The sequence below is a fragment of the Arthrobacter sp. LAR12-1-1.1 genome, from assembly GCF_040676555.1.
GTDB lineage: Bacteria > Actinomycetota > Actinomycetes > Actinomycetales > Micrococcaceae > Arthrobacter.
On the sequence record NZ_JBEGIG010000078.1, the window covers coordinates 172,754 to 218,833 of the forward strand.

A 46,080-nucleotide genomic window follows, 5' to 3' on the forward strand; every position below is an offset into this window, starting at 1 on the left:
CGAGGTCGTCCAGGAACCGGCTGTCGCACAGGGCGGCGGCCGGTGCGGTCAGCTCCAGCAGGGTCCGGATCTCGTTGGCGCGCAGTGCCGGCATGATCGTGACCACCACGGCGCCGGCCTTGAGCACGCCAAGCCAGGCCGCGACGAGCCACGGGTTGTTCGGCGAGCGGAGCATCACCCGGTTCCCGGGGACCACCCCCAAATCCTCAACCAGGACCTGGGCCACCTGGTTGGCGTGGCGCTGCAGCTCACCGTAACTCCAGGCGTTGCCGTCCGGGGTGAGCAGGGCCGGGCGCTCGGCACCGAAGCTGCGGACGGCGGCGTCAATCAGCGCGGCGGCGGCGTTGAGCTGTTGCGGGTACTGCAGTTCCGGGAGGGTGAACTCCAGCGCGGGCCACTGCTCTGCCGGCGGCAGATTGTCACGCGCGAAGGTGTCCTGGTGCGCCGAGGGCGTCAGTTCCATGGCAAACCTTTCGTATCGTCATTGATAAGAGGTCACTGATAAGAGGTCACAGCTAAGAGGTGGAACGGCTCATCGGTTGCTCCGTAACGGCCGTCATGGCGGCCCAAAAGGGCAGTTACGGAGCAGTCGACATCCGGATCATGCCTTCCTGGACCACGGTGGCCAGGAGCCGGCCCTGCCGGTCGTAGAAGTGGCCCTGCGCCAGGCCGCGGCTGGCCTGGGCGGAGACTGCTTCCTGGACGTACAGCAGCCAGTCGTCCACCCGGCCTTCGCGGTGGAACCACATGGCGTGGTCCAGGCTGGCCGTGACCAGGCCCGGATCGCCCCATGCGTAGCCGTGCACCCGGAGCACCGGTTCCAGGATGGTGTAGTCGCAGACGTAGGCCAGCGCCGCGCGCTGCAGATCCGGGTCATCCGGGAGCCGGTCGAAGGCCTTGACCCAGACTGCCTGGTGCGGCACCTGCTCCCCCTCAACGCTGAGGTAGACGGCGCCCGGCACATGCCGCATGTCGAAACTGCGGCCGCCGGACCAGTAGGCCGCGGCGTCGCCTTCGACGCCGTCAAGCACGTCGGCGGAGGACGGCAGCGACTCCGGATCCGGGATCCCGGCCGGCATGGCACGGGCGAATTCCTCGCCGGATTCCTCCGCGTGGAAGGAGGCCATGGCCACGTAGACGGTCTTGCCGCCCTGGTAGGCGCGGACCTGCCGGGTGGAGTAGCCCCGCCCGTCGCGGAGCCGCTCCACCTCGTAGCGGACCTCGGCGCCGATGTCCGCCGGCCGCATGAAGTAGCTGTGCATCGAGTGCAGCGAGCGGTCATCCCCCACCGAGCGCATCGCTGCAGCCGCGGCCTGCGCCACCATGTCTCCGCCGTAGGCCTTGGGCCAGGGCACGTACTGCGTCGTGGCGGTGTAGGCCTCGTCGAGGAACTCCGGTTCGATCGGCGTCAGCTCGAGGGCGGACAGCAGGATCTCCGACGTCGGAGTCATGCCCGGCGGTACCCGGCGAGCACGGAGTCGTCGACGTCCTCGAGGTTCACCACAATGTTTTCCGGGGTGCGGGCCGTGAGCCAGACGAGTTCCTCGGTGATGCTCATGTTGGCTTCCACGTGCGGCATGTACGGCGGGACGAAAACCCAGTCGCCCTCGGTCATGTCGATGAACTCCTTGTAGTCCTCGCCGAAGTAGATCCGGCCGTGGCCGCGCAGCACGTAGCCGCCGGTCTCGGCTTCGCCGTGGTGGTGCGGGAAGGAGCGGTAGCCGGGTTCGTTGCTGACCTGGCCGTACCAAATCTTTGTAGCAGGGGTGTGCTGCTGGCTGACACCGGAGATCCGGACGGCCCCACCGGACTGGCCGGTGTCGCGGTGCTCAGCACCCCTGCGGGTCACGACGGGGACAACCTGCGCGGTCAGCTGATCTGCGATCTGTTCGGTCATGGTGTTTCCTCTCTGTCGGCGGCAGCCTGGGTTGCCGCCACTGGGTGGTGTGGGGTGCGTGTGAGCCGGTGGCGGTCAGAGACGGACCGTGTTGGTGAGCGTGCCGATGCCCTCGACCTCGGTGGTGACGACGTCGCCGTCGTGCAGGAAGCGGGGCGGGACGGCGCCCATGCCGACACCGCCGGGGGTGCCGGTCAAGATGACGTCGCCGGGGCTCAGCCGGGTGAAGGTGGAGATATAGGACAGCAGGGCGGCCGCGGTGAAGACGAGTGTCCTGGTGTTGCCGTTCTGGACCTCTTCGCCGTTGACCAGGCAGCGGACCCGCACGCCGGCCTCGGGGTCGCACTCGTCCGGGGTCACCAGTACGGGACCCAGCGGAGTGGTGCGGTCAAAGGCCTTGCCCTGGAACCACTGCAGGGTGCGGCTCTGCCAGTCGCGCATGGAGATATCGTTCGCCACGGTGTAGCCGGCGATCGCGGCCGAGGCTTCCTCCGGCGAGGCATTCTTGAGCGGGGCGCCGACGACGACCGCCAGCTCCGCCTCCCAGTCCAGCCGGGCGCCGTGCCCGGCGGCGTCAATGACCTCGCCGTCGCCGATCAGGGTGTCCGCGTACTTGGCGAACAGGGTGGGGTACTCCGGCAGCTCCCGGCCCATTTCCGCGATGTGGTCCGCGTAGTTCAGGCCACAACAGATGACCTTGGCGGGGCGCGGCAGCACGGTGGCGAACCGGGCGGCGCTAACGGGGATGGACTCACCCGGGAGGCCGCCAGCCGTTTCCGCGGCGGCAACGGCTGCAGCTGCCTGCTCCCGCCAGCCGGCGCTTCCCAGCAGTTCGCTGAGGTCCTGTGCGGCCAGCAGCACAAACCGGTCCCCGGACTGCACGGCGGCGCGGGTGGCAGGGCCGCCCCTGGCGTCGCGGGCTGCCGTAATAACGGTCGCAAGGCGCATGTTTCTTCACTTCCGGTTCGACGGCGGAACCGGCCCCTTTGCCGATTCCGGTGACGTGTCCACTGCGCCATCCCCAACGAGGGTATGTCGACATTTTTACGGTCGTCACATATGCTCAAGTTAACACGGATTCACCGGTTTGGGTAGACCCGCTTCGGTTCCGGATCCGGTCAACGGCCGGCGCCGACCGGCGCCGACTAGCCCGTAGTTACGCTCGCATTTACCAAAAGCACCGCCGACTCAATACCGCCGACTCAATGAGGAGCCACCATGAACCACAAGGTCATCAACCCCGCAGCCCTGGCCAAGCCCTCCGGCTTCGCCCACGGCATCCTGGCCGGCAACACCGTGTTCCTGGGCGGCCAGACGGCCATGGACAACAACGGCACCATTGTTCCCGGCGGTATCGTGGAGCAGTTCCGTCAGTGCTTCTCCAACGTCCTCACCACGCTGGCTGAGGCCGGGGGCATGCCCTCGGACCTGGTCAACGTCACCATCTACCTGACCGACGTCGAGGACTACCAGAAGAACGGCCGCGAAATCGGGCGGATCTGGCGCGAGATGGCGGGCACCGACTATCCCGCGATGGCCGGCGTCGGCGTCACCCGGCTCTGGCAGGCCGAGGCGCTGATCGAGATCCAGGCCATCGCCGTCGTGTCAGGCCAGGGCTAGGACTACTACGCGGTAGCGGAACTGCCCGTGGCCCCCAGCAGCCGCTCGGCATGCTGGCGGGCCGGGCCGTTCAGGAGACGGTGCAGTTCCGCGAAGATCCGCTCCGCGGTCAGCCCGTGCCAGCCCGGCGGCAGGAACTCCTCGGGCAGGCCCGGATCCAGATAGGGCAGCCGGCGCCACTGGGTGAGGAGCTGGACGTAGTCAGCGAAGGCCGCCCGGTCGGCGTCGGGCCCGGACGCCGGCGCGCCCGCCGATTCCCAGCGTTCCAGCACCGGAGCGAAGCGTTCGATGAACTCCGCGTAGAGCGATTCAAGTGCCGGAAGGTCCCACCATCGGGAGACTTTGTCCTTGACGTCCTCGGCGGTCAGGTGCTCCGCCTTGAAGAACTCCACGTATTCCATCAGCCCTGTCCGCTCGAGCTGGTGCCTGATGTCCTCATAGGTGTTGCCCGGGGCAATCCAGAGCCCGGGCGTCACGGAACCGAAGCCCATCCGGGTCAGCATGCTGCGCAGCTGGTGGCGAAGGTGGCGCTGCGATTCCGGGACGGAGAAGGCGATGAGGAGCCAGCGGTCGGCCGCCGTCGCCCGCCGGGGCGAAAAGATGCGGCGGTCGCCCTCCTGGAAGACATCCTCCAGGTTGGGGGCCAGCCGGTAGGCGGCCACGCCGCCCTGTTTGACACTCTCCAGCACACCGCGGCGCTTGAGCCGGGACACGGAAGAGCGCACCCCGGACGACTCGACGCCAAGGTCGTCCAGCATGGAAATCAGCACCGAGACGGGCAGGGCGCCGCCGTTTGAGCGCCCATACAGGCCGTAAATCGTGACGATTAGCTGCTGGTGCCGCGGGGTCAGCCGGGGAACGGCGCTTCCGGCGGCAGGCTCGGCGTCCGGGTCGGCGTCCAGCGGCGGCGCTGGGTCTTCTACCACCGTCGGCCTTCCCTCGGGAGAACAGTCATGGATCTAGGCTATAGAGGTCTGCGCGCCCCGACGGCCATGACGCTCCGCGAACCGGTGCCGTGCCGCGTCCGGCGAAGCCGCTGCCCGCTTGGTCCGGGGCTGGGGACCGGCCGGCCCCGCCCGTTTGACGGAGATGGCCGCTCTGCGGAGCGGTTAGCGACCATCTCCGGCAAACGGAGGAGTGCGCTGCCCACGATTTCGACCGCGTGACCTGTTCGGAGAACGCCCGCGGCTGGGGTAAGGTAAATCTCGTTGTTTCACTGGGGCAAAGTCCAGCACGCTGGCTGGCCCCACTGCGGCTGTAGCTCAATGGTAGAGCGCTAGCTTCCCAAGCTTGATACGCGGGTTCGATTCCCGTCAGCCGCTCCAATCCACTCCCGCGCTCCGCGCCGCTCCCAGGGCTCCTATTAGGTAGCTACCTGTATCGTCAGAAGTCAGGAACCTCTTCGGTTCCGCTACAGGAGCAATCATGGCTGACAAGTCCCCCCGTCAAGCAGCATCCAAGAAATCCGGCAAATCCATCAAGGAAAAGCGCGCTGACAAGAGGGCCGCTTCTGCGCCGGCCAGCTCCCTGGACAAGGTGACCGCCACAAAGACGGCGAGCCCCAAAAAGAAGTGACCGGTTCCTCGAACCACCTCACCCTCGGCATCCTCGCCAGCACACGCAAACCGGATGAGCGACGCCTCCCCATCCACCCCTCGCACCTGGACCGCATCGCGCCGGAAATCCGGGAACAGCTGATCCTCGAGGAAGGCTACGGCGAGCGCTTCGGCCTTTCCGACGCCGAGCTCGCGCCCCTCGTGGGGCGCATCGCGCCGCGACAGCAGCTGCTGGCGGACGCCGACGTCGTCCTGCTGCCCAAGCCGCAGCCCGAGGACCTGGCCGAACTCCGGGACGGGCAGGTCCTCTGGGGCTGGCCGCACTGCGTCCAGGACCGGGCCATCACCCAGCTGGCGATCGACAAGAAGCTCACGCTCATCGCCTTCGAGGCCATGAACCACTGGGCCAGCGACGGCGGCTTCGGCCTGCATGTCTTCCACAAGAACAACGAACTCGCCGGCTACTGCTCCGTGCTGCACGCCCTGGCACTGACCGGTTCCACCGGAGACTACGGCCGCCGGCTGAGCGCCGTCGTGATCGGCTTCGGGGCCACCGCCCGCGGCGCCGTCACGGCGCTGAATGCCCACGGCGTCCACGATGTTCAGGTGCTGACCAACCGCGGGGTCGCCGCGGTTGGCTCGCCCATACACTCGGTCCGGATCGCGCAGTTCGACCACGACGACAAGGCACCCTTCCTGAGCGAGGTCATTACCGAGCGCGGGCGCGTGCCGTTGGCGCCGTTCCTCGCCGGCAGCGACATCGTGGTCAACTGCACGCTGCAGGACCCCAACGCGCCGCTGACCTACCTGCGCACCGAGGACCTGGCCGCCTTCCGGCCCGGCAGCCTGATCGTGGACGTGTCCTGCGACGAGGGCATGGGCTTCAGCTGGGCGAAAACCACCACCTTCGCCGAGCCGATGTTCCAGGTGGGCCACCACATCGACTACTACGCCGTGGACCACAGCCCGTCCTATCTGTGGAATTCCTCCAGCTGGGAAATCAGCGAGGCGTTGCTGCCGTTCCTCGAGACCGTGGTCGCCGGCCCCGGGGCCTGGGCGGAGAACGAGACCATCCGCCGCGCGATAGAAATCCGCGACGGCGTGGTCCTCAACCCGGACGTGCTGCAGTTCCAGCAGCGGGAGCCGGAGTTCCCCCACCGCCCCCTGGCGCCTTAGTACTGCCGCACCTCTCCCGGTTTTCCGCGACGAAAAAGGACAGCCGCTGCGTGGATCCACGCAGCGGCTGTCCTTTTTCGGTGCGGAAACCGGCGTGGAACCCGGTGCGGAAAAGCTAGGGCGTGGCGGCTGCCGGCCGCCCGCCCTCGTTCCGGACGATCCGCAGCAGCCGGCGCCGGTCCTTCAGGTCCACCTTGAGCATGAGCTGCCCGCGCCGGGCGAGCACGACGCCGACAGTCGCGGCGGCCAGCATCGGCACGCCCCCGGAAACCAGGACAGCGGTGTGCGGGTTAGCGTGCTCGGCCAGCCAGCCCATCATTGGCCCGCCGATTGCCTGGCCGCCGATCAGCACCATGATGTACAGGCTCATGACCCGCCCGCGGATGGCCAGGTTGGAGCTGACCTGGACCAGCTGGTTGGCGGCGGTCAGGAACATCAGGCACCAGAACCCGGCCAGCACCATGGCCGCGCCGAACCACACCATCGACGGCGCCAGGGAAGCCAGGCACAGCATGAGCCCGTACATCCCGGCGCCCAGGACCACCGAGCGCAGCCGCAATGCTCGCCCCCGGGCCGAGGTGATGGCACCGGCCAGCGCACCGAGCGCCACGAGGGTGTTGAGCAGCCCGTAGCCGCCGGCACCGGCGTCGTACACGTGGTCGGCAAACGCGGCCAGCAGCACCGGCAGGCTCATCGCGAACACGGCGATGAACCCGGCCATCAGCCAGGGCCAGTAGATGGTGGGCTTGCTGAGCGCATAGTCCAGCCCTTCCCTCAGCATGCCCCGGCGCTTGGCGACCGGCATGCTGACATGCAGCTGGTCCTTGCGCAGGCTCAGGAGCATGGCCACCGTGAAGCAGCAGGCCACCGCGTTGGCGGCAAAGGCCCAGCCCGCACCCACGGCGGTCAGCAGGATCCCGGCGATCGCTGGACCGATCAGGCCGCCGAGCTGGAAGATCGTGGAGTTCACGCTGATCGCGTTTCGCAGGTAGCCGGGGCCCACGAGTTCGTTGACGAACACCTGACGGGCCGGCTGGTCCAGCACCGTCACGAGGCCCAGCACCAGTGCGATCGCGTAGACGTGCCCCACCTCGATCCTCTGGCTGAGCGCCAGGACGGCAAGGACCGCGGCCAACGCGGCTGCCACCGACTGGCACAGCATGAGGATCTTCCGCTTCGCGAACCGGTCCGCCATCATGCCGGCCCACGGGCCGAGGAACAGGGACGGCAGGAACTGCAAGGCCACGGTGATGCCGACGGCGGTGACGGAACCGGAGAGCTGGAGCACCAGCCAGTCCTGGGCGATCCGCTGCATCCAGAGCGCAATCACGGCGACGAAGTGCCCGATCGCGAAGATGCGGAAGTTGCGGACCTTCAGCGAAATGAATGTGTGCCGCCAGGGCAGGCGCTCGTTGACGACGGCGAGTGGTTGGGTGATGGTGTCCGGCAGGGAAGCTGCGTTCGCCTCTAGCGGCGGAGGGGGTGCCACGGAAAAGTCCTCAAATGAGCGGGTGAGCGGGATGGACTTAACGCTAGGCTGGCCCCAAGAGATTATGGAAGCCTATTCCAGGCATAACTCGCATTACAAAACGCAATGCGGTGTTTGCTGCACCCGATCCGGGAGACCCCGATGTTCGAACCCGCCCAGCTCCGCTCGTTCCTGGCCGTGGCCGAAACCTTGAGTTTTACCAAGGCCGCGGAACGCCTCGGCCTGGCCCAACCCACCGTCAGCCAGCACGTCCGCAAGCTGGAGGCCGCCGCCAAGCGGGTGCTGATTGCCCGGGACACCCGGGATGTGCGTTTGACCGACAACGGCGATGCCATGGCCGGGTTCGCCCGAAGCATCCTCTCCGCGCACGACTCCGCCGCCCGCTATTTCTCCGGATCCGCCATGCGCGGGCGCCTGCGCTTCGGCACGGCCGACGATCTCGCCATCACCGGGCTGCCCCGCATCCTCCGGGAGTTCCGGCAGATCTACCCGCAGATCAACCTCGAGCTGACGGTGGGCCAGAGCGACCAGCTCTACAAGCGCCTCAACGCCGGTCAGCTGGATCTCGTCTTCGTGAAGTGGGTGGCGGGGGCCAAAGACGGGACCGTGGTCCAGCAGGACGCCTTCGCCTGGGTCGGCCTGGAGCAGACCGCGCTGGATCCGGCCGATCCTGTTCCGCTGATCGCCTATCCCTCCCCCAGCCTGAGCCGGAAGCTGGCGATCGACGCCCTTGAGGCCACGGGCCGCACCTGGCGGATCACCTGCACCACGCGGCAGATCAGCGGCGTGCTGGCCGCCGTCCGGGCCGGCATTGGGGTGGCGGTCATGCCTTCCTCCCTGGTGCCGGAGGACTTGAAAATCATCACCCGCCGCTTCGATCTGCCGCCCGTGGGCGACGTCGATTTCACGCTCATCCGCAACCCGCTGGCCAATACCGAGGTGATCGATGCCCTCACGCAGGCGATCGTGGGCCGGACCCTGAAGCGCCCGGCCTGAAGCGCCCGGCCTGCTGCCCTGGCGGGCCGCGTCCCGGCGCGGATCCTTCCACGGTACTTACGGGACGGACTACCCGGACGGGAGCAGTACTTACTTGACCATTGAACGGTGCAGGTACTTCATCTATCCTGTCACTACTTACGATCAACCGTTCGAGGTCAAGAAGTGGCCCGCGACAACGATTCGAAAAACGAACGCTGTCCGTCGCTGATGCCGTGTGGCTGGCGCCGGAGCGTTCGGGATAGGCCGCCAATGATGCCAGCCATTAACCACCCCCGATTGTCCACTCCCCACGCGCCCAAGGCCGCCCGTCCGGGAACCGCGCCGGCGCACCCCGCAGCGGCCATGCACCACCCGGGCACAGCATTGCACTCCAGCCTGGGCCACCGGGACATTCACCCGGCCACCCTGGCGGATTCCGACTATGTTGCCAGTCCGTTCTGCGAACACTGCGGCACGGACGAGTTCATTTACCTGGAGACCTTCGTCCCGGCCACGCACCGAAGGGACGGCTCCGTCAGCAAGCTCGGCGAGGTCACCTACTTCTGCTCGGGCTGCGATGACTTTTCCGCCCACGCGGTCCCGGCTTCGTGGGCGCCGCCGGGCTGGTACTTCGGCTAAGCGGCACGGCGTCTAACGCCCCGGCGCTCGGCGCCGTCACTGCCACTTACAATGCCACCACCGCTGCCGCCGCCACTGACACTGCGCAGCGCGGCCCCCTTTAACGCCGTCGCCGCCGTGCCGCACCTGGCGGTGCCTGCACGGCGGCGATGGCGTTTTAGCACGCCCGGGCTAGACGACTAACTGCCTAGATAAGGGCGTCCGAGATGTGGTTGGGCGTCCCGAATCGGTGCGCCGTGATGCTGATGGCCTGCTCGTGCAGGAACGGCAGCAGCTCCACGCGTCCGGCTTCCGTGACGGGGTGGACATACACCGCCAGGTCCGGACGGCCGCCCGTGGCCTCGGACAGTGCCTTGGCGTCCCCGCCGATCAGCCGGATCCGGGCGCCGGAAAGCTTGCCCGCCGCGGCGAGCGTGCCGGCGGAAGCGAGCCATTCGGCGTCGTTCTCAACGGTGGCGGCGATGCCAAGCCCGGACAGGACCGCGCGCAGCTGGGCGGGCAGTTCGACGGCGGTGGAGATCGTCAGGTCGGACCCGGCCAGGACGCCCGCGGCGACGGTCCGGACCAGGCCTGCCAGCGGCTCGCCTTCCGAGAGGCGGACGGTGACGGGCAGGGCACGGTAGCGGAACACGTTGCGCTCCGCGCTCAGGCCCGAGACGTCCTTCGCGGTGCCGAACTCTTCGGCCCAGGCACGGGCGTCGGAGGCGAGCGCGCGCTGCAGCGGTGCGAGTTCGTCGGCTGTCAGGAAGCCCTTGGCCGCGTCCTCGATCCGGCGGACGCCGGAGTGGGCGGGAGCAGTGCCCGGCGTGCCGGCGGCGGTGCTGGGCTTGCTGACCCATTCGCCGAGGCCGACGAGGTAGTTCGGCCCGCCGGCCTTGGTGCCGGCGCCGACGGCGGATTTCTTCCAGCCGCCGAAGGGCTGGCGCTGGACGATCGCGCCGGTGATGCCGCGGTTGACGTAGAGGTTGCCGGCCTGGATGGTGTCCAGCCAGATCCCCAGCTCATCGGTGTTCAGCGAGTGCAGGCCCGCGGTGAGACCGTATTCGATCTGGTTCTGGATCGCGATGGCCTCCTCGAGGGTCTCTGCCGTCATGACGCCCAGGACCGGGCCGAAGAACTCGGTGAGGTGGAAGTAGGATCCGCGGCGGACGCCTGAGCGCACGCCGGGGCTCCAGAGCTTGCCCGTATCATCGAGCTTCCGCGGCTCAACGGCCCAGGTCTCGCCCTCGCCGAGGGTGGTGAGGGCGTTCAGGAGCTTGCCCTTGGCGGGCTCGATGATCGGGCCCATCTGGCTCGCCGGATCCTCCGGGTAGCCGACCTTCAAGGAGGTGACGGCGTCGATCAGCTGGTTGTGGAAACGCTTCGATTTCGCCACGGAGCCGACGAGGATCACCAGCGAGGCGGCCGAGCACTTCTGGCCGGCGTGGCCGAACGCGGAGTACGCGACGTCCTTGGCCGCGAGGTCCAGGTCCGCGCTCGGGGTGACGATGATGGCGTTCTTGCCGCTGGTCTCGGCCAGCAGGGGCAGGTCCTTGCGGAAGGAGCGGAACAGCTCGGCGGTCTCGTAGCCGCCGGTCAGGATGACGCGGTCCACGGCCGGGTGGGAAATCAGCTGCTGGCCCAGTTCCCGCTCGCCCAGCTGGACCATGGTGAGGACGTCGCGGGGAACGCCGGCCTCCCAGAGGGCCTCGATCATGACCGCGCCGCTGCGGCGGGCCTGCTTGGCGGGCTTGATCACGACGGCGGAGCCGGCGGCGAGGGCGGCCAGGGTGGAGCCGGCCGGGATGGCGACCGGGAAATTCCACGGCGGCGTCACGACGGTGAGCTTGGCCGGAACGAAGGTGGCGCCGTCGACGTCGTCGAGTTTGCGGGCGGACTCGGCGTAGTAGTGCGCGAAGTCCACTGCCTCGCTGACCTCGGGGTCGCCCTGGTCGATCGTCTTGCCGGTCTCGGATGCCATGACCTCGAGGAGGTCCGCGCGGCGGGCCTCCAGAACGTCGCCGGCGCGGTGCAGGATTTCGGCGCGCTCGGCGCCGGAGAGTGCGCCCCAGGCCTTGCCCTTCTCGACGGCGGTGTCGATGACCGTGTTCAGGGTTGCGGCATCGTTGATCGTGGCGGCCTCGACGGCGGCGTTGCCCAGAGCCGACGTAGCCACGCGGCCCAGGATGGCGCGGCCCCAGTCGCGGTTCACGGGCAGCGACGGATCAGTGTCCGCGGTGTTCTCGAAGGAGTCGTGCGGCAGCGGCGCGGCCGGGAGGGCGCGGTTCTGCAGGCGGTTCGGGGCCGGGACCTCGTCGTCGAGCTTGGCGAGCGAGGCGAGGAAGCGCCGCTTCTCACGCTCGAAGAGGGACTCGTTTTCGCTGAGTTCGAAGACGGCGGACATGAAGTTGTCCTGGCTGGCGCCCTCTTCGAGGCGGCGGATCAGGTAGGCGATCGCGACGTCGAACTCGGCGGGATGGACCACGGGCGTGTAGAGCAGGAGGGAGCCGACGTCCTTCTTGACGGCTTCGGCCTGGCCCTGGGCCATGCCGAGCAGCATCTCGAATTCGATGCCGGACTCCACGCCGCGCTGCTTGGCCAGGAGCCAGGCGAAGGCGATGTCGAAGAGGTTGTGGCCGGCGACGCCGATCCGGATGTTGCGGATCCGGTCCGGGTGCAGCGAGTAGTTGATGACCCGCTTGTAGCTGGTGTCCGAGTCCTGCTTGGTGTTCCAGGTGGCGAGCGGCCAGTCATGCAGGGAGGCTTCGACCTGCTCCATCGGCAGGTTGGCGCCCTTGACGACGCGGACCTTGATGGCGGCGCCGCCGTCGGCGCGGCGGGCGGCGGCCCAGTCCTGCAGGCGGATCATGGCGGACAGGGCATCCGGGAGGTAGGCCTGGAGCACGATGCCGGCCTCAAGGTTCTTGAACTCGGGCTTGTCCAGGATCCGGGTGAAGACCGCGATGGTCATGTCCAGGTCCTTGTATTCCTCCATGTCCAGGTTGATGAACTTCGCCTTCTGCCCGGCGGCGGCGTAGGAGGCGGCGCGGGTGAAGAGCGGGGTGAGCTTCTCCACGACGTGCTCCACGGCCTCGTCGAAGGCCCACGCGGAATGCGGCGCCACTGTGGAGGAGACCTTGATCGAGACGTAGTCGACGTCGGGCCGGGACAGCAGGGTGTGCGTGCCCTCGAGCCGGCGGGAGGCCTCGTGCTCGCCGAGGACTGCCTCGCCGAGGAGGTTGACGTTGAGCTTGATGCCGTCCTTGCGGATCTTGGCGATGGCCGGGCCCAGCTTGGCGTCGGTGGCGTCGACAATGAGGTGGCCGACCATTTCACGCAGCACGCGGCGGGCGACCGGGATGACCACCTGGGGCAGGACCGGGGCCATCGTGCCGCCGAGGCGGACCGCGCTGCGCATGTACCAGGGCAGGAACGCCGGGACCTTGGGGGCCAGGGCGGCGAGGTTGCGGGCGGCGACCTGCAGGTCCTCCGGGCGGACGACGCCGTCGACGAAGCCGACCGTGAAGTCCAGGCCGTTGGGGTCCTTCAGGACCCCGGCGAGCTGCTCGGCCGAGGCGTCGACGGGCACCTTTGCGGCTTCGGTGAGCCAGTGGCGCACCAGCGCGATGGTGTCCTCGGCGAGGGCTGCGGCCTCAAGGACCGAAGAGCCTTCCGAAACGGCGGCGTGCGTGGCTTCGTTGCCTGCGGCGCTGCCTGCTGCGTTTCCGGTGATTGCGCCGGGCTCCGTGGAGATGTTGGTCATGGCTGGAACTCGTTCTTTCTCAAAATGTGGACCTCTTATGAATCAGTATGCGACCGGATTTTCATAAGATAAAGCGAAGTTTTCTGAGCAATACCGGTTAGAAAAACCGAAGCTTTGTTTTCCCGCCCGAACGTTCGGAAACCACCCCGAAACCTTAAAAACCCGTTGCGCTATCACTTCAGGGCCTTAAGACGTGTGAAGCACCGGGAATGGGAGCCATAAGTGATAGCGCAACGGGGAGGTGGGGTGGTTACGGCAGGGGGCGGTGCATCTCCACGATCTCCTCGTGCCGCGGGCTGTCCGGGTTCATTAGCGAGTTCTTGCGGCCGTAGCTGAAGTAGATGATCAGGCCGATCACGAGCCAGACGCCGAACCGCAGCCAGGTCTCCCAGTGCAGCTGGAACATCAGGAACAGCGAGGCAAACACACCGAACGCCGGAACCAGCGGCATCAGCGGCAGGCGGAAGGTCCGCGGGGCGTCGGGTTTCTTGTAGCGGAACACGATCACCGACACGCAGACGACGACGAACGCGGCCAGGATGCCGATATTGGTCAGGTCTGCCACGGCCTTGATCGGGAGGATGCCTGCCAGGACTGCGGCCCCGAGACCGGCAATCCAGGTCACGCGCTGCGGTGTGCCGTGCTGGTCCGTCTTTGAGAACCAGCCGGGCAGCAGGCCGTCGCGGCTCATCGAGAACCAGACGCGGGTGACGCCGAGGAGGAAGGTCAGCATCACCGTGAGGATGGACAGGACGGCGAAGACGGAGATGATCGTCGCGATCACCGGCAGCCCGACGCTGTTGAACGCGGAGGCGAAGCCGGCCTTGGGGTCGATCTCCGTGAAGTTCTGCATGCCGGTGAGCACCAGGGTGGCTGCGACATAGAGCAGCATGGCGATGATCAGCGAGAGGATGATCGCCTTCGGCATGTGCTTCTTGCCGTCGGTGGCCTCCTCCGCGGCGGTACTCATGGCGTCGTAGCCGAACACCGCGAAGAACACCGTGGCGGAACCGGCGACCACGGGACCGAAGCCGCTGGGGAAGAACGGGTTGTAGTTGTTGGTGTTTACGTAGAAGACGCCCAGGCCGATGATGAACAGGATCAGCAACACCTTGATGCCGACGGCGATCAGTTCGAAGCGTCCAAAGGTCTTGGTGCCGCGGGAGAGGATCCAAGTCACCAGCAGGCAGACGAGGATCGCGGGAAGGTTGATGATGCCGCCCGTGCCCTCATCCGGCGTCGAGGTCATCCAGGCGGGCATATGGATACCGATGCCGGAGAGGAACGCGTCAAAGTAGCCCGAGATGCCGATGGCCACCACGGCCACGATGGCGATGTACTCCAGCAGCAGGTCCCAGCCGATAAACCAGCCGATAATCTCGCCGAGGGCAACGTAGCCGTACGTGTAGGCCGAGCCTGCCCGCGGGATCATGCCGGCGAACTCGGCGTAGGACAGCGCCGCGGCGGCGGATGCCAGGCCGGCAATCAGGAATGAGATGAGCACGGCCGGGCCGACTCCGGGCTCGGTCTCGCTGCCGTGGGCCACCAGGCCCGCCAAAGAGAAGATGCCGACACCGATAATGCCGCCGACGCCGATGGCCGTTAACTGCCAGAGCCCCAGGCTCTTGTGCAATCCGCTGTGCTTGTTTTCTTCTTCAATGTCGTCGATGGGCTTGCGCCGCATGATCGACTGTGCCGAATCCTGTGTAGCCATCAGGGCCTCCTGCTTAGGTGTGATGCCCATCAATCCACCCTGTGATGGGCGTTACCGAGTGACAACAGTATGCAAGCCTGATTGCATTAGATAAAGTGAATTCTCTTAACGAATAACCATCAGAATTCACAAAGGAATAGCGATGCTTGACGTCCGGCGTTTGCGACTGTTGCGCGAACTGAAGATCCGGGGCACGTTGGCCGAAGTGGCCGAAGCGCTCCAGTACAGCCCGTCGTCAGTCTCGCAGCAGCTGGCCCTCCTCGAGAAGGAGGCCGGAGTGGAGCTCCTGCGCAAGACCGGGCGCCGGGTGCAGCTGACGCCCCAGGCCGAAGTCCTGGTGGCCCACACCTCCCAGCTCCTGGAGACCCTGGAGCAGGCGGAGGCGGACCTGGCCGCGTCGCTGACCACGGTCACAGGTACCGTGCGGATTGCGGTCTTCCAGTCCGCCGCGCTGGCACTGATGCCGGACACCCTGACCAGGATGTCCTCCAGCTACCCGGAGGTCCGGGTGGAAATGACCCAGCGGGAACCGGAGACCGCCCTTCACGAGACATGGGCCCGCGACTTCGACCTTGTGATCGCGGAGCAGTACCCGGGCCATGCCGCCCCGCACTACGCCGAACTGGACCGCGTGGCCCTGACCCGCGACGCCATCCGGCTCGCCGTTCCGCCCGCTTCGACCGGGCGCGACGCCATCAGGACGCTGGCCGATACCGCCGGGCTGCCCTGGGTGATGGAACCGCGCGGAGCGGCCTCCCGGCACTGGGCCGAGCAAGCCTGCCGGAGCGCCGGCTTCGAGCCCGACGTCCGCTTTGAAACCGCCGACCTGCAGGCCCAGATCCGGCTGATCGAATCGGGAAATGCGGTGGCCCTGATGCCCGACCTCGTGTGGACCGGCCGCGGCACCAGCGCGCAGCTCCTGGACCTGCCCGGGAATCCGCACCGGACAGTGTTCACCTCGGTGCGGCGATCGAGTGCCAGGCGGCCCGCCCTGCTGGCAGCACGCGAAATCCTGGCGGTAACGGCGGCATCAATCGTGCCGGCGGCCGCTGCCGGCGCCCTCGATCCGGCCCACGAGGACCGGCCCGCGTGACTGCCAGCATGGTTGCACGCGCGGACAGGCCCGCGCGTGTGCGGTGGGCCACAGCGCGTGCGGTGGCCCCGCGTTAGACTGGTGACGTTATGAATCGCACAATATTCAAATCCAAGATCCACCGCGCGACGGTCACGCACGCGGACCTTCACTATGTCGGTTCCGTCACCGTGGACCTGGATCTGCTGGAAGCGGCCGACATCCTTCCCGGGGAGCTCGTGGCGATTGTCGACGTCACGAACGGCGCCCGGCTTGAGACTTACACGATTGCCGGCGAGCGCGGTTCCGGCGTGATCGGCATCAACGGCGCCGCCGCCCACCTGATGCACGAGAACGACATCGTCATCCTCATTACCTACGCCCAGATGACCACGGAAGAGGCGAAGGCGTACAACCCCAAGGTGGTCCACGTTGATCAGGACAACAAGATTGTCCAGATCGGCAACGACCCTGCGGAGGGCATGACCCCGGGCCTCCTGCGACCGCCGCACTCGCTCAATAACGCCGCGCTCAACTAGCGGCAGCCGCCCCACCCCCGCCTCCCGAGCGCCGCAGCAGGCGTGCGCAAGGCGCGGCAGCACGCCGTCGTGCGTAATAGGACGGTCTGCGGAATAAAGCTGATTACTCTGGAACGGTGACCCTTACCCGCTGCCCTCCCGCCCCGCTGCGGAGAACCGCGTGCTAGGGGTATTGGCAGGGTTCTTTGTGGTCTGGGTCATCATCCTGGTCGGCATGTTCGTAGGCCGGCGCAACATCCTGGGCGAGAACGCGCGCTCCGTCCTCAGCGCCCTGACGTTCTTCGTCGCCAGCCCCGCCCTGCTCTTCGAGACCCTCAGCAAGGCGAAACTCCACGACGTCTTTGCCGCACCGCTGCTCGTGACGGCAGTCGGTGCGGTGACGACGGCGGTCCTGTTCTTCGGCATTGTGCGCTTCGCCCTCAAGCGGCCCGTGCCGGAAGCCCTCATCGCCTCCATGAGCGCGTCCCTGGCCAACTCGGCCAACCTCGGCATTCCCATCGCCGTCTTCGTGCTCGGCGATGCCAGCTATGTGGCACCCCTGCTCATCTTCCAGCTGGCCTTCTTCACGCCCCTGTTCCTCATGGCATTGGATGCCACCACCAGCTCGCACCGCACCACGCCGCTGGGGTTCGTGCTCATGATCCTGCGGAACCCGGTGATCGTGGGGTCCGGGCTGGGTCTGGTCGTGGCCGGAACCGGCTGGCAGGTACCGCCGCTGATCATGGAGCCCATCCACCTGATCGGCGGGGCCGCCATCCCGGCCATGCTGATCGCCTTCGGCATGAGCCTGAACGGCTCCAAGCCGCTGCAGGCGGCGGCCGGCCGCCGGCTGGACACGCTGCTGGCGAGCTGCTTCAAGCTCATTGTCCACCCGCTGGTGGCCTACCTGTTTGCCCGCTTTGTCCTCGGCATGCAGGAGCAGGCGCTGTTCGCCGCCGTCGTCACGGCAGCCCTGCCCACTGCCCAAAACGTGTTTGTTGCGGCCAGCCGCTACCGCACCGGCGTCACAGTAGCCAAGGACACCGTGTTGATCACTACGGTGGTAGCTGTCCCGGCCATGATCGGCGTGGCCCTGCTGCTGGCCTGACCCGTCTGGCCTGACCTATCTGGGCGGGCCGGGACCACACCCCGGAGGAGGAACCCTTGAAGACAACTTTGGACACCGTGGTCATCGGCGGCGGAGCGATGGGCTCCGCCGCCGCGTGGGCGCTGGCCCGGCGCGGCCGGGACGTGACCCTGCTGGAGCAGTTCGGGCCCGGCCACCGCAACGGGGCTTCCCACGGCACAACCCGGAACTTCAACCCCGGCTACGCGGATCGCGACTACGTGGCCATGCTGGCCGAGGCGGCACGGCTGTGGCGCGAGCTGGAAACGGACTCCGGCGCGCGGCTGCTGGCGCGCACCGGCGTCGTGAACCACGGCGCCGATCCGCGGCTGCCCGAGGTCCGGAATGCGCTGCTTGCCGCCGGGCTCCGGGCGGAGTTCCTCTCCGCCGAGGAAGCCGCCGAGCGCTGGCGGGGCATCCGGTTCGAGACGCGCGTGCTGCACATGGCGGACGGCGGCCAGCTGAACCCGGACGCCGCGTTGCCGGCGCTGCAGCGCCTCGCCGCCGGCCTCGGGGCCGAGATCCGCCATCATGTGAAGGTCCTGGAGCTGGAAGTGCTCGACGACGGCGTCCGGCTCACCGTGGAGTCCGGCGGCCGCACGGAGGTGCTCTCCGCCAGGCAGGCCGTTGTCACCGCCGGCGGCTGGACCACGAAGCTGCTGGCCGGCGTTTTGCCCCTCCCCCGGCTGACGGTCACCCAGGAACAGCCCGCGCACTTCGCCATCGCAGACGACGGCGCCGTGTGGCCGGGGTTCAACCACATGCCCGGCCGCGGGGATGCGTACGCGTACTGGCGGTCCCCCGTCTATGGCATGTCAACGCCGGGCGAGGGCATCAAGGCCGGATGGCACGGTGTGGGCCCGGTGGTGGACCCGGACCGGCGGACGTTCGCTCCGGAGCCCGAACAGCGGGCAGCCCTGCAGCGCTACGCCCGGGACTGGCTGCCCGGCGTCGACCCCGACTCCCTCACCGACATCAGCTGCACCTACACAACCACAGTGGATGAGAACTTTGTCCTGGACCGGATCGGCCCGGTTGTCATCGGCGCCGGCTTCTCCGGCCACGGGTTCAAGTTCACGCCGGCCGTGGGCAGGATCCTGGCCGACCTCGCCACCGGCGACGGCGGTGCGCCGGCCATCTTCTCGGCCTCCCGCCCCCGCCCCTGACGTCCCGCCCGGAGCAACGCCGGTAGGCTGGGACCGGTCTTAAGCCGCCCCACAGGCACCAGGGGCACCAGCATGAAGTGGGGAAGAATTGCTCAGCACCAAATCAGGCAGCGCCCAGTCCAACAGCACGCCATCAACAAGTGCCCGCAGCCGGACGATGGGCCCCGTCGACTGGATGGCCCGGGGCCTGGCCGGCCTGCTGCTGGTGGCGACCTCAGCGTGCGCCGGTCCCGGGGCAGTCCCCACGGCCGCTGGTGCCGGCGTTCGCCCCGGCGTGACGGCTGCCCCAGCCACTGCGTCAGCGGGCACGGACAGCGCCCCGCTGGATCCGGACACCACACCCGGTGTCGGTGTTCCCGGCGTCGGCGCCCCGCACCAGCTGCCAGCCTTTGCGAGCAAAGCCCTCGAGGTGCTGGCGACGCTGCCCGTCAAGGGCCGCGCACCCAAGACGGGCTATTCGCGCGAGCAGTTCGGCCCGGCCTGGTCCGACGTCGACCACAACGGCTGCGACACCCGCAATGACATGCTCCGCCGCGACCTCACCGCCCTCGCGCTCAGGCCCGGGACGCGGGACTGCGTGGTGCTCTCCGGCGTTCTGGCCGACCCCTACACGGCCGCCGCCATCAACTTCCTGCGCGGCAACGCCACCAGCACCGCGGTCCAGATCGACCATGTCGTGGCCCTCAGCGACGCCTGGCAGAAGGGCGCGCAGCAGCTCAGTCCGGCACAGCGGCTATCCTTCGCCAACGACCCCCTGAACCTGCTGGCGGTGGACGGCCCGGCCAACCAAAGCAAGAGCGACGGCGACGCCGCCACCTGGCTGCCGCCGAACAAGTCCTACCGCTGCAACTACGTCGCCCGCCAGATTTCAGTGAAATCCGTCTACGGGCTCTGGGTGACCCAAGCCGAGCACGATGCCATGGCCCGGGTCCTCTCCGACTGCCCGGACGCCCTGGCCCCCACTAACCAGCAGGCCTCCGCTCCAGGCCAGGCCGCGCAGGCACCGCCCGCACAGCAGCCCGCCCCGGCGCAGGTCCAGATGGCCCCCGCCCCCGCAGCACCTGCGGCGGTGACCTACGCGAACTGCGCCGCGGTCCGCGCCGCCGGCGCGGCGCCCATCCACGTCGGCCAGCCGGGGTACAGCGGCAAGCTGGACGGCGACGGGGACGGCGTCGGCTGCGAGTAGTGGCGGCCGGCCCTGCGTCCGGTCATTTCCGGTGGCGGTCAGTTCTTCTGGTGCTCGTGCAGGAGCCGGGCGCAGCGGATGAAGCCCAGGTGCGAATAGGCCTGGGGATGGTTGCCCAGGTGGGTTTCCGTGCCGGGATCGTATTCTTCCGGCAGCAGCCCCGTGGGACCGAACAGGTTCACCAACTGGTCGAAGAGGTCCCATGCCTCCTCGATCCGGCCGACGGCGATGTAGGCCTCGATCAGCCACGTGGTGCAGATGTGGAAGCCGCCCTCCAGGCCGGGCAGGCCGTCGTCGTACCGGTAGCGGAAAACGGTGGGCCCCACCCGCAGTTCCCGTTCCACCGCCGTGACGGTGGCCAGGAAGCGGGGGTCGTTGACGTCCAGCAGGCCGGAGAGGCCGATGTGCAGCACGGCCGCGTCCAGGTCCGGGCTGTCGTAGGCCACGGTGTAGGAGGACGCCGATTCGTCCCAGCCTTCGCGCAGGACTTCCTGCCGGATTCTCGCCGCTGTGGGCTCCCAGTCCGGCAGCGGTTCCCGGCCATGCCGGGCGGCCGTGCGCAGCGCCCGGTCGAGCGCCACCCAGCACATCACCTTCGTGTAGACATGGTGCCGCGGCGCCCGTCTGGCCTCCCAGATGCCGTGGTCCGCCTCATGCCAGCGGGCCAGCACGGCCGAGGCCATCTGGACCAGCAGTTCCCAGTGGTCATCTGAGAGCACGCCCTGGCGGGCGCTGAGGGCATGAATCAGCTCGGCAATCGGGCCAAACACATCCAGCTGCACCTGGTGGTCGGCAGCATTCCCGATCCGGACCGGGCGGGACCCCGCGTAGCCGGGCAGGCTCTCGATGATGGCCTCGGTGGACAGCGGCGCCCCGGTCACCGAGTAGAGCGGATGCAGCCACTCCGGGCCCGGGGCGTGGGCCAGGATCCGGCCCAGCCAGGCCAGGAAGCCCTCGGCCTCGGCGGTGGAGCCCAGGTCCACGAGGGCGTTGACGGTCATGGACCCGTCCCGTAGCCAGCAGTACCGGTAGTCCCAGTTCCGCGTGCCGCCGATACCCTCCGGCAGTGAGGTGGTGGGCGCGGCCAGCACGGCGCCGGTGGGTTCGTGGACCAGGGCCCGCAGCACCAGCGCGGACCGGCGGACCAGCGACGGCTTAACGCCCGGCAGTTGCAGCTCGTGGACCCAGCGCCGGGAATGAAGGGCGACGGCGGCGCGACGCCCGGTCTCATCCTCGGGCACCGCCGGCTGGAGTTCCGTGTCGCCGCAGCGCAGGTTGAGGACCACGGGCCCGTCCCGCAGGTCGACGTCGGCCGTGGCGGTGGCGTGCCGGCCGTCCGAGGTGATGGAAAAGGCCACCCCGGGCGCCCGAAGGGCGATGGGGTCCGCGGTGCCGACGACGTGCAGTTCCGGCCCGCGCGCCTCCATGCTGAACGGCGCATTCGCGTAGTCCGGCCGTGGCGCGAAGACGATTCTCGCCGTGCCGGTGCCGGAGAGGACCCGGACCAGGCTGGTGATGCCTTCCGGGGCCGGCTCCAGGTAGTCCGTCACGGTGACGTCGGCCCAGCGGGTTTCGACGATCATGGTGCTGTCCACGTAGCGCTGGCCCAGGACCTGGGAGGACTTCACCGGTTCCACGGAGAAGTGGCCGGCCGCATCGCCGCCGAGGAGATGGGCAAACAGCGACCCCGAGTCCGGCAGCGGGTGGCTCATCCAGCAGATCTTCGCGTCCGGCGTGATCAGGGCGGTGGAGGAGCCGTTGCCGATCATGGAGTGCCGTTCCAGGCCCACGGCGTCCTCGCCGAAAAGCCACGCCCGCCGCAGTTCGAACAGGATCGCCAGGACCCGGGCAAACGACTCCGTGTCCCGGAGCCTGTGGTTCGCCACGCTGGGCCCCTCCCCCACGCGCAGCGCCATGTCCGGTCCGCGCAGCGTTGCCATGGCCAGCTCATCGCTGGACGCGTCGCCGGCGTAGAGGGCGGCACTGACGCCGAGCACGGAGCGCAGGTGCTCCATGGCCGCAGCCTTGGACGGTTCGACGACCGAAAGGTCCAGCACTGAGCCGTCCACGATGAAGTGGAGCCCAAGGTCCTGGGCGATGTGCGAGGCCTTCCCGGTGGCCAGGGCAACGATGTCCGGCGCCGCGGACCGCGTGTGGACGGACACCGCGACGGGTTTGCGTTCGATGCTGATGCCCCGGTACGCGCCGACCGTTTCGGCGAGTGCCTGGTGGGCCTGCTGGAGCACGGACTCCGTGGCCAGCGAGAGGCTGTGGGCGTAGCCCATGTCGAACTCGGCACCGTGCGAGCCCACCAGATGTACCTCGGCGGGCAGGCGTGAGACTGCTGCGAGGTCGCGGAGGGACCGGCCGGAAATGACGGCGGCGTGCGTATTGGGCAGGGCGGCGAGCGCGCGGAGGGCGATCGCGGCGCTGGCCAGCGGCAGGGTCTCGGTCGAGATCCCTTCCGCCGCGCAGAGGGTTCCGCCATAGTTGCACGCCACCAGTAGCCCCGGGGTGCGGGCCAGGATCTTGAGCTCAGCCAGCAGTTGCGGCGTCAGCCCGTCGTCGGCGGCGTCAGTCTGCACGAAGGCCCGGAGCAGGCCCAGCGGGAGGGATTTGGTCAGGAGGGCAGAGTCAGCCAAGGACTGGTTGAGCGGAGTGGGCATGCGCGGAGTCCTTCGAATAGTCCCCAATGCTGCATGAGAATCGTCCTCGGGAGGGCGTAGTTCCAGTATCCTCCTGACCCAGTTTCGCCCGGGTGTCCCGGCGGTTGCAGGTATGTAACGTCTGCTGGCCGCCGGGAACATGGCCGCCCGGGAGATGGCCGCCGGGAACAAAACAGTGCGTTGGGAGCTAGCTGTGCTCGGCGCCCGGAGCCGTGGCGACGCTCAGGACCAGGGTGTAGTCGTGCTCGGCGAGCGCGGTCTCGATCCCGGCGATGAAGGCCGGGAAGAACGGGTCGGTTCCCAGCAGGGAAGGGTCCCGGGCCACCACCAGGCCCAGCGCATAGGCCTTTGCTGAGGACAGTCCTTTCACCCGGAGGCTCGGCTTCCAGCCGAGGTCCTTGGCCACCCTGAGGATGCGCTCCCGGGTGTCCGGGCTCACCCCGGGCTGGCCGTTGAGGGCGTAGGCACGGCACCCTTGCTGACGCCGGCCGCGTGGGCGACGTCCGGTTCAGTTGCTGCTTGTCAAGGATGGGCACTGCGCAGCGCCGGCCCGGCCGGCATCAGAGCAGCCGCCCCGCCACGCGTTTCAGCAGTTGGCTGGCCTGTATTCGTAGGTTCCCGCATCGGCCGCGCCACCGCCCTGGCAGTCGGTCTTTTGGTTGGCCGACCGCCCGTCCAGATCCATGGGGAACGGGCTGATCCCGGCCCGGTCAATGGCCGGGCTCACGCCCGAAAGGTGGAGATCGGCGGGTGCATTCACAAAGTCGGCCGGTTCGGTGGTGGAGGTGGCGCTGGGAACGATGTTGATGGGGCCGTTGAGGACGTTCCCTTGCTCCGTCCAGCCAGAGCTGTCCATCCACAGCGCGTTGCGGGCGGCTACCAGGATGTTTCCCCGGATGACGGTCGAAGCCGGGCATGACGCGTGGCAGACAAAGGCCTGAGAGTCCGGGCCGTCCAGCCATACGGTGTTGTATTCGAACGTGGTGCCGTTGGTCGGGCCGAAGGACGACGTCCTGCCGCGCGCAATCAGCCCCATGGCCTGGGAACAATTGGGGCCGCAGGTGGATCGGACGAGGTTGTAGCTAAAGGTGTTGCCGTCGGCAGTTCCGCCCCTTCCGCGCCCCAGTTCGGAGAAGACGTTGTTATCCACAGCCACGTTGTGGTGGATCCTGTTCCGGTTGCCGTTGAAGATTTCGAACGCGCTGCCGTCGTGGCCAAAGTCGTAGGACAACGCGGTGGAGCCGGTGATGGTGTTGCCGGAGAACTCATTGTCGCTCCCGTTGACCAGGAAGCCGAAGGCACCCGAATCATCGGTGCACTTCACGGCTGTCGCGGTGCCGCACCGCTCCCCCTGGGTGTTGACGTTCATGATGCTGTTGTCAGCGAGTGTGTTGTTGGCGTAACTGCCAAAGTCGGAGCCCTCGCTCACCTTGATACCCGCGGCGTTCTTGTCCGCGGCGGAATTCCGTATGGAACCGTGGTCGCCGTAGATGCTGAAGCCCGCATAGCCGCACGATTCCGTCCGCAAGCCGTCCACGGTGATGTAGTCGCCGTCGAGCCTGACGCAAGTACCCGCCAGCCCCCCGGTAACGACAGGCAGATCGCCGCTTCCGTAGGCATTCAGGGTGATCCTGAGCCGGCTGGTGCCGCTGTTGCCGACCACAAGGCCCCCGGAAAAGACATCTCCGCGGCGAAAGCTGACCGAGTCCCCGGGCCGCAGAATGGTGGCGTTGACCATATCGAAGGTCGCCCAGGCCGATTGTGGCGATGTCCCATCGTTGGCGTCATTGCCGTCCGCGCCCACGTAATACGTGGCACCGACCGCCGCGGCCGGCGCGGATGCGCCGCCGAGCAATCCACCCAGGAACAGCAGGATGAGCAGCGTGGCGGCGGCTGTGGACTTGATCTTCATGGGTGCACCTGGGTTTTCGCCATGTATCCGCGGATCCGGGCACCACCGCCAACCGGCGGACCACGTCGGCACCCTGAGGGGCTTAACGCTAAGAGCGGGTCGGTGCTAAGTCAACGGACAAAGCTGCCCCTGGCAGAAATACAGCGACAATGCCGCAGCGGCGCCACCCACAGCGCCGGCCGCGGGCATCGTAATGTTCTTTTTTGCTACTTGACGTTCTTTATTGTGCGAATATGATAGCTAATTATGTGAGCTGCTTCACGCGACCCCGCATTATTTCAAAGGAGAAATTATGACCATGCACGAAGACGCACTGCTCCGGGCCTCCAGCCAAGGCGGGTGGGACCGGAGGACGCTGCTGAAGACATTCGGCGCCGGAGCAGTCGCGATGGCCGGCATTCCCCTGCTTACAGCCTGCACGGGCGGCAGCGCACCTGCCAGCAGCGGTGCCACGACGGCCACCTTCGGATCCGGCTCCTCGGACGAGGTCCCCAAGGCCGCTTACAAGGCGGTGACGGACGCTTTCCAGAAGAAGTCCGGCATCACGATCACCACCAACGTGGTGGCGCACAACGACTTCCAGAACAAAATCAACACCTACCTCCAGGGCAGCCCGGACGATTCCTTCACGTGGTTCGCCGGCTACCGCATGCAGTACTACGCCGGCAAGGGACTGCTCGCCCCGATCGACGACGTCTGGGAAAAGGTCGGCGGAAACTACTCCGACGCCCTGAAAAAGGCCTCGACGGGCGCCGACGGCAAGATGTACCTGATCCCGAACTACAACTACCCCTGGGGCTTCTTCTACCGGAAGAGCCTCTGGACGGAAAAGGGCTACACCGTCCCCACGACGTTCGATGAGCTGAAGACCCTCGCCGCCAAAATGAAGGCGGACGGCCTGATCCCGATTGAATTTGCGGACAAGGACGGCTGGCCCGCCATGGGCACCTTCGACTACCTGAACATGCGCCTGAACGGCTACCAGTTCCACATGGACCTCACCGCGCACCGGGAAAGCTGGGACCAGAAGAAGGTCAGCGATGTCTTCGACACCTGGAAGGCCCTGCTGCCGTACCAGAACCCGAACGCCCTCGGCATGACCTGGCAGGACTCGGCGAAGTCCCTCGCGGACAAGAAATCCGGCATGTACCTGCTCGGCTCCTTCCTCACCCAGCAGTACACGGACAAGGCAATCGCCGACGACATCGACTTCTTCCCCTTCCCCGAGGTCGCGGTGGAAGGCCAGGACGCCATCGAGGCACCCATCGACGGCCTCCTGCTCTCCAAGAAGGGCGGCCAGAACCAAGCCGCGCGGGACTTCCTGGCCTACGTCGGCACCCCGGAGGGACAGGACGTGTACGCCTCGGTTGACTCGTCCAACATCGCCACCGCCAAGGGCGCTGATACGTCTAAGTTCACTCCGCTCAACAAGAAACTGGCCGAGGCCATCAGCGGCGCCAAGAACATCAGCCAGTTCTTCGACCGCGATGCCCTGCCCGCCATGGCCAACAACGTGATGATCCCGGCCCTGCAGTCCTTCATCAAGGACGGCACCGTCGATGTGAAGAACCTGGAAGCCCAGGCCAAGTCCCTGTACGCCGCCCAGTAGCGGCGCGCCTGGCCGCGCGTTTCGCACGCGCAATTTCCACAGCATTCCCCTCTGCATTTCCCAAGGCAAGGAATCTCCATGAGTGTCTCTACCAATCCGTCGGCGCGGGGGCGCAAGGCAGCCGCCGCCCCAGCGCGGCGGGTTCGGCGGCTGTCCGGCCGCGACAAACTGGTGCTCGGCTTGATGGTGGGCGTCCCCACGCTGATCCAGCTCGTATTGGTCTGGATCCCCACGCTCATGTCGGTCGGGCTGTCCTTCACCCGCTGGAACGGGCTGGAGCTGACCGACATCAAGCCCGCCGGCGTCGAGAACTACCAGTTCATCGCCCAGGATTACCCGCCGTTTTGGCCGGCCATGCAGCACAACGTGCTGTGGCTGGCGTTCCTGGCACTTGTCGCCACCCCGCTGGGGCTGCTGCTGGCTGTCCTCCTGGACCAGAACATCCGCGGCACGCGGATCTACCAGAGCATCTTCTTCGCCCCGGTGATGCTGTCCCTGGCCCTGATCGGCATCATCTGGCAGCTGTTCTACAACCGTGACAGCGGCCTCTTGAACTTCGTCCTCGGCACGGCGGGCACGCCCCAGGCCGTCGACTGGTTCGGGGATTCCAGCGTCAACATCTGGGCTGCCCTCTTCGCCGCCACCTGGCGGCACGCCGGCTACGTCATGATCCTGTACTTGGCAGGGCTCAAGGGAGTGGATCCGACCCTGCGGGAGGCGGCCCAGATTGACGGCGCCAACGCGGTCCAGACCTTCTTCCGGGTGATCTTCCCGGCCATGCGTCCGGTCAACGTCATCATCATCGTCATCACCGTTATCGAGTCCCTCCGGGCCTTCGACATCGTCTACGTGATCAACCGCGGCACAAACGGCCTGGAACTCATCAGCGCCCTGGTCATCCAGAACCTGGTGGGCGAGGGGCAGGTGATCGGCATCGGGTCGGCCCTGGCGGTCATCCTGCTCGTCATCTCGCTGATCCCCATCACGTTCTACCTGTCCCGCGCGTTCGGAAAGGACAAAGAGGCATGAGCATCGCCCATCCAACCGATGCCGCCGCGGCCGGCACGCCGGCAGACGCCCGGCAGAGCAGCTCCGGTCCGGGCAGGGCCCGCCCCCGGCCGGGCCGGCCGGCCAACAACAAGCAGGGCAAGCGGCACTACGGCACCCACGTCTTCCTCATCGTCATGGCGGCTATCTGGCTGGTACCGCTGGGCTGGGCCATTTTCACTGCCCTTCGGCCAAAGGCGGACACGGACAAGTACGGGTATTTCAGCACCGGCGGGGCCTTCAACTTCGACAACTTCATCCAGGCCTGGACGCAGGGCGGCTTTGCGAAGCTGTTCTGGAACTCCGTGCTCATCACGGTCCCGACCGTGTTCCTGATCCTCTTCTTCGCCTCCATGATGGCCTTCGCCGTCAGCCGGGTGAGCTGGAAGTTCAACATCACCCTGCTCATCATGTTCACCGCCGGAAACTTGCTGCCCCCGCAGGTGCTCGCGGCGCCGCTCTTTGAAATGTTCAAGCACTTCGAGCTGCCGTACGCCGTCAGCGATTCCGGGAACCTGCTCAACACGTACATCAGCGTGATTGCCGTAGACACCGCCTTCCAGATCGGCTTTGTGACGTTCGTCCTCTCGAACTACATGAAGGCCCTGTCCCCCGAACTGACCGAGGCAGCCCTGGTCGACGGGGCCGGCGTCTGGCGCCAGTACTGGGACATCATCCTGCCGCTGTGCCGCCCTGCCCTGGCCGCCATGGGCACGCTCGAGGTGATCTTCATTTACAACGACTTCTTCTGGCCCCTGCTCTTCATCCAAAGCGGCGACCGCCTTCCGGTCACCACCGCGATCAACAACCTCCAGGGCCAGTTCCTCTCCAACTACAACCTGATCGCCGCCGGCGCCATGATCACGGCCATACCGGCCCTGATCATCTACCTGCTCCTGCAGCGCCACTTCGTGGCGGGCCTGACCCTCGGCTCCAGCAAAGGATAAACGTGGACAACAGCTTCAACCACAACAACAACCACATGGACTACATCACCGCCCGCCTCGGCTCCGAGGGCTCCCCGATGCTGGCCTTCGGCGGCGACTACAACCCGGAGCAGTGGCCCGAGGAAACCTGGGACGAGGACGTCCGGCTGATGCGCGAGGCCGGCGTCAACCTCGTCAGCGTGGGCATCTTCAGCTGGTCCCTGCTTGAGCCGTCCGAGGGCGTCTACGAGTTCGGCTGGCTGGACCGGGTCCTGGACCTGCTGCACGCGAACGGCATCCGGGTGGACCTGGCGAACGCCACGGCATCGCCGCCGCCCTGGTTCAGCCACAAGTACCCCGAGTCCCTGCCGGTAACGGCCGACGGCGTGCGGCACAGTTACGGTTCCCGGCAGGCGTTCGCGGCCTCGAGCGCCGAATACCGCCGGGCCGCCGCGGCCCTGACCGAGCAGATCGCCGTCCGGTACAAGGACCACCCCGCCGTCGTGATGTGGCACGTCCACAACGAGTACGGCTGCCACAACCAGCCGGATTTCTCCGACGGCGCCGCCGCCGGCTTCCGGCGCTGGCTCGAACACCGGTACGGCAGCCTCGAGGCCCTCAATGCCGCGTGGGGCACCGCCTTCTGGTCCCAGCGCTACTCGGCCTGGGAGCAGATCCTGCCGCCGCGCACCTCCGGGACCTGGGTTAACCCGACCCAGCAGCTGGACTTCGCCCGCTACTCCTCCGATGAACTGCTCGAATGCTACAAGGCCGAGGCCGCGATCATTCGCTCACACTCAGGGCATCCCGTGACCACCAACTTCATGGGGTTCAACATGGGCCTGCACCAGCCCGTGGACTACTGGCGCTGGTCCGAGGAGATGGACGTGGTCTCCAACGACCACTACCTCATCGCCGAGGACTTGCGAAACTTCCAGGAACTGGCGGCAACCGCGGACCTCACCCGCGGCTGGGCCAAGGGCAAGCCGTGGCTGCTCATGGAGCATTCCACCTCTGCCGTGAACTGGCAGCCCCGCAACATCGCCAAAGCGCCCGGTGAGATGCTGCGCAATTCCCTGCAGCACGTTGCCCGCGGCGCCGACGGCGCGCTCTTCTTCCAGTGGAGGGCCTCGCGCGCGGGCGCCGAGAAGTTCCACTCCGGGCTGCTGCCGCATGCCGGCACGGACACCAAGGTTTGGCGTGAAGTGGTCCAGCTCGGCCAGGCGCTGCGCAGCCTCGCCGAAATCAGCGGCTCGGTGGTGACGGGAGCATCCGGCCGGGTGGACGTCGCGATCCTCCACGACACCGACGCCCGCTGGGCCTCGGAACTGGACTCGCACCCGAGCGTGGATGCCTCCAACATCGCGGAAACCCGCCGCTGGCATGATGCCTTCTACCGTGCCGGCATCCCCACCGACTTCCGCCAGAGCACCGACGACCTCTCCGGCTACCGGCTCGTCGTCGCACCAATGCAGTACCTCGTGAGCGATGCCGGGGCCGCGAACCTGGACGCGTACGTGCGCGCCGGCGGCCACCTCGTGGTGACGTATTTCTCCGGTATCGTGGACGAAAATGACCACATCAGGCTCGGCAGCTACCCCGGCGCGTTCAGCGCACTGCTGGGCGTCCGGATGGAAGAATTCTTTCCGCTGCGCGGCGGCGAAAGCGTCCGGCTCAGCGGTTTCGGGGCGGGCACCTGCTGGAACGAACTGGGGCGGGCGACCACCGCCGAGGTCCTCGCGACCGTGGAAGAGGGACCGGCAGCCGGCTCTCCCGCCGTGACCCGCAACCGCGCCGGAAGCGGCCGCTCCTACTATGTCGCAACGACGCTCGCACCAGAGGGCCTGGGCGAACTGCTCGCCGTCGTCTGCGCCGATGCCAGGGTGCAGCCGCTCATTCCGGACCTCCCGGACAATGTGGAAGTTGCCCGGCGCAGCAAGGACGGCACTGACTGGACGTTCTGCATTAACCACGGGGCCCACGACGTCAGGCTGCCGCTGGAAGGCGTCGACCTGCTCTCCGGAGCCGAGCTCGACGGCGGGCTCGGCCTCGCGGCCGGAGGTGTCGCCGTCGTCCGTTCCCGTGCCGCCCAATTGGTCGGCACGTCCGCCAGCCACTCAAGCCACTCAAGCCTGTAAGGACTCCACATGCTAGCCGCAGCCCGCCATTCCGCCATCCTCGCGGAGGTCCAACGTGAGCGGATCGTCCGTGTCGCGGACCTCGCCAAGATGCTCGGTGTCTCGCTGATGACCGTGCGGCGGGATATCGAGGCCCTCGACGCGGCCGGCTCCGTGGAGAAAATCCACGGCGGGGCCAAGCTGCCCGGCGGGGCCGGCACCCACGAGCCAGGCTTCGAGCTGAAGGTGACCCAGCTCAAGGACGAGAAGATGGCGATTGCCCAGGAGGCGGCCGCACAAGTGCGCGAGGGCATGGCGGTGGGGCTCAGCGCGGGCACCACCACGTGGGCGCTGGCCCAGCTGCTGTCCGCCGGGCCGCGGATCACGGTGGTCACCAACTCGGTGCGGATCGCGGACGTTTTCCACCAGAGTTCGTCCCTGTCTACCGTGATCCTGACCGGCGGCGAGCGCACACCCTCCGATGCCCTCGTCGGGCCGCTGGCCACGTCCTCGCTCAAGCAGCTGCACCTGGACGTGCTGTTCCTCGGCGTCCACGGCGTCGACGCCGACGCCGGGTTCACCACCCCCAACGTATTGGAAGCCGAAACCGACCGGGCCTTCGTCACCGCGGCCCGGCGGGTGGTGGTGCTGGCCGACCACACGAAGTGGGGCACCCTTGGCATCAGCACCATCGCCAGCCTGGAGGACGCTGACGAACTGATCAGCGACGACCTCCTCGGCAGCGAGGCCCGGCGCATCCTCGGCGAGCGCGTCGGCAGGCTCCGCCTGGCCAGTACCGGCGACGCCCGGCGCATCAGCACAGCCACGAGCCCCACAGCAGCCGCAGGCTGACGGCAAGGCCCGCCCACCCCCAAACCACTACGCCTGGAGCTGCCGTGAACAACCCGGACCTCACCCTTGCCGCCGAGACCCGCTCCCCCCTGGGCGTCCCGGGCCTGTTGCCGTCGGATCTGGAGCCGTTGTACCTGCGTCGCTCCGGCACGTCCCTGCTCATCGACTTCAGCACGGGCGAGGCCGCGATGCTGCACTTCGGCGCCGACCTCGGCCCGGCCTTGCCCGAGCTTTCGCTGCTGGGCGACGCCGTCCCGCGCTCGGCCCTCGACGTTCCGGTCACGCTGGGGCTGATCCCGCAGGCGTCCTCCGGCTGGCGCGGACGGCCCGGCCTCCGCGGCCACCGGAATGGCCAGGCGTTCTCGACCCGGCTGCGCGTTGTCAGTGTTGAGCGTTCCGGCGGGGGGCGTTCCGGCGGGGAGCTGACCGGCGCGCACGAGTGCTCGGCCGTCATCACCCAGGCGGACCCCGAGGCCGGCGTCAGAGTCCGCACGGAGATCAGGATCAACGACGGCGGCCTGCTCCAGCTACGGCACCGGCTCGATATCGACGGCGCCGGCCCGTACAGCCTTGACGAACTCGCGGCCGTGCTGCCGGTGGGCCGCGCCGCCACAGAGATCCTGGACCTCACCGGCCGCTGGTGCCGGGAGTCCCACCCCCAGCGCCTGCCGCTGCACCAAGGCACGTGGGTCCGCTCGGGCCGGCACGGCCGGACCGGCCATGACGCTTCCCTCCTGCTGGCAGCCGGCACGCCCGGATTCGGCAACCGCCACGGGCAGGTCTGGGCCGTGCATCTGGGCTGGAGCGGCAACCACGAGAGCTTCGTTGACGCAGCAGCGGACGGCCGGACCGTCCTGGGCGCCTCGGAACTGCTCGGCGCCGGCGAGATCAGCCTGGCCGCGGGCGCCAGCTACGAGACCCCGTGGTTGTTCGCGGCGTACTCCGCCGCGGGGCTGGACGGCATCAGCGATGCTTTCTACACCTGGTTCCGGAGCCGCCCGCACCACCCCGGCGTGCGGTCGGGCAAAGCCCGTCCCGTGGTTCTCAACGTCTGGGAAGCGGTGTATTTCGACCACCGGATGCCGGTGCTGCTTGATCTCGCCGAATCCGCCGCCCGGCTGGGCGTGGAACGCTACGTCCTCGACGACGGCTGGTTCCGCGGCCGGCGCAACGACCAGGCCGGCCTCGGCGACTGGTACGTCGACGAGGACCTCTGGCCCGGCGGCCTGGCCCCGCTGATCGACGCGGTGACCGGCCACGGCATGGAATTCGGTCTCTGGGTGGAACCCGAAATGGTCAACGAAGACTCCGACCTGGCCCGCGCCCACCCGGACTGGATCGCCGCTCCGGTACCACGGAGCGGCGGGGGCAGCCCGGCCGGCCGGCTGCCGGAACGGTGGCGGCACCAGCAGGTCCTCGACCTCGTCAATCCGGAGGCCTGGCAGTACATTTTCGACAGGCTCGATGCCCTGTTGAGCGAATACCGGATCAGCTACCTGAAATGGGACCAGAACCGGGACCTGACCGAAATGGGCCACGCCGGGCGCCCCTCCGTGCACGCCCAGACGCGGGCCGTTTACCGGCTCCTCGACGAGCTGCGCCTGGCCCACCCGGACGTCGAGATTGAAAGTTGCTCCTCCGGGGGCGCCCGCGTGGACCTCGGAATCCTGGAACGCACCGACCGGATCTGGGCCTCGGACTGCAACGATGCCCTGGAACGGCAGACCATCCAGCGCTGGACCGGTGTGGTGGTGCCGCCGGAGCTCGTCGGATCGCACATCGGACCCACCACGAGCCACACCACCGCGCGAACGCACGACCTCTCCTTCCGGGCGATCACCGCGATGTTTGGCCACTTCGGCCTCGAATGGGATGTCCGGCACCTCGCCGATTCCGAGCGCACCGAGCTTGCCGGGGCGATCACGCTGTTCAAGCAGTACCGGCCCCTGCTGCACAGCGGGCGGATGGTACGGGCGGACGAGCCTGATCCGGCCCTCCGGCTCCACGGCGTCGTGTCCCATGACGGCGGGGAGGCCCTCTTCGCCCTGGTGTCCGTGGCGACGTCGTTCGCCGAAGTCCCGGGGCGGGTCTGCCTGCCAGGGCTGCTGCCGGACGCCGCGTACCGGGTGGAAGCGGTCTACCCGGCGGCCGATGACAGGCGTGCGTTCCTGCAGGCGGTGTCTCCGGCGTGGCTTGCAGGCGGCGTCGAGGCGACCGGACGGTTCCTGGCGGAGTCCGGCCTCCCCATGCCTGTCCTGAACCCGGAGCACGGGCTGCTGCTGGCTATCCGCCGCGTCACCGCCGCCGTTCCAGCCGCCGTTCCAGCCGCAACCGGCGGCCACCCCGTAAGGAACTCCTGACCATGGGCCAGATTACGAAGCGCTCCTATAAGCTCTCCGACGGCCGGGACATCATCTACTTCGATGATGCCGATACCGTCCTGCCCCCGGACCGGGGGGACGATCTCCGCGAGCCGGCGCTCCGTCCGCCTACCGCCACCATGCGCCAGGACGTCCTGACCGGGGAGTGGATTTCGATCGCGGCCGCCCGGCAGAACCGGGTGGTCCTGCCGCCCTCGCACCTGGACCCGCTGGCCCCGGCGTCGCCGGAGAATCCCTCGGAGATTCCGAGCCTCTATGACGTCGCCGTCTTCGAAAACAAGTCCCCGTCCTTCGGACCGGACCTGGCGGGAGCCGGCGCGCCGGAGGGCCTGGACGACCTCGCCCTGGTGGGGCTGGGGCGCAGCCGGCAGTCTGTGGGCCGGTGCGAAGTGGTGTGCTTCTCCCCCGAACACACCGGGTCCCTGGCGGGGCTGCCCCTGTCCCGGATGCGCACCGTGGTGGAAGCCTGGGCGGACCGGACGGCCGCGCTGTCCGCGCTGCCCGGCGTCGAACAGGTTTTTCCGTTCGAGAACCGCGGCGAAGCGATCGGCGTGACGCTGCACCACCCGCACGGACAGATTTACGCCTACCCGTACATCACGCCCCGTACGGCCCAACTGGTCCGCACGATCGAGAGCTACGGCGGCTCGCTGTTCCAGGACATCCTCAGTTTCGAGCAGAAATCCGAGCGGGTGCTGCTCCAGGGCGAGCACTGGACGGCGTTTGTCCCGTTTGCCGCGCGCTGGCCGCTGGAAGTCCATATCCTCCCGCACCGGCACGTCCCGGACCTCGCCGCCACCACAGGCGAGGAACGCGATGAGTTCTCCCGGCTGTACGGCCGGCTCCTGCGCGGCGTCGATGCCCTCTACGACACGCCCACTCCGTACATTTCGGCGTGGCACCAGGCTCCCGTCCACGCCCACCGCGACGACATCCGGCTCATGCTGCAGCTGACCTCGCCCCGCCGGGAGGAGGACAAGCTCAAGTACCTGGCAGGCTCGGAGGCCGCGATGGGCGCATTCATCGCGGACATCCCGCCGGAAACGGCTGCCGCCCGGCTCCGCGAGGCCATGGAAAAGGCATCGCCACCACCGCCTACGGCAGGGCTCGAGCCATTCCGCACAGAACTGCCAGCAACAGAACAGGAAGCCGCCCAGCCATGAATGAGGTCCTTCAACTGGGAAGCGAGTACTTTTCCAGCCAGTTCGGCGGCGTGCCGGACGGCTTGTGGTCGGCGCCCGGGCGGGTCAACCTGATCGGCGAGCACACGGATTACAACGACGGCTTCGCGTTGCCGATCGCGATCGACAAGCGCACCACGGTAGCGGCCCGCGCCCGTGCAGACCGCTTGCTCAGGGTCACAAGCAGCTCTTTCCCCGGCATGATGGAGGTGAGCCTCGAGGACTTGGACCCAGATGCCCTGACCGGCTGGGCCGCCTACCCCCTGGGTGTGGCCTGGGCGATGTCCCGCGCGGCGGCTGCCGGCGCGCCCGACGGCGCCGGTTCCGGGGGTGCCTCGCGGATGTCCGGCCTGGACCTGGCGCTGACCTCGGATGTTCCGGCCGGCGCCGGGCTGTCCTCCTCCGCCGCCGTCGAATGCGCCGTGGCCCTGGCCCTGAACGATCTCTGGGAGTTGGGGCTGGACAGGCAGGAACTAGCCCGGATCGGCCAGCTGGCCGAGAACAGGGTGGTCGGCGCACCCACCGGCATCATGGACCAGTCGGCCTCGCTCCTGGGCGAACCGGATCATGGCATCCTGCTCGACTGCCAGAGCCTGGTGACCGAGACCGTTGCCCTGGGCTTCGCCGGTGCCGGCGTAGGGCTCCTGGTGATCGACACCCGCACCAGCCATTCCCATGCCGACGGCGGCTATGCCAGCCGCCGCCGGTCCTGCGAGGACGGTGCCCGCCGCCTGGGCGTCGGCAGCCTGCGGGCACTGGGCCCGGATGATCTCCCCCGCGCCGCAGCACAGCTCGACGGACAGACCTACCGCCGGGTCCGCCACATCATCACGGAAAACCAGCGGGTGCTGGACACCGTCGCGGCGCTGCGGACCTCCGGCGCGGCCGCCATCGGGCCGTTCCTCAACGAGTCGCACCTGTCCATGCGCGACGACTTCGAGATCTCCACGCCCGAGCTCGACCTCGCCGTGGCCGGCGCGCAGGAATTGGGCGCCATCGGAGCGCGCATGACCGGCGGCGGCTTCGGCGGGGCCGCCCTCGCCCTGGTCCGGAGCGACGACGCCGGCGACGTGGCCGGGGGCATTGCACGCGACTTCGCCCGTGCCGGGTTCACGGCCCCGCACATCTTCCCCGTCACCGCGTCCGAGGGCGCCCGCCGGGAACTGTAGCCCGGGCCGCCGTGAGACCCGCAGGCAGTTGGGCGCGCAGGCTCTTAGGCCCGCACGAGCTGGGCGGCGTCGGCCAGAAGGTCCACGGAACGGAGCCGGGCCTCGGTGCCGGTGCTCTGATGCGCCACGATCAGTTCGTCCGCGTCGGCGTGCCCCGTGAACTCCTCGAGGTACGCCAGGACGGCATCGGGAGTGCCCACAGCGGAGTACTTCATCATCTGCGCCACGTGCTGGCCCTGGGGCGAGTCCAGGATCATGTCCGCCTCGTCGTCGCTGAACACACGGCCATTGCCGAAGAACAGGGAGACCCTGGCCCGCTTGGTGGCCTGGAACATCGCCTGCGCCTCCGCGGCCGTATCCGCGGCAACGACATTGACGCCGGCGATCACATGCGGGGCGTCGAGCTGCGCAGAGGGCCGGAACTCGCGGCGGTAGACGGCCACCGCGTCCTGCAGCGCGTTGGGCGCGAAGTGCGAGGCGAAGGCGTAGGGCAGGCCCAGCTGGGCGGCCAGCCTGGCGCCGAACAGGGACGAGCCCAGGATGTACAGCGGCACGTTGGTGCCTTTGCCCGGGGTGGCCTCCACGCCCTGGATGCGGGTGGGGCCGGTCAGGTAGCCCTGGAGCTCCAGGACGTCCTGCGGGAAGCTGTCTGCCGACATCGGATCGCGGCGCAGGGCGCGCATGGTGTTCTGGTCGCTGCCGGGCGCCCGGCCCAGCCCGAGGTCGATCCTTCCCGGGTGCAGCGTTTCGAGCGTGCCGAACTGTTCCGCGATGGTCAGCGGCGAGTGGTTGGGCAGCATCACGCCCCCGGCGCCGAGCCGAATGCTGGAGGTGTGGGCCGCGACGTGGGCGATCAGCACGCTCGTGGCGGAAGAGGCGATCGCGGACATGTTGTGGTGCTCGGCGTACCAGATCCGCCGGTAGCCCCGGTCCTCGGCGAGCTGCGCCATGGCCACGCTTCCGGCGAAGCTCTCCGCCGCCGTCTGGCCCGGGCCGATGGTTGCAAGGTCAAGAATGGAAAGCGGAACAGTCACGGAAAAGCCGGCCTTTCGTAGCGGAGCAGTGTGCGGGCCGGAGTTTGGAACTGCGGTCCTGGGCGGCGCCGGGTTTCCGGCGCGGGCACACTGGCATCAACGACGGCGGCCCCCGGGATATTTCTGCACATATTTCTGCACATGATTCTGGACCGCGCGGACAGCCCACCCCCAGCTGGGCCGGCTGCTTCTTGCCAGCTTCTGCTTCTACTTCAGCGTCTGCTTCAGCGGTTCAGCGGGATCAGCTGCAGGAGTAGTTGTAGTCGAGGCCGCCGGAGATGTACTGCGTCATCGAGACGCGGCTGCGCGGGGTGAGCCCGGGCAGGGCGCAGTTCTGCTTGGCGCCGGCCGCCGATCCCGCTCCAGCGAGCCAGCTCGGCAGTCCTGCCAGCGGGCTGGTGAACTTCACGGATCCGGCGATCTTCCCCCACTGGTAGCCAGTGGAGTAGAGGCCCACGCGCGCGCCGATCCTCTTGAAGTAGGCGGTCATGCCTTCCAGGACGGCGACGTTGGCGGCCGTGTCTGCCTGCCAGGTGTTTTCCGTTTCCACATCCAGCCACCAGAGGTAGGACTGCGGGTTGCTGACCCCGCGGCGCCTGGCGTCGTCGGACGCCTTGGCCCACCCGTACATGTAGGAGCAGGCTTTGAACGACCCCAGGGCGCAGTTGCCGTAGGGGTTGGTGACCTTCACCCCGTTGTAGGTGTTCGACGTGGGCCACCATGACCCCTGCCGGCCGGGGTTGGCGGTGTTCACGTACAGGGCCACTCTGGGCTGCGCTGTCGCTGCGGGGGACTTTGCGGTCTTCGCCCAGGCCAGCTGGCTTGCCAGGCACGGGTTCGTGTTGTTGGCCAGGCCGTAGTTGACGCCGACGATTGCGAAGGCGGGCTGCTTTGGCAGGGTCCTGCCGCACTGCGGCCAGGACACATCGATTCCGGGTCCCGAGGTGCTGGCCGTGACGGCCGAGGCGGGGCTTCCGCCCAAGAGGACAAGGCCGAGGGTCACAACAAAGGCCAGTACGATGCGCGGGAACGAGTTGGGCATGCCACAGTCTAAGGCAGAATCGCAGAAACGCTAATCGGTGGCGTAATTCCGTCACGGCGTCGATGGGCCGCCGGCACGGCATCGATGGGGCGGCACAGTCGGTGTGCGCGTCCCGCGGAATAGGCCAGTCTTAGCCGGGTCCGGGAACCCCGGACCCGGCTAAGCTAACCGCATGGCCATCAAATCCACTGCAGATAAAGTCGCCACGATCCAGAAGGGCTACACCCTGGACGGCCCCACGATCGAACTCGGTGCGGCGATCGTCGATGGCGAACTCCACAAGGACGCCCCCGTCCGGCTGCCGCTCGCGATGATGAACCGGCACGGCCTCGTGGCCGGGGCGACAGGCACCGGCAAGACCGTCACGCTGCACATGATGGCCGAACAGCTCTCCACGGCGGGCGTGCCCGTGTTCCTTGCCGACATCAAAGGCGACCTCTCCGGGCTGGCCACGGCGGCCACGGGCAGCGACAAACTCCGGACCCGCACGGAGAGCATCGGCCAGGCGTGGGCCGGCAAGACCTTCCCGGTGGAGTTCCTGGCCCTCGGCGGCGACGGCCAGGGCATCCCGGTCCGCGCCACCATTACCTCCTTCGGCCCCATCCTGCTCTCCCGGGTCATGGACCTGAACGAAACCCAGGAATCCAGCCTGCAGCTCGTCTTCCATTTCGCGGACAAGAACAACCTGGAACTGATCGACCTCAAGGACCTGCGGGCCGTCATCCAGTTCCTGACCTCCGCCGAGGGCAAGGACGAGCTTGAGGAACTCGGCGGCCTCTCCAAGGCAACCGCCGGTGTGATCCTGCGCGAACTGATCACGCTTGAGGCGCAGGGCATGGAGACGTTCTTCGGCGAACCCGAGTTCGACACCGCCGAACTGCTGCGTACCGCGCCGGACGGCCGCGGCGTGGTCAGCTGCCTGGAGCTACCCACGCTGCAGACCAAGCCCATGCTCTTCTCGACGTTCCTGATGTGGCTGCTCGCCGACCTCTTCGAGGACCTGCCGGAGGCCGGGGACCTCGACAAGCCCAAGCTGGTGTTCTTCCTGGATGAGGCGCATCTGCTGTTCAACGGCGCCTCCAAGGCCTTCCTCGACGCCATCACCACCACCGTCCGGCTCATCCGGTCCAAGGGCGTCGGCATCTTCTTCGTGACGCAGACCCCCAAGGATGTCCCCGCCGACGTCCTCGGCCAGCTGGCAAACCGGGTACAGCACGCCCTCCGCGCCTATACCCCGGAGGATGCCAAGGCCCTCCGGGCCACCGTCTCCACCTTCCCGACCAGCGACTACGACCTAGAGGAGACCCTCACCACCGCCGGCATCGGCGAGGCCGTTATCACCGTCCTGAATGAGAAGGGCGCGCCAACTCCCGTGGCACTGACCCGGCTCCGCGCCCCGGAATCCGTGATGGGGCCCAGCACCGACGCCCTGATCTCCAGCACCGTCGCCGCCTCCGCGCTCCTGCCCAAGTACGGCACCGCGGTCGACAACATCTCGGCCTACGAGAAGATCGCCGGGAAGGGCGCTGCCCCCACCGGACCGGCCGCCGGGACCGCGCACCAGGGCGGCGCGGGCCAAGGCGGCGCGGACCAGGGCGGCAGCTTGGACGCCAACGCCATCGATGCCGAAGCCCGACGGATCGAGGAAGAAATCCTTGGCCGTCCCAGCAGCCGTCCAGCGCCGGCGCCGGGGACGCCCGAACACGCGAACGCGCCTGAACGGCGGGCCCCACGGCCGGCGCAGCCGACGGACGGCGGCGGCATCGCCGGCGGTGGGATCGGTGGCGACCTCGCGGGGGCCCTCGGCGGAGGCCTCAAGAGCATGGCCCGCTCGCTGGGAACCCAACTCGGCAGGGAGCTGCTCCGCGGCGTCTTCGGCACTTCCTCGAAGCGCCGCCGGCGCTAGGGATGACCACGGGGGCATCCCACCGAATGGTCTTGGCCCGCCATGCTCCGCGTCACAGATGCGCACCTTGACACAGGGATTCCTGTGGGGTGCAGGTAACGTAAGAATCGTGCAGATGAGTCAGGCGTTGGTCAAAATCGCGGCAGTGTGGCTGCTCGGACTGATGCTTGCCGTGGCCGGGGCCATCGTGTCCATCAACCTGGTGAACGACTCCGTTGCCGGGCCCCAGCAGCCGGTCCGCGAATATCTCAGCGCCCTGCAAAAGGGCGATGGCGAAAAGGCGCTGGGCCTGTTGCGCGCCTCCGTGCCGCAAAGCAACCCGGCGATGCTCGACGGAACCGCACTGCAAACCGCGGCCGCCCGCATCTCCGACGTCAAGCTTGGTGGCGCTGAGGAACGCGGCGCGAATCAGGTCATGGTGCCCATGGACTACACGATCGACGGCAGCCAGTTGCACGCCGAGTTCCTGCTGGAGCGCTCCGGCACCGAGTGGCTGTTCTTCCACAAATGGTCTTTCGTCCCCTCCGCGCTGCCCGTCCTGGACGTCACTGTGGTCAACTCCAGCGAGGCCACCCTCAACGGGGTACCGGTGAACATGCCCAACGGCCGCAACTCCTTCGCTGTCTTCTACCCCGGCGAGTACGAGGCCGCGCTGAACGGCCAGTACTTCTCCGCCCCGGCCAGCCGGGCCACCGTGGCGGGCGGGGACGCGCGCCCGGGCTCGCTGAACCTGCTGACCGAGGCCACAGGTGCCCTGAAGGAGGCCGTGAGCGGCAAGGTCAAGGAGTTCCTGGACTCCTGCGCCGACGAGGCCGACAAGCAGCAGATGCTGCAGCCCGACTGCCCGTTCTACCACGCCACCAACAACCGCGTGATGGACGGAACCATCGACTGGAGCATTACGGACTACCCGACCGTCAGCATCGAGCCGTTCGGCGGCCGCTGGGTGGTGGCGCCCCTGGACGGCAAGGCCCGGATCAAGGCCCGCCAGGTGGACCTGTTCACCGGCGCCGTGTCCGACATCAACTCGGTACACGATTTCAGCTTCACGACCCGCCTGGACATCGACGGCGACACCGTCAAGCTCACGCCGCAGCTCAACTACTAGACCCGGTTAACAACTACACCCGGTTAACTACTAGAACCGGGGGATTCCCCGCCGCAGTGTCTCTTCCCGTCACGCAGGGCAGACTTTGGCCCATCCGAGAGAACCGCCAGGACCTCCGCCACCATTGAAAGCCAAAAGGCTGCTGTCCGTGACGTGAGGTCACGGACAGCAGCCTTTGGATCAGCAGCGGTGCAGCGGGTCAGTCCATTCCGCGCAGGTCCAGGACCAGCTCGGTGTCGCCGTCGGCCTGCAGGAGCACGGGGATTCCCCAGTCCTGCTGGTACAGGTGGCAGGCGGCGTGGTCCGGGATCTCGCCGTCGGCGTCTTCGGGTCCGTCACACGCCGCCGCGCGGGCGGTGATGTGCAGGACGCCTTCGGCAACGTCGGAGGAAAGCTCCAGTGTGCGGAGGAGCCCCACGGACGTCCCGCCGCCGGAAACCAGCAGTTCGGGCGGTGTGGACGATATCTTCAATTGGGTGGGATCGCCCCACCGGTCGTCCAGCTTCTGCCCGGTGGGCGCCGTGAAGCGCACCGCCAGTTCGAGCGGCCCGGGCGCCACGGGGCTCTTGGGCCGGTGGGTCTGCGCAGCGCCCTCGTCCACCTGCTGCGCTTCCTTCGGGATGGGCACGTACACCAGCTGGTGCTTGTTGGCCTCGACCACCACCAGCAACGGCTCGGATCCGGCGACCTGGGTGTGGTCCACAATCACGTCCGAGGGCTCGGACAGTCCGCGTGCCAGCGTGGAAACCGTGCCCGTTGCCGGGTCGTAGCGGCGCACTGCGCCGTTGTACGTGTCCGCGATGGCCACCGAGCCGTCAGGGAGCACCGTCACGCCGAGCGGGTGCTGCAGCCGCGCCTCTGCGGCGGGGCCGTCGCGGAAGCCGAAGTCGAACAGGCCCTTGCCCACGGCCGACTCGACGGTGATGCTGCCGGCGTCGCTAATCACGAGTTTGCGCAGGGCGGAGGTCTCGGAGTCAGCCACCCAGATGTTGCCGTCGGCGTCTTCGGCGAGACCGGAGGACTGGGCGAACCAGGCTTCAGCGGCCGGGCCGTCCAGGAGACCTTCGAGGCCGTTGCCGGCGATGATCTTTACGGCGCCGGAGGTCGGCTCGAAACTGAAGATCTGGTGCACCCCAGCCATCGCCACCACCACGGCGTTGAGTTTGCTGGACCAGACGACGTCCCACGGCGAACTCAGGGACACCCCAAGCGGATCCGCCTCGAGCCGGGTACCGTAGGCGGCGCCTTCCTCGTTCACGCGGGCCGGGCCGGTTTCCAGCAGCCGCTGCACGCCGTTGCCGGCCAGCGTCCGGACGGTTCCGTCCGAGAGGGACAGTCCGCGGAGCCGGTGGTTCACGGAGTCGGCAATTACGACGTCGTAGCCGGCGTCCGCGGCGACGTCCTCGGGCAGCAGCACCAGGCCCTGCGGTTCATTGAACCGGGCGGTCGCGGCGTTGCCGTCGGCGTGGCCCTTTACACCGGAGCCGTACGTGGCCAGCAGCGTCTCAAAGTCGGTGGAGAGTTCCACGAGCCGGTGATGGCCGGTGTCGGTCACGAGCCACGAGCCGTCCCCGGCGCTTCCGACGCCACGGCCGTCGGGCAGGAACAGGGCCTTGCCCGGGAAGCGCAGCGTGCCCGACGACGGTTCCGGCGCCACATAGGGGCCGTCGCCGCGGTGCAGGGTGCCCCTTGCCTCATGCTCGGCGATCAGTTCGGGGATCAGCACGGCGAGGCCGTCCGCGTGGCCTTCACCGGAGAGGTGCGCCACGATGTAGCCCTCGGGATCGATGACCACCAGGGTGGGCCACGCCCGGGCCGTGTAGGCCTTCCACGTGTCCAATTCGGGGTCGTCGAGGACCGGGTGGCGGATCTCGTAGCGCTCCACGGCGGCCGCCAGTGCCACGGGATCGGCCTCGTGCTCGAACTTGGGCGAATGCACGCCGACGGTCACCAGGACATCCGAGTACTGCTGCTCGAGCGGACGGAGTTCGTCCAGGACGTGCAGGCAGTTGATGCAGCAGAACGTCCAGAAGTCCAGCAGCACGATCTTGCCGCGCAGGGATTCGAGGTCCAGGGACTTGCCACCGGTGTTCAGCCAGTTGCGGCCGACCAGTTCGGAGGCCCGGACCCGGAGATGGGTGCGTACGGTTTCGGTCATGAGCGTCCTTCCAGCTTTGAATTGCGTTCGGCAAGCCTGGCGTCGCGCTCGGCCAGCTTGGCAAACATATCGTTGTAAGCAGTGAGATCGGCGTCGTTATTCCTGTCCGCCGCCCGGTCGGTGCGTTTGGACTCGCGCGCGTCGGAACGGGACCACATGACGGCGACGCCAATCGCCACCAGCAGGGTGGGCACTTCGCCGATGCCCCAGGCCACAGCGCCACCCATCTGCTGGTCCAGCAGGGCCGAGGGGCCCCACGTCCGCCCCAGGTTGCCGAAGTAGTCCGCGGCCAGCAGCCCCGTGCCTCCCATGAGGGCGACGCCGAAGAACGCGTGGAAGCCCATGGTGGCCAGCAGGAGCAGCAGCCGCATGGGGTACGGTGCGCGGCGCGGCAGCGGATCGGTGCCGATCATGGTGAGCACGAAGATGTAGCCGGTGAGGGCGAAGTGCAGGTTCATGAGCTCGTGGCCCACGTGGTCCCGCATCGCGTAGCCGAACGCGTCCGAGTAGTAAAAGAGCACGATGGAGCCGGCGAAGTTGGCGGCCGCGAACAGCGGATGGGTCACCAGTTGCGAGAACTTGGAGTGGATGAAGATCATCAGCCACTCGCGCGGTCCGCGCGAACTGTCGCGCCGCGGGGTGAGCGCCCGGAGCGCCAGCGTCACCGGGGCGCCTAGGACCAGGAAGATGGGGGCCACCATGGTCAGGGCCATGTGGTCCACCATGTGCGCGGAAAACAGCACCCTGCCGTAGACCGACGGCGGCCCCGAGGTCACGTAGGTGAGGACCACGAGTCCGATCACCCAGTTGACCGTCCGGAACCAGGGCCACGAGTCGCCCCGTTGCAGCACCTTCCGGACTCCGAGGGCGTAGGACACCAGGGCAAAGGCCGCGACGGCGACCCAGAGCCAGTCGAGCCGCCACTCGGTGAGCCATCGTTCCGGGGTCAGTTGCGGCGGGAGCTCGTAGCCGGAGAGGATGAAGGCCGGCGACGCGTCGGGGGCGAAGGTGGTGGGCTGCGGCGGGGCAGAGCGTCCCAGCGCCACGGCGATCCCGGACGTCGCTCCCATGATGATCAGTTCGACGATAACCAGCTGCCACAGCACTTGGCGCGCGGACCTGCCCATGCCTCGGTTGCCCAGCTGCGGGATAACCCAGCGGCGGTGCATGAGCCCGATGCCGCCCAGCACAAGGACTGCCGCCGTCTTGGCGAGAATCAGTTGCCCGTAGGCCGACCCGAAGAGGTCTGCCCAGGTGGTGAGGCGGATGCTGGCGTTGATCACCCCTGAGGCGAAGACCAGAACGAAGGCAAAACCCGCAAGGGACGAGAACCGGCGCAGGGTCGGCTCGGTGATGTCTGCGGTGCGCGCGGACGCACCTGAGGTGCGCCCGCCGGCGCCGGTGCCGGTCAGGACGCCGGAAAGGATCGCCAGCATGATGATGCCGCCCACCCAGGCCGATACGCCCACCAGGTGCAGGCCGAGCGAGTTGATGGCGCCCTCGTGGTCGCTGGAGCTTGAGGAGTGCCCGATCAGGGCGGCGGGGACCAGCCCGATCAGCGAAAGGAGCAAGGTCAGTGCCAGGCCGCCTCGGGATCGCACGCCGAAAAGGGCTGTGGTGACGACGGCCGCGATGATCACGACAGCCAGCCAGGCACGTCCCGTTTCGATGTCCGTCATGAAGTACACGAGGGAGCGGGTGAATTCCGGATCCCCGGAGATGCCCTGCCCTGCAATGTCCGCATAGCCCAGGACCAGCACGGAGATCGCGGAGAGCGTCCAGACGGCGCCGGCCGCGGCGGCCACGGCCAGCGCCCGGGTGAAGGCCGGATGTTCCGGGCCGTCCTGCTCCTTGGTCCGGGAGCCGCTCCGGTTCCGCGGGAGGATCGCGACGGCGAAGATCAGGCCGCCGATCACGGTGGCCACGGCGACGTTGTGGACCGCTTTGCTCACCGGCAGCCCCCAGCGCACCAGCGCACCCGGATCCGAGACCTCGCGGGCGGCTGCCGCGCCGGAAAAGATGAGTGCCACGGCCAGGCCCACGAACAACGCGCTGAGGCCGGCTATCAGCCACGGCCGGGCAATGCCGCCAGGACCTTGGCCAGGGCCGCGTGTGTCCCCGGGGGGAACGGGCGCTGCGGTTGTGGGCGTGGGATTTGCTGCGGAAGGCACACCTCCATTGTCCGCTACGCCGTCCTGCTCAGCGAATCGGCCCCCAACGGTTCGGCTTTGGGGGTCGGTCCAGGCGACCGGGCGCGGATGGGGCGGGAGACGGCCGGGAACCAAAAAGGAGCGGCAACCCGAGGGTTGCCGCTCCCTTCAAGCCTGCGAAGAAGACTACTTCTTCTTGGCGACTGCAGCCTTCAGCTTGGAGCCGGCGGTCAGCTTGACGCTGTGGCCAGCGGCAATCTGGATGGTCTCGCCAGTCTGCGGGTTGCGGCCGGTGCGAGCTGCACGGTCGGTGCGCTCGACTGCGAGCCAGCCCGGGATGGTGATCTTTTCGCCCGCGGCGACAGAGGTCTCGAAGACCTCGAACAGTGCGTCGAGCACGGAGTTGACTGCTGCCTGGCTGGTGCCGGCCTTGCCTGCGACCTCTGCAACAAGTTCACTACGGTTCTTAGCCATTTATGTCCTCCTGGACGGTCATGATTTTTGGAGCCTGCACACGGCATGCGTACAAACCACTGTTCGAAAACTTACCAGCTTGGCGCCTCAGAGGTGGCAAATTCCGCGTGTTTTCGGCGTTTTTTGGGGAAAATCACTGGAATCGACGCCGATCGCGGCCAAATTGCGCCGAGAGCGGACGCCCCTTCGCCGGGGCCGATTCAGGCAGATCCACTGCGGTCCTCGCCGGCGGACTTTCCGCCGTCTGAACAGAGGGCCGGGGCGGCCTCACAGGCGGCCTGGCCCGGTGGTCCGGCAGCTGGTTTTGTGTTGTGGGGGTTAAATGCGGGAGGACCCCCAACGTGTGGTTGGGGGTCCTCGACCGTGAATGGTGTTCCGGCGGTGACCTACTCTCCCACACCCTCCCGGGTGCAGTACCATCGGCGCTGTGGGTCTTAGCTTCCGGGTTCGGGATGGGACCGGGCGTTTC

General features: G+C 67.8%; 36 protein-coding genes, 1 tRNA gene and 1 rRNA gene (1 of these 38 running past the window's edge). 21 read left to right on the forward strand and 17 right to left on the reverse strand.

Annotated features, from left to right (window positions below):
- From MRBLAR12_RS22895 to MRBLAR12_RS22910, 4 genes are all read right to left on the reverse strand, one after another.
- A protein-coding gene (locus tag MRBLAR12_RS22895) for an AMP-binding protein (RefSeq protein WP_364748699.1) crosses the window boundary here: on the reverse strand, nt 1-463 show its start. It extends 1,187 nt beyond the left edge of the window; 463 of the gene's 1,650 nt are visible here — the first part of the coding sequence; the start codon lies at nt 461-463; the stop codon falls past the left edge of the window.
- A gap of 115 nt (nt 464-578) precedes the next feature.
- A complete protein-coding gene (locus MRBLAR12_RS22900; protein ID WP_229993100.1) occupies nt 579-1,451 on the reverse strand; it encodes an acyl-CoA thioesterase in 873 nt (290 codons plus the stop codon).
- The gene (locus MRBLAR12_RS22905; protein WP_229993099.1) at nt 1,448-1,897 is read right to left on the reverse strand and encodes a cupin domain-containing protein; all 450 of its coding nucleotides are present in this window, start codon (nt 1,895-1,897) and stop codon (nt 1,448-1,450) included. The genes MRBLAR12_RS22900 and MRBLAR12_RS22905 overlap by 4 nt, the downstream gene beginning before the upstream one ends.
- Nucleotides 1,898-1,972: 75 nt before the next feature.
- Entirely contained in the window at nt 1,973-2,845 is an 873-nt protein-coding gene (locus tag MRBLAR12_RS22910; protein WP_229993098.1) for a fumarylacetoacetate hydrolase family protein, read from the reverse strand.
- 270 nt (nt 2,846-3,115) lie between these two features.
- On the opposite strand from MRBLAR12_RS22910, the gene MRBLAR12_RS22915 reads away from it, so the two are divergent.
- Nucleotides 3,116-3,517, forward strand: coding sequence for a RidA family protein (locus MRBLAR12_RS22915; protein ID WP_364748704.1), 402 nt, complete (start codon nt 3,116-3,118; stop codon nt 3,515-3,517).
- 5 nt (nt 3,518-3,522) lie between these two features.
- Here MRBLAR12_RS22915 and MRBLAR12_RS22920 read toward each other — a convergent pair whose 3' ends face one another.
- Nucleotides 3,523-4,443 carry a PaaX family transcriptional regulator C-terminal domain-containing protein gene (locus tag MRBLAR12_RS22920; protein ID WP_364748706.1) on the reverse strand — a complete coding sequence of 307 codons (921 nt, stop codon included), beginning with the start codon at nt 4,441-4,443 and terminating at the stop codon, nt 3,523-3,525.
- A 325-nt stretch (nt 4,444-4,768) separates the two neighbouring features.
- On the opposite strand from MRBLAR12_RS22920, the gene MRBLAR12_RS22925 reads away from it, so the two are divergent.
- From MRBLAR12_RS22925 to MRBLAR12_RS22935, 3 genes are all read left to right on the forward strand, one after another.
- Nucleotides 4,769-4,842: transfer RNA gene (locus MRBLAR12_RS22925), tRNA-Gly, on the forward strand.
- A gap of 100 nt (nt 4,843-4,942) precedes the next feature.
- Nucleotides 4,943-5,092: a hypothetical protein gene (locus MRBLAR12_RS22930; RefSeq protein WP_229993095.1), complete on the forward strand. Its 150-nt coding sequence runs from the start codon at nt 4,943-4,945 to the stop codon at nt 5,090-5,092.
- Nucleotides 5,089-6,249, forward strand: coding sequence for a N(5)-(carboxyethyl)ornithine synthase (locus tag MRBLAR12_RS22935; RefSeq protein WP_364748708.1), 1,161 nt, complete (start codon nt 5,089-5,091; stop codon nt 6,247-6,249). Before MRBLAR12_RS22930 ends, MRBLAR12_RS22935 begins: the two co-directional genes overlap by 4 nt.
- 115 nt (nt 6,250-6,364) lie before the next feature.
- Here MRBLAR12_RS22935 and MRBLAR12_RS22940 read toward each other — a convergent pair whose 3' ends face one another.
- Nucleotides 6,365-7,738, reverse strand: a complete 1,374-nt coding sequence (locus tag MRBLAR12_RS22940; protein WP_364748711.1) for an MFS transporter — start codon at nt 7,736-7,738, stop codon at nt 6,365-6,367.
- Nucleotides 7,739-7,879: 141 nt separating this feature from the next.
- Between MRBLAR12_RS22940 and MRBLAR12_RS22945 the strand changes: the two genes are divergently transcribed.
- Nucleotides 7,880-8,734, forward strand: a complete 855-nt coding sequence (locus MRBLAR12_RS22945) for a LysR substrate-binding domain-containing protein (protein ID WP_229993092.1) — start codon at nt 7,880-7,882, stop codon at nt 8,732-8,734.
- Between the two features lie 279 nt (nt 8,735-9,013).
- Complete coding sequence (locus tag MRBLAR12_RS22950; protein ID WP_229993091.1) at nt 9,014-9,355, forward strand: hypothetical protein; 342 nt, start codon at nt 9,014-9,016, stop codon at nt 9,353-9,355.
- Between the two features lie 187 nt (nt 9,356-9,542).
- On the opposite strand, the gene MRBLAR12_RS22955 is transcribed toward MRBLAR12_RS22950, so the two are convergent.
- Together MRBLAR12_RS22955 and MRBLAR12_RS22960 are read right to left on the reverse strand one after the other, a co-directional pair.
- A complete protein-coding gene (locus tag MRBLAR12_RS22955) occupies nt 9,543-13,097 on the reverse strand; it encodes a bifunctional proline dehydrogenase/L-glutamate gamma-semialdehyde dehydrogenase (RefSeq protein ID WP_364748714.1) in 3,555 nt (1,184 codons plus the stop codon).
- A gap of 250 nt (nt 13,098-13,347) precedes the next feature.
- The gene (locus tag MRBLAR12_RS22960; protein WP_229993089.1) at nt 13,348-14,811 is read right to left on the reverse strand and encodes an amino acid permease; all 1,464 of its coding nucleotides are present in this window, start codon (nt 14,809-14,811) and stop codon (nt 13,348-13,350) included.
- Nucleotides 14,812-14,953: 142 nt separating this feature from the next.
- Between MRBLAR12_RS22960 and MRBLAR12_RS22965 the strand changes: the two genes are divergently transcribed.
- The 5 genes from MRBLAR12_RS22965 to MRBLAR12_RS22985 all read left to right on the forward strand — a co-directional run bounded on the left by MRBLAR12_RS22965 (nt 14,954) and on the right by MRBLAR12_RS22985 (nt 19,879).
- Nucleotides 14,954-15,904, forward strand: coding sequence for a LysR family transcriptional regulator (locus MRBLAR12_RS22965; protein WP_229993088.1), 951 nt, complete (start codon nt 14,954-14,956; stop codon nt 15,902-15,904).
- An 89-nt stretch (nt 15,905-15,993) separates the two neighbouring features.
- Nucleotides 15,994-16,422 carry an aspartate 1-decarboxylase gene (gene panD, locus MRBLAR12_RS22970; RefSeq protein WP_229993087.1) on the forward strand — a complete coding sequence of 143 codons (429 nt, stop codon included), beginning with the start codon at nt 15,994-15,996 and terminating at the stop codon, nt 16,420-16,422.
- 160 nt (nt 16,423-16,582) lie between these two features.
- Nucleotides 16,583-17,509 (forward strand): AEC family transporter, encoded by a 927-nt coding sequence (locus MRBLAR12_RS22975; RefSeq protein WP_364748719.1) that lies wholly within the window; start codon nt 16,583-16,585, stop codon nt 17,507-17,509.
- A gap of 56 nt (nt 17,510-17,565) precedes the next feature.
- Nucleotides 17,566-18,693: an FAD-dependent oxidoreductase gene (locus MRBLAR12_RS22980; RefSeq protein WP_364748722.1), complete on the forward strand. Its 1,128-nt coding sequence runs from the start codon at nt 17,566-17,568 to the stop codon at nt 18,691-18,693.
- Nucleotides 18,694-18,781: 88 nt separating this feature from the next.
- On the forward strand, nt 18,782-19,879 hold the full coding sequence (locus MRBLAR12_RS22985) for a GmrSD restriction endonuclease domain-containing protein (RefSeq protein ID WP_364748725.1): 1,098 nt from the start codon (nt 18,782-18,784) through the stop codon (nt 19,877-19,879).
- 38 nt (nt 19,880-19,917) lie between these two features.
- Here MRBLAR12_RS22985 and MRBLAR12_RS22990 read toward each other — a convergent pair whose 3' ends face one another.
- The 3 genes from MRBLAR12_RS22990 to MRBLAR12_RS23000 form a co-directional block, all read right to left on the reverse strand.
- The gene (locus MRBLAR12_RS22990; protein WP_229995038.1) at nt 19,918-22,545 is read right to left on the reverse strand and encodes a trehalase-like domain-containing protein; all 2,628 of its coding nucleotides are present in this window, start codon (nt 22,543-22,545) and stop codon (nt 19,918-19,920) included.
- A gap of 187 nt (nt 22,546-22,732) precedes the next feature.
- Nucleotides 22,733-22,984: a hypothetical protein gene (locus tag MRBLAR12_RS22995; protein WP_229995039.1), complete on the reverse strand. Its 252-nt coding sequence runs from the start codon at nt 22,982-22,984 to the stop codon at nt 22,733-22,735.
- 147 nt (nt 22,985-23,131) lie between these two features.
- Complete coding sequence (locus tag MRBLAR12_RS23000; RefSeq protein WP_229995040.1) at nt 23,132-24,457, reverse strand: hypothetical protein; 1,326 nt, start codon at nt 24,455-24,457, stop codon at nt 23,132-23,134.
- A gap of 292 nt (nt 24,458-24,749) precedes the next feature.
- On the opposite strand from MRBLAR12_RS23000, the gene MRBLAR12_RS23005 reads away from it, so the two are divergent.
- The 8 genes from MRBLAR12_RS23005 to galK all read left to right on the forward strand — a co-directional run bounded on the left by MRBLAR12_RS23005 (nt 24,750) and on the right by galK (nt 35,739).
- On the forward strand, nt 24,750-26,066 hold the full coding sequence (locus MRBLAR12_RS23005; protein ID WP_229995041.1) for an ABC transporter substrate-binding protein: 1,317 nt from the start codon (nt 24,750-24,752) through the stop codon (nt 26,064-26,066).
- Nucleotides 26,067-26,144: 78 nt separating this feature from the next.
- Nucleotides 26,145-27,095: a carbohydrate ABC transporter permease gene (locus tag MRBLAR12_RS23010; protein ID WP_364748731.1), complete on the forward strand. Its 951-nt coding sequence runs from the start codon at nt 26,145-26,147 to the stop codon at nt 27,093-27,095.
- Nucleotides 27,092-28,060 carry a carbohydrate ABC transporter permease gene (locus MRBLAR12_RS23015; protein WP_229995043.1) on the forward strand — a complete coding sequence of 323 codons (969 nt, stop codon included), beginning with the start codon at nt 27,092-27,094 and terminating at the stop codon, nt 28,058-28,060. The genes MRBLAR12_RS23010 and MRBLAR12_RS23015 overlap by 4 nt, the downstream gene beginning before the upstream one ends.
- Nucleotides 28,061-28,062: 2 nt before the next feature.
- Nucleotides 28,063-30,177, forward strand: a complete 2,115-nt coding sequence (locus MRBLAR12_RS23020; protein ID WP_229995044.1) for a beta-galactosidase — start codon at nt 28,063-28,065, stop codon at nt 30,175-30,177.
- 9 nt (nt 30,178-30,186) lie between these two features.
- A complete protein-coding gene (locus MRBLAR12_RS23025; RefSeq protein ID WP_364748735.1) occupies nt 30,187-31,008 on the forward strand; it encodes a DeoR/GlpR family DNA-binding transcription regulator in 822 nt (273 codons plus the stop codon).
- Nucleotides 31,009-31,127: 119 nt separating this feature from the next.
- Complete coding sequence (locus MRBLAR12_RS23030; RefSeq protein WP_229995053.1) at nt 31,128-33,368, forward strand: alpha-galactosidase; 2,241 nt, start codon at nt 31,128-31,130, stop codon at nt 33,366-33,368.
- Nucleotides 33,369-33,370: 2 nt separating this feature from the next.
- On the forward strand, nt 33,371-34,552 hold the full coding sequence (galT, locus tag MRBLAR12_RS23035; RefSeq protein ID WP_229995046.1) for a galactose-1-phosphate uridylyltransferase: 1,182 nt from the start codon (nt 33,371-33,373) through the stop codon (nt 34,550-34,552).
- Nucleotides 34,549-35,739, forward strand: a complete 1,191-nt coding sequence (gene galK, locus MRBLAR12_RS23040; protein ID WP_364748738.1) for a galactokinase — start codon at nt 34,549-34,551, stop codon at nt 35,737-35,739. The genes galT and galK overlap by 4 nt, the downstream gene beginning before the upstream one ends.
- Before the next feature lie 44 nt (nt 35,740-35,783).
- Here the strand turns inward: galK and MRBLAR12_RS23045 are convergent, their stop codons facing one another.
- Together MRBLAR12_RS23045 and MRBLAR12_RS23050 are read right to left on the reverse strand one after the other, a co-directional pair.
- Nucleotides 35,784-36,773 carry an LLM class flavin-dependent oxidoreductase gene (locus MRBLAR12_RS23045; RefSeq protein ID WP_364748740.1) on the reverse strand — a complete coding sequence of 330 codons (990 nt, stop codon included), beginning with the start codon at nt 36,771-36,773 and terminating at the stop codon, nt 35,784-35,786.
- Between the two features lie 241 nt (nt 36,774-37,014).
- Complete coding sequence (locus tag MRBLAR12_RS23050) at nt 37,015-37,815, reverse strand: hypothetical protein (protein ID WP_229995049.1); 801 nt, start codon at nt 37,813-37,815, stop codon at nt 37,015-37,017.
- A gap of 172 nt (nt 37,816-37,987) precedes the next feature.
- Between MRBLAR12_RS23050 and MRBLAR12_RS23055 the strand changes: the two genes are divergently transcribed.
- Nucleotides 37,988-39,721, forward strand: a complete 1,734-nt coding sequence (locus MRBLAR12_RS23055; RefSeq protein WP_364748743.1) for a helicase HerA-like domain-containing protein — start codon at nt 37,988-37,990, stop codon at nt 39,719-39,721.
- A 115-nt stretch (nt 39,722-39,836) separates the two neighbouring features.
- The gene (locus MRBLAR12_RS23060; RefSeq protein WP_229995051.1) at nt 39,837-40,829 is read left to right on the forward strand and encodes a hypothetical protein; all 993 of its coding nucleotides are present in this window, start codon (nt 39,837-39,839) and stop codon (nt 40,827-40,829) included.
- A 199-nt stretch (nt 40,830-41,028) separates the two neighbouring features.
- Here MRBLAR12_RS23060 and MRBLAR12_RS23065 read toward each other — a convergent pair whose 3' ends face one another.
- The 4 genes from MRBLAR12_RS23065 to rrf all read right to left on the reverse strand — a co-directional run.
- On the reverse strand, nt 41,029-42,987 hold the full coding sequence (locus MRBLAR12_RS23065; protein WP_229995052.1) for an NHL domain-containing thioredoxin family protein: 1,959 nt from the start codon (nt 42,985-42,987) through the stop codon (nt 41,029-41,031).
- Entirely contained in the window at nt 42,984-45,158 is a 2,175-nt protein-coding gene (locus tag MRBLAR12_RS23070) for a cytochrome c oxidase assembly protein (protein ID WP_414645570.1), read from the reverse strand. The genes MRBLAR12_RS23065 and MRBLAR12_RS23070 overlap by 4 nt, the downstream gene beginning before the upstream one ends.
- A gap of 165 nt (nt 45,159-45,323) precedes the next feature.
- Nucleotides 45,324-45,611, reverse strand: a complete 288-nt coding sequence (locus MRBLAR12_RS23075; protein WP_011776355.1) for an HU family DNA-binding protein — start codon at nt 45,609-45,611, stop codon at nt 45,324-45,326.
- A 373-nt stretch (nt 45,612-45,984) separates the two neighbouring features.
- A 5S ribosomal RNA gene (rrf, locus tag MRBLAR12_RS23080) occupies nt 45,985-46,080 on the reverse strand; the annotation flags it as partial.

Coding starts and splice junctions, on each gene's coding strand:
- MRBLAR12_RS23015 (WP_229995043.1), top strand. CDS start 27,092: ATGAGCATCGCCCATCCAACCGATGCCGCCGCGGCCGGCACGCCGGCA.
- MRBLAR12_RS22945 (WP_229993092.1), top strand. CDS start 7,880: ATGTTCGAACCCGCCCAGCTCCGCTCGTTCCTGGCCGTGGCCGAAACC.
- MRBLAR12_RS22905 (WP_229993099.1), bottom strand. CDS start 1,897: ATGACCGAACAGATCGCAGATCAGCTGACCGCGCAGGTTGTCCCCGTC.
- MRBLAR12_RS23005 (WP_229995041.1), top strand. CDS start 24,750: ATGACCATGCACGAAGACGCACTGCTCCGGGCCTCCAGCCAAGGCGGG.
- MRBLAR12_RS23055 (WP_364748743.1), top strand. CDS start 37,988: ATGGCCATCAAATCCACTGCAGATAAAGTCGCCACGATCCAGAAGGGC.
- MRBLAR12_RS23025 (WP_364748735.1), top strand. CDS start 30,187: ATGCTAGCCGCAGCCCGCCATTCCGCCATCCTCGCGGAGGTCCAACGT.
- MRBLAR12_RS22990 (WP_229995038.1), bottom strand. CDS start 22,545: ATGCCCACTCCGCTCAACCAGTCCTTGGCTGACTCTGCCCTCCTGACC.
- MRBLAR12_RS22960 (WP_229993089.1), bottom strand. CDS start 14,811: ATGGCTACACAGGATTCGGCACAGTCGATCATGCGGCGCAAGCCCATC.
- MRBLAR12_RS23060 (WP_229995051.1), top strand. CDS start 39,837: ATGAGTCAGGCGTTGGTCAAAATCGCGGCAGTGTGGCTGCTCGGACTG.
- MRBLAR12_RS22915 (WP_364748704.1), top strand. CDS start 3,116: ATGAACCACAAGGTCATCAACCCCGCAGCCCTGGCCAAGCCCTCCGGC.
- MRBLAR12_RS23065 (WP_229995052.1), bottom strand. CDS start 42,987: ATGACCGAAACCGTACGCACCCATCTCCGGGTCCGGGCCTCCGAACTG.
- MRBLAR12_RS22930 (WP_229993095.1), top strand. CDS start 4,943: ATGGCTGACAAGTCCCCCCGTCAAGCAGCATCCAAGAAATCCGGCAAA.
- MRBLAR12_RS23010 (WP_364748731.1), top strand. CDS start 26,145: ATGAGTGTCTCTACCAATCCGTCGGCGCGGGGGCGCAAGGCAGCCGCC.
- MRBLAR12_RS22910 (WP_229993098.1), bottom strand. CDS start 2,845: ATGCGCCTTGCGACCGTTATTACGGCAGCCCGCGACGCCAGGGGCGGC.
- MRBLAR12_RS22965 (WP_229993088.1), top strand. CDS start 14,954: ATGCTTGACGTCCGGCGTTTGCGACTGTTGCGCGAACTGAAGATCCGG.
- panD (WP_229993087.1), top strand. CDS start 15,994: ATGAATCGCACAATATTCAAATCCAAGATCCACCGCGCGACGGTCACG.
- galT (WP_229995046.1), top strand. CDS start 33,371: ATGGGCCAGATTACGAAGCGCTCCTATAAGCTCTCCGACGGCCGGGAC.
- MRBLAR12_RS22900 (WP_229993100.1), bottom strand. CDS start 1,451: ATGACTCCGACGTCGGAGATCCTGCTGTCCGCCCTCGAGCTGACGCCG.
- MRBLAR12_RS23050 (WP_229995049.1), bottom strand. CDS start 37,815: ATGCCCAACTCGTTCCCGCGCATCGTACTGGCCTTTGTTGTGACCCTC.
- MRBLAR12_RS23000 (WP_229995040.1), bottom strand. CDS start 24,457: ATGAAGATCAAGTCCACAGCCGCCGCCACGCTGCTCATCCTGCTGTTC.
- MRBLAR12_RS22955 (WP_364748714.1), bottom strand. CDS start 13,097: ATGACCAACATCTCCACGGAGCCCGGCGCAATCACCGGAAACGCAGCA.
- MRBLAR12_RS23075 (WP_011776355.1), bottom strand. CDS start 45,611: ATGGCTAAGAACCGTAGTGAACTTGTTGCAGAGGTCGCAGGCAAGGCC.
- galK (WP_364748738.1), top strand. CDS start 34,549: ATGAATGAGGTCCTTCAACTGGGAAGCGAGTACTTTTCCAGCCAGTTC.